Raw genomic sequence first — 40,473 nt, 5'->3', positions numbered from 1 at the left:
ACACACAACTCCACAGCAAACCCCATCAAAACCACGCCCACTCTGCCTCACAGATGAATTCAACACCAACAAACCCAACAACCAAAACAAAAAGCCCATCCCTACCGGGATGGGCTTTTGTTATTTGAGGCAGCAATGCTATCTACATCCGCCGCTGTCAGCGCAATCAGATTATTGGCATCAGGCGTTTTTGAAATTGGCAGGACGCTTTTCTATAAAGGCCTTCATACCTTCCTTCTGATCTTCCAGCGCGAAGCAACTATAAAACTGGCCGCGTTCATACTTGATGCCTTCCGCCAGCGTCGACTCGTAAGCGCGATTGACCGAGTCCTTGATCATCATCACGACCGGCAACGAAAGATCGGCGATGTTGCCGGCGGCGGTCATTGCCTCTTCAAGCAATTTATCAGCAGGCACGATGCGCGATACCAAACCCGCGCGCTCAGCCTCGACCGCATCCATCATGCGGCCGGTCAGGCACATATCCATAGCCTTGGCTTTCGACACCGCACGCGGCAAGCGTTGCGTTCCGCCGGCGCCGGGCACGATGCCCAGCTTTACTTCGGGCTGACCGAACTTGGCGGTATCCGCCGCGATGATGAAATCACACATCATGGCCAGCTCGCAGCCACCTCCCAGGGCAAAGCCGGCCACGGCCGCAATCACCGGTTTACGGATGCGACGGATGGTTTCCCAGTTGCGGGTGATGAATTCGCCCTTATGCACATCAATAAAGTTAAGGCTGGCCATGCCGAGAATGTCGGCGCCCGCGGCGAATGCCTTTTCGCTGCCGGTGATGACGATACAGCCGATCTGCTCATCGGCCTCGAACGCCAGCAGGGCCTCGCCCAGCTCGCCCATCAAGGCGTCGTTCAGCGCATTCAGCGCCTTGGGCCGGTTCAGACGAATCAGAGCGACCTTGCCTTGCGTTTCAACCAGAATGTTTTCATAGCTCATTGAAGTCTCCTTATATAGGTAAGCAAATCTATTGGATGGCAACCGGATCATTTTAGCCGGATGCCGCCGCCCGCAGGCAAAGCTTGCATCCACCGGGAATTTCATTCGCCCAAGCAAGTCTGATCATATTGAAGATCCCTCTTCAATACACAATAAGGAGGCTTGCATGTTCAAGACCATACTCGTACCGACCGATGGCTCCGAACTCTCGGACAAGGCAATCATCAACGCCATCGACTACGCCCAGCATTGCAATGCAAAAATCATCGGCATCTCGGTGGCCGAGCCGTATCCGTTCTCGCCACTGGCGGAAAGCTCGATGGCCATCGATCCCGCCATGTATGAAGAAAATGTACGCATGCTGGCCGAACAACATGTAAAGAAGATCGCCGATGCAGCGCAAGCCGCAGGCCTCGCTTGCCAGACCACTACCGCGATGTCCTTTGCACCCGATGAAGAAATCGTCAATGCGGCCAAGACCTTCAACTGCGACGCGATCTTTATGGCTTCCCACGGGCGCAGCGGCCTCAGCAAATTATTTCTCGGAAGCAAAACACAGAAAGTGCTGGCGCATTCAACCGTTCCGGTGCTGGTACTGCGTTGATCCTTCATCCGTAGTTAACGAGCGAAACCACTCAAGACAAGCCCCCCCAATCGCCGGCCATTAAAAAAGCCTGACTCACCATAAAGTGAGTCAGGCTTTTGGTTTGCTTGCAGACAACACGACATCACATCTGCTCAGCCCCACCCTTCAGTTGCCGGCCTTCATTGCCTTCGGCAACAAGACCCACGTCATGCCGCGCTGCTTCATCGCGCCGGCCTTGTCCTCCGCCTCGTCGCCAAAGCCCCAGAAGAAGTCGGCGCGCACCGCGCCGCGGATTGCGCCGCCGGTATCCTGCGCCACCATCAGGCGCTGCAGCGGCTTGTCGCTGTTAGGCTGAGTGGTCGCCAGGAACACCGGCGCGCCGAGCGGCACGAATTGCGGATCCACCGCGATCGAACGCTGCGGCGTAAGCGGAATGCCTTGCGCGCCCTTCGGTCCCTTGGATGGATCAGGCAATTTCTCTTCCTTGAAGAAGACATAACTAGGATTCGAATTCAGCAGTTCTTCCTTGCGCGCCGGATTGGCGATCACCCAGGCCTTGATGCCTTGCGCCGACGCCTGCGACAGACTCATCTCGCCTTTGTCGACCAGATAGCGGCCGATCGACTTGTAGGGATGCCCGTTCTGATCGGCATAAGCCACACGCACGGTTTCGCGCGTCTCAGTGATATATACGCGGCCCGATCCCTGCACTTGCAGGAAGAAAGCTTCGACCGGATCATCCACCCACACCAGCTCGCTACCTGCCAGAGCATTGCTCTGCATCAACTCCGCGCGTGAGGGGTAAGGCAATATCTTCTTGCCGACCAGCCTGCCGCGCAGACGCATGTTCTTGAGATCGGGATAGACGCTGCCGAGATCGACCGTCAGCAAATCATCCGGCGCACGATACAAAGGCGTCTGAAATGCGCCGCCGCGCTTGCGCGATCCGCGCAGCAAGGGCTCGTAGTAACCGGTCACCAGGCCGGTGTCGCTGCCGTCTTCGTTGTACATCTGATAGGGCGTGAAGTAAGTCTCGAAGAAAGCGCGCAACAGGCCGACATCCGCCGCATTCACCTGATTGGCTGCGGCGCAGGCTGCACGCCAGTCCGGCCTGCGGCTCAGCACGCTGCAGGATGACAGCACGGCCGGCATGGCTTCGCGCAGGTCGTCCTTGTCCCAGCCCGGCAGGGCGGAAAACGTGGTCGGCCGCATGGTCGGACCGGGCTGTGCCGGCTTGGTCGATTGCGGCGGAGTGGGCGGCGTTTTAGCGGGACGGCCAGGCTCGGTGGTGCTACAGGCCGCCAGCGTCAATGCAACAACGGCGATCAATGCAGGTAGACTGAGGCGATTCTTAAGAGTAGATAAACGAGACAAAGACATCGAGGGAAGATTCATATGTTGTGGTTAATACTGGAAGCCGGCGCCGCCTTCTTCATTCTGGTCCTGATCGTCTGGTGGACCATGTTTTCCGGCCGCAAAAATACTGCACGCAGAGCGCCGGCAAACAAGACATCGCCAAACTCAACGGCAACACCGGCGAAGTCCGATGCCGATACCCAAAACGGCCATCGATGAAAAAGTGCGCTCAATGGAGGTAAGCAGACAAGCGCAGAGCAGGAAAGTGCCGGAAGCGCTCAAATTGATCGGAATCGGCCGAAAGGCGAAGATCCTCGCTCCGGCAACGCTTGCTCAATGCAAGGTGCGCGGCAGGGAAAGAACAAACTCCGGAATCCGCACGTCGAACTGCTCGCCGTCCTCTGCCACGCAGAAGTATTCGCCATGCATGGTGCCCTGCGGTGTTTTCATCGCGGTGCCGCTGGTGTATTCGAACTGCTCGCCCGGCTGCAGGAAAGGCTGATGGCCGACCACGCCGAGTCCGCGCACCTCTTCCACGTGATTGTTGCCGTCAGTGATGACCCAGTGGCGCGAGATCAGCTGCGCCGCTACCCCGCCGCTATTGACGATCGTAATCGCATAGGCAAATACATAGTGTGAGCGCGCAGGATCGGACTGCTCTTCCAGATACTGCGTTTTTACCGTCACCGTAAATTCATACGCGGCCATGCGGATTCCCCAAATTGTCGATACATCAGTGTAGACGAGGATTGCACACGAATTCGCGTCTCAACGCAAGGCTTGCCGAGCCGGCGGATCTCAGGGCGTCACCCGCCGCGGCCCTGCAAACGGTTAAAATACGGCCTCTTTGCTTCTTTCGCCTGTTTTCTTCGGGACCAGCTTGAGTTGCATCAATCGATTTCAGTCAGCCTTCAGCCCATCCATTCAGCCGCCATGCCAACTTATCGTATCGCTCCCAGCATCCTGTCCGCCGATTTCGCCCGTCTGGGCGAAGAAGTCCGCAATGTCGTCGCCGCCGGCGCCGACTTCATTCACTTTGATGTGATGGACAACCATTATGTGCCGAACCTGACCATCGGCCCGCTGGTGTGCGAAGCGATCCGTCCGCACGTGCAGGTGCCGATTGACGTGCATCTGATGGTCAAGCCGGTGGATCGCATCATCCCCGATTTCGCCAAGGCCGGCGCCAATCTGATCACCTTTCACCCGGAAGCTTCAGAGCACACCGACCGCTCGCTGCAACTGATCCGCGACAACGGCTGCAAGGCCGGCCTGGTGTTCAATCCCGGCACGCCGCTGCATTATCTGGATCATGTGATGGACAAGCTGGACATCATCCTGATCATGTCGGTCAACCCCGGTTTCGGCGGCCAGTCCTTCATTCCTGAGGCACTGAAGAAGATCGCTGCCGTGCGCAAGCGCATCGACGAATCCGGCCGCGACATCCTGCTGGAAGTCGACGGCGGCATCAAGATCGACAATATCGCCGCCGCGGCCAAAGCCGGCGCCGACACCTTCGTGGCCGGCTCCGCCATTTTCGGCAAGCCTGACTACAAGGCCGTGATCGATGCCATGCGTGCCGAACTGGCGCAGATCTGAGCACCAGTTCATTCATCTCATCCTATTGCCCGGGCCCTTATGCTGACCAAGATCAAAGCCGCCATCATCGACCTCGACGGCACCATGCTGGATACCGCGGCGGACTTCCACGTCGCCGTCAACCGCATGCGCGCCGACCTCGGACTGTCGCCGCTGGCGCAGCAGACCATCGTCAATTTTGTCGGCAAGGGTACGGAAAATCTGATCCGCCGCGTGCTGGCGGTGGATTATGCGGAAGATGAGGCGCAGCAATACTTCGAGCAGGCGCTGGCCGCTTATACCGAGCATTACCTGCAGATCAACGGCGATTTTTCGGCGCTGTATCCAGGCGTGCTCGAAGGCTTGCAAGCCATGAAAGACAAAGGTCTGCGTCTGGCCTGCGTCACCAACAAACCGATTGCCTTTACCCTGCCCTTGCTGGAAAAGAAAGGCCTGCGCAGCTTTTTCGAGGTGGTGTACGGCGGCGATTCCTTGCCTAAAAAGAAGCCGGACCCGATGCCCCTGCTGCAAGTCTGCAGCGATTTCGGCCTGGCGCCGGCGCAAGTGGTGGCCATCGGCGACTCGTCCAACGACGCGCAAGCCGCGCGCGCCGCGGGTTGCCGCGTGCTCAACGTGCCGTATGGCTATAACCACGGTGAATCTATACACGATGTCGATTCCGATGGTATAGTTCAGACGCTTTTTGAAGCTGCCCAGCAGATTTCAGTACAGTAACAGGCCATACAGAGCAGTACCGGCAAACCGCCACGAATCACCGACACCTACGATCCGCGACCCCATCAATGTTTCGCAACAACAAACGTACCGCTCAACCTACAGCCGCCCCTGAGGCCTGGCTGTGGCGACGCTGGCAATTCCAGGCTCACTGAAGCCTTGCCTCCGGCCGCGCCTGGCGACCGGAACGTTGTTGTAATCCCATCCCGTAAAAAATAAACCGCTGGCGAGAGTCTGCGTCCGGCCCCAGCTGTGTGCCTCTGCATGCACGAGGGCTGAAACGCTGTGTTCTACAATAGCGGTCTGGAGTGAAACATGACCGAACTCGAATTCAAATCGCTGGCCGCTGAAGGCTACAACCGCATCCCGCTGATCGCTGAAGCCTTCGCCGATCTGGAGACCCCGCTCACGCTGTATCTCAAGCTGGCGCAGAGTCAGCAGACCGGCAAGAACACTTTCCTGCTGGAATCGGTGGTCGGCGGCGAGCGCTTCGGACGCTATTCTTTCATCGGCCTGCCGGCCTCGACCAAGCTGCGCTGCAGCGGCGACCGGATCGAAGTGCTGAAGAACGACGTGGTGGTGGAAACCGCACAAGGCAATGCGCTGGAATTCATCGCCGCATTCCAGTCGCGCTACAAGGTTGCGATCCGCCCCGGCATGCCGCGTTTCTGCGGCGGTCTGGCCGGCTACTTCGGCTACGACGCGGTGCGCTACATCGAAAAACGCCTGGCCGACTCGGCCCCGCCGGATCCGCTGGGCCTGCCCGACATCCAGTTGCTGGTGACCGAAGAACTGGCCGTGATCGACAATCTGTCCGGCAAGCTCTATCTGATCGTGTACGCCGACCCGACCCAGCCGGAAGCCTTTTCCAAGGCCCGCCAACGCCTCAAGGACCTGCGCGCCATGCTGCGCCGCGCGGCCGATGCGCCGGTGACTTCGGGCTCAGTACGGACCGAAACCGTCCGTGAGTTCGCCAAGGACGACTATCTGAAGGCAGTCGCCAAAGCCAAGGAATACGTGATGGCCGGCGACCTGATGCAGGTGCAGATCGGTCAGCGCCTGAAGAAATCCTATGTCGATTCGCCGCTGATGCTGTACCGCGCACTGCGTTCGCTGAATCCTTCGCCTTACATGTACTTCTACAACTTCGGCGACATGCAGATCGTCGGCGCCTCGCCCGAGATTCTGGTGCGCAACGAAACCATAGGCCAGACCTCCGACGGCGCCGCGCAAAAGAAGATCACCATCCGTCCGCTGGCCGGCACCCGCCCGCGCGGCTCGACACCGGAACGCGACACCCAGCTGGCCAAGGAGCTGTTGTCCGACCCCAAGGAAATCGCCGAACACGTGATGCTGATCGATCTGGCGCGCAACGACATCGGCCGCATCGCCGCCACCGGCAGCGTCAAGGTCACCGACCAGATGGTCATCGAAAAATATTCCCACGTGCAGCACATCGTTTCCAACGTCGAAGGCATCCTCAAGCCGGGTCTGTCGAATCTGGACGTGCTCAAGGCCACCTTCCCGGCCGGCACGCTATCGGGCGCACCGAAGGTACGCGCCATGGAAATCATCGACGAGCTGGAGCCGACCAAGCGCGGCATCTACGGCGGCGCCTGCGGTTATCTGTCGTTCGGCGGCGAGATGGATGTGGCGATTGCGATCCGCACCGGCGTCATCAAGGACGGCACGCTGTATGTGCAGGCCGCAGCCGGCATCGTTGCCGACTCGGTGCCGGAAATGGAATGGGAAGAAACCGAAAACAAGGCGCGTGCCGTTCTGCGCGCCGCCGAACAAGTGCAAGACGGCCTGGATGGAGAAATCTAAATGCTGCTGATGATCGACAACTACGATTCCTTCACCTACAACATCGTCCAGTATTTCGGCGAGCTCGGAGAAGAAGTGCTGACCATCCGCAACGATGAGATCACGCTGGCCGAAATCGAAAAACTGAATCCGGAACGCATCTGCCTCTCGCCCGGCCCTTGCAGCCCGGGCGAAGCAGGCATCTGCATCGACTTGCTCAAACACTTCTCCGGCAAGCTGCCTATCCTCGGCGTCTGTCTCGGCCACCAGGCCATCGGCGAAGCCTTCGGCGGCAAAGTGGTGCGCGCAAAACAGGTCATGCACGGCAAGACCTCGAAGATCGCGCACACCGGCGTCGGCGTTTTCAAGGATATTCCCAGCCCTTACACCGTGATCCGCTATCACTCGCTGGCCATCGAGCGCGCTTCGCTGCCCGATTGCCTGGAAGTGACGGCCTGGACCGACGATGGCGAAATCATGGGCGTGCGTCACAAGGAGTTCGATCTGCAGGGCGTGCAGTTCCACCCTGAATCGATTCTGTCCGAACACGGACACGCCCTGCTGAAGAATTTCCTGACCGGCAGCGCGCGCTCTTGAGCGCCGGCCGCAACCATCTCCGGGACCAGAACATCATGCCTATCACTCCGCAAGAAGCGCTGCTGCGCTGTATCGAACACCGCGAAATCTTTCACGATGAAATGCTGGCGCTGTTTCGCCAGATCATGAGCGGCGAAATGTCGCCGGTGATGATCGCCGCCCTGACCATGGGTCTGCGCGTGAAGAAAGAAAGCATAGGCGAGATCGCCGCCGCCGCGCAGGTGATGCGCGAATTCGCGACCAAGGTGCCGATGGCCGACACCACCAACCTGCTCGACATCGTCGGCACCGGCGGCGACGGCGCACATACTTTCAATATTTCCACCGCCTCCATGTTCGTGGCGGCGGCTGCCGGCGCACGCGTCGCCAAGCATGGCGGCCGCAGCGTGTCGTCCTCGTCCGGCAGCGCCGATGTACTGGAAGCGCTGGGCGCCGACATCAACCTGCAACCGGAACAGGTCGCGCAATCGATTGCGCAGACCGGCATCGGCTTCATGTTCGCGCCCAATCATCACGCCGCCATGAAGCACGCGGCGCCGGTGCGCAAGGAACTGGGCGTGCGCACGGTATTCAACATTCTCGGGCCGCTGACCAATCCGGCCGGCGCGCCGAATATTCTGATGGGCGTGTTCCATGCCGATCTGGTCGGAATTCAGGTGCGCGTGCTGCAACGTCTGGGCGCGCAACACGCCATCGTGGTCTGGGGCCGCGACAATCTGGACGAAGTCACGCTGGGCGGCGCCACCATGGTCGGCGAACTGATCAACGGCGAAATCCGCGAATACGAAATTCACCCGGAAGACTTCGGCCTCAGCATGTTTGCCAGCCGCAATCTGCAGGTGGCCAATGCGAACGAATCGAAAGAGAAGATTTTCGAAGCGCTGCAAGGCACGCCCGGCCCGGTGCATGACATCGTGCTGCTCAACGCCGGCACTGCCTTGTATGCTGCGGGCGTGGCGAGCTCGATTGCCGACGGTCTGGAAAAAGCCCGCGCCGTCATCGTCTCCGGCGCCGCACGCGCCAAGCTGGATCAGTTCGTGCAAGTCACGCGCCAGCTCGGCGGCAAGCTGTAAGAATGGTCGGAGCGATTGCGACAAGGCTGCGATCGCCCGCCCATTTACATCAACTCCCTGATTCAGATACAGGAACCGCCATGATCGCTCTGCATGATTTGCTCTTGTTCGCCGCCGCTGCGCTGGTGCTGGTGCTCACGCCCGGCCCCAACATGGTGTATTGCGTTTCACGCTCGATCTGCCAGGGCCGTGGCGCCGGCATGATTTCGCTGCTGGGCGTGGTCGCCGGTTTTCTGGTGCACATGCTGGCGGCGGCGTTCGGCCTGACCGCGCTGTTCATGGCGATCCCGCTGGCTTACGATCTGATCAAGTACGCCGGCGCCGCGTATCTGCTGTGGCTGGCGTGGAATGCCGTCAAGCCCGGCGGCAACTCGCCGTTTCAGACGCGCGACCTGCCGCATGACGGCCCGGCGACCTTGTTCCGCATGGGCTTTCTGACCAATCTGCTCAATCCCAAGGTGGCGGTGTTTTACATGTCGCTGTTCCCGCAATTCATTCATCCGGAACACGGCCAGGTGCTGCTGCAAAGCGTGACGCTGGGCGCAACCCAGATTGCGATCAGTTTCAGCGTGAATGCCCTGATCATTTTTTCAGCCAGCGCCATTGCCGGCTTCTTCGCTCACAATCCCGGCTGGCTGCGCGCCCAGCGCTATCTGATGGGCGGCATGCTCGGCGCACTGGCAGTGCGCCTGGCGCTGGATCAACGTAAATAGAACGCAAACAGGAACGCTCATGTCCGACATCCTCAACAAGATTCTCGACGTCAAGGCGGAAGAAGTCCGCATCGCCAGAAAACAGCGTGACCTCGCCAGCCTGCGCCGCGATGTCGAATCCGACGGCCAATTGCGCGCCGCGCTGCGCAGTTTCGAAGGCGCCGTGCGTAACAAGATCGAAGCCGGCAAAGCCGGCGTGATCGCCGAAGTCAAAAAGGCCTCGCCCTCGAAAGGCGTGATCCGCCCCGACTTCAAGCCGGCCGATATCGCCGTCAACTATGAACAGCATGGCGCGGCCTGTTTGTCGGTGCTGACCGATGTGCAATTCTTTCAGGGCTCGCCGGATTATCTGCAACAGGCGCGCGCCGCCTGCGCCTTGCCGGTGCTGCGCAAGGACTTCATGGTCGACATGTATCAGGTGTATGAAGCGCGCTCCTGGGGCGCCGATGCGATCCTGCTGATCGTCGCTGCGCTGGATCACGGCCTGATGGCGGAGCTGGAAGCCTGCGCGCTGGAACTGGGCATGAGCGTGCTGGTGGAAGTGCACGACAGCGCCGAACTGGATGCCGCCCTCAAGCTGCAAACCAAGCTGCTGGGCATCAACAACCGCAATCTGCGCACCTTCGAAACCACGCTGCAAACCACGCTCGACCTGCTGCCGCGCATTCCGTCCGACAAACTGGTGATCACCGAATCGGCCATCGCCACGCCGGAGGATGTGAAGCGTATGCGCGCGGCCAATGTGCACGGCTTTCTGGTCGGCGAAGCCTTCATGCGTGCGCCGGAACCGGGTGTGGAACTGGCGCGCCTGTTTGCCTGATTGCCGGTGCAGGCGCTTGCACGCCTGCACCGCTCAAGCAAGGCCTCAGGCCGAAAATCCACCATCAATCGACAAGCTGGCGCCGGTGATATAGCCGGCTTCCGGCCCCGCCAGATAGGCCACGAAGCTGGCGATTTCCTCATCCTTGCCATAGCGCGGCAGCGCCATCAAACCTTTCAAGGTTTCCGCAAACTCGCCGCTGGCGGGATTCATGTCGGTATCCACCGGGCCTGGCTGGACGTTGTTGACGGTAATTCCACGCGGACCGAGATCGCGCGCCAGACCTTTGGTCAGGCCGACGATGGCCGACTTGCTCATGGCATAGGCCGCGCCGCCGGCAAACGGCATGCGGTCGGCATTGGTGCTGCCGATGCTGATGATGCGCCCGCCCTCCTGCATGAAGCGCACAGCCTCCTGGCTCGCCACGAATACGCTGCGCACGTTGACATCCAGCGTGCGGTCCAGATCTTCCAGCTTGAATTCTTCTACCGAACCCAGCGCCAGCACGCCGGCATTGTTGACCAGAATGTCGAGGCGGCCGAAGGTTTCGGCGGCAATGCTGATGGCTTGCTTGAGCGCCACAGCATCGGAGCTGTCGGCCTGAATTGCCAGCGCCCGGCCGCCGGCAGCTTCCACTGCGGCGACCACGGCTTGCGCCTTGTCCGGCGAGCTGACATAGGTGAAGGCGAGCGTTGCACCTTCCCGCGCCAGGCGCTTGACGATGGCGGCGCCGATGCCGCGTGAACCGCCCTGAACGAAGGCGACCTTGCCGGTCAATGTAGCGTGGCCGCTGAAGAGGGCTGCTGGAGTGATTTGGGTGGTAGTCATGATAGTGCTCCTTGTCTGAATGAAAATTCGCTATGGGCCCCGCGCCATCTGCTTACCGCCTGTGTTTGCCTGTTGTGATTGCGTCGGGTTGGAGCAAGTATCACCCTGTCATTATGTTTCGACTAGATGGCAATCTCTATCTTCTTTTTAAACTATAGGTTTAAAATTGAAAGATGGAATCCATGACCAGCATTGAATGTTTTGTCAGCGCCGCAGAAGCCGGCAGCTTCTCGGCGGCGGCGCGCCGGCTCGGCTTGACGTCGGCGGCGGTCGGCAAGAATGTGGCGCGGCTGGAGACGAATCTGGGCGTGCGCCTGTTTCACCGCAGCACGCGCAGTCTGCGGCTGACCGAAGCCGGCGAGCGATTTTTACAGGAAGTCAGCGGCGGCCTGAGCAGCATCCGCAATGCCGTCGCCAATCTGGCCAGCGCCGACGGGCAGCCGGCCGGCAGCTTGAAGGTCAGCATGGGTACCGGTTTTGGCCGCAGTTATATCGTTCCGCTGCTGGGCCCGTTTCTGGAACGCTACCCGGCCATCTCGCCCGACTGGCATTTCGAGAACCGGCCGGTCGATCTGATCAGCGAAGGTTTTGATGCCGCCATCGGCGGCGGCATAGAACTGCCGCCGGGGATTGTGGCGCGTGAACTGGCGCCGGCGCACCGCGTCTTGCTGGCGGCGCCCGGCTATCTGAGGAATCGGCCGCCCATCAATACGCCAGACGATCTGGCGGCGCATGACGGCATTCTGATCCGCTCGCCGCAAACCGGCCGCATCCGGCCGTGGACGCTACGCAACCGCGAAGGTGCGCAGGCGCCTGTGAGTCTGCAGGTAAAGATGACCATGAGCGATCCCAACGCCGCCTGTGAAATCGCGCAAATGGGCCTGGGTGTGACGCTGGTCAGCATGCCGCATGCCGTGACCTACCTCGACAGCGGCGCACTGGTGCGCGTCTTGCCGGACTGGTATGTCGACAGCGGCGTACTGGCGCTCTACTTCGCGGCCGCCCGGCTGTTGCCGGCCAAGACGCGCGTCTTCATCGACTTCGTCGTGGAGCAGTTCCGCGCACAGCAACTGGCGAAGAAATTTTCCGCGTTTTAATCAGGGTTCGTCTGAGATCTCAGCGCGTACGCGATGGCGCGCGCATGCCGCCGCCGATATTGTCGCCGGCGTCGCGCGCCATGCCGCGATAGCCCTGCACCGACAACAGAATCAGCACACCCGCCATCACGAACGCCCAGTGAAAATCACTGAGCGTGAAATGCGCGCCACCCGCTGCCCCCACAACCGAAGCATCGCCTCTGAAGTAGGCCGCCACGCGCAAAGCCAGCGCACCGAAGGCAATCCCCATGCCGATGGTCATCTGCTGCGCCACGCTCCACAAGGTGCTGGCCGAACTCTTGCGCGCATCGCCGATGTCGGCATAGGCCAGCGTTGCCAGGGTCGAGAACTGCATCGAGCGCGCCAGCCCGTAAACGAATACCGTGATCAGGGTCCAGGCCAGCGGCGAATCAGGCGTCAGCAAACCGCAGGCGCTCACCATCAGGCCGGCGATCACGGCATTGGTCACCGACACCCGGCGGAAACCGTAACGCTGCAGCACCCGGGTGGTGAACATTTTCATCCCGAGATTGCCGAGTGCGCTGGCCAGCAGCAGCAAGCCCGAATGAAAGGCCGACAAGCCGAAACCGATCTGAAACAGCAGCGGCAACAGATAAGGCACTGCTTCGATGCCGATGCGGGTGGCCGAACCGGTGATGATGGTGACCGAAAAGGTCGGGACCTTGAGTGTGGAGAAGTCCAGCAAGGGATGCGCCGAACCTTTGGCATGGCGATAGGCGATCGCGCCGAGCACGATGCCGCCCAGCACGAAGCCGAGCGCGACGGCGATGTTCGACTCCATATGGCTGGCCAGTTCGGTGCCGTACAACAATGAAGTCAAAGCCGCGCCGCTGAGAAAAAAACCGACCAGATCCAGCGGCCGCTTACTGGCGCCGCGCTCATTGCGCACCACCAGCAAGACCGCCGTCAGCGCCGCCAGCCCGAAGGGTACGTTCATCAGAAAAATCCAGTGCCATGAGGCATAGGTGGTGATGAAACCGCCTATCGACGGCCCCACCACCGGCGCCACGATGGCCGGCCAGGTGATGGTGGAGATCGCCTTCATCAACTGATCCTTGCCGGTATTGCGCACCACGATCAGCCGGCCGACCGGCACCATCATGGCGCCGCCCATGCCCTGCAAGATACGCGCGGCGGTAAATTCACCCACGCTGCCGGAGATGCCGCACAGGATCGAAGCCAGAGTGAACACCACAATGGCGGACGCGAACACGGTGCGCGAGCCGAGCCGGTCGGCAATCCAGCCGCTGATGGGAATGAACACGGCCAGCGTCAGCATGTAGGCGGTCATGCCCAGACTCAGCTCGTTGGGGCCGACGCCGAAATCATGCGCCATCTGCGGCAAAGCCGTGGCGATGATCGTGGTGTCGAGGTACTCCATGAAGAAAGTGGCAGCAACGATGTACGGCAGGCTGCCGACGTGCGACTGAGAAGGGCCTGGCTGACCCGGATTGGCTTGGCTGGTGCTCATTATTCTTCCCCGACGGCGGTCGCTGGGAGGGATGCCGATCAGAGCGTGCGTTACCGCGTGATCGGCTGTTTTCAGTCTGGTACGCCGTCGCCCTTGCTGTTAGATGCAGTTAAAGGCAATGTGCCGGAGCGGCAAATTTCAACATTGTCATTTCACCGCGCCGCCTCAAAAAAACGGCAACGCGGGTAGGACACATTCAAAAACAGAGACACATCAGAGATGCAGCAGGTGCATCAGAATCTGAATCACCACCACGCCGCCGATCAGGCCGCCGCCGAAATACACGATGATGCCCAGCAGCATGTTGGTACGGCGCTGCTCGGACACCAGCTTCTTCAGCAGTTCTGCATGTTGCGGCTGATTCTGGCCTTCGGTGTATTGCGTCAAGGCCTGATGCGCCAGGCGCGGCAGTTGCGGCAACAGGCGGCTGTAGCGCGGCACTTCGACCTTGAGCTGTTCGACAAAACCGCGCCAGCCGATCTGCTCGCTCATCCAGCGCTCGAGATAAGGCTTGGCGGTCTTCCACAGATCCAGATCGGGATCGAGCTGACGTCCCAGACCTTCGACGTTGAGCAAGGTCTTTTGCAGCAGCACCAGTTGCGGCTGCACTTCGACATTGAAACGGCGCGAGGTCTGGAACAGGCGCAACAGCACCTGACCGAAGGAAATATCTTTCAGCGGACGATCAAAGATCGGTTCGCAGCAGGCGCGCACCGCCGCTTCCAGTTCATCGACGCGGGTTTCTTTCGGCGCCCAGCCGGATTCGATGTGAGCCTCGGCCACGCGCTTGTAATCGCGACGGAAGAAAGCCAGGAAATTCTGCGACAGATAATCCTTGTCGAAGTCGTTGAGCGTGCCGACGATGCCGAAGTCCAGCGCGATGTAACGGCCGAAGGTTTCCGGCGCCACCGATACCAGGATATTGCCGGGATGCATGTCGGCGTGGAAGAAGCCATCGCGGAATACCTGCGTAAAGAAAATCTCGACGCCGTCGCGCGACAGCTTGCTCAGATCGACGCCTTCATCGCGCAGGCGCTCGGTCTGCGAAATCGGAATACCGTACATGCGCTCCATCACGATCACCGATGAGGAGCAGTAATCCCAATGCATCTCCGGCACCATCAAGAGATCGGAACCGGCAAAATTGCGGCGCAGCTGGCTGGCATTGGCGGCCTCGCGCATCAGGTCGAGTTCGTCGTGCAGATACTTGTCGAACTCGCCGACGACTTCCTTGGCCTTGAGGCGACGGCCATCGGCCCACCAGCGCTCCAGCCAGTCGGCCGCCACGTGCATCAGGCCGATGTCGTTATCGATGGTGCTGCGCATGCCGGGCCGCAAGACCTTGACCGCAACTTCGGTGCCGTCCTTCAGCGTGGCGAAGTGCACCTGTGCGATCGAGGCCGACGCCACCGGCGTGCGCTCGAAACTGGCGAACAATTCATTGGGATGGGCGCCCAGCGATTTCTGAATCTGCAGGATCGCCAGATCGGAATCAAAAGGCGGTACGCGGTCTTGCAGGCGCGTCAACTCATTGGCGATGTCGGGCGGCATGAGGTCGCGCCGGGTCGACAACACCTGCCCGAATTTGATGAAAATAGGCCCGAGATCTTCCAGCGCGCGGCGCAGGCGTTCACCGCGCGGCGCTGAAATATCGCGCCAGAAAAACACCATGTTGATGGCGCGGGCGATGCGCGGCTTGGCGAAACCGGAAGTCGCAATTTCATCCAGGCCGTAGAGGACGGCGACACGCAGAATCTTGAACAGACGCAGAGAGCGCAGCAGCATCAGCGACGCTCCAGTTTTTCGATGCGCTTGGACAGCCGCTCGAGATCATCGCGCAGGCGCACGACATCGGAGGAAAAATCCTGCAGCATGCGGGGACGTATCAGCATCGGTTGTTCTTCCAGAAAATACTCGGCGACGTTTTCCGTCACCTTTTTATGAGTGGCCTGCGCGGTGGCGAGCAAGGAGCGTGCGCCGCCGACCAGCCGCATGGCGGCGACATCGCCGAACAGGCGCGCCAGATCGTCTTCGGCATCCCAGCGCAGGGACTGGCTGAGCTGCGAGATGGCATTGGCAAAATCGGCATCGCCTTGCAGCTTGACGTAAGACACTGCGCGTTCGCGATTGGCGGCGATCAGCGGCAGGTCCGACAGCTTGATATGGATGGTGACATTGGCGACGGCATCGGCTGCCGCTTCGCTCACGTAGCCGTCGGCACTCACCTGCAACCGCAATTGCATGACACCGGTATCAATGCAGGCGACCTTGCCGGCATGCGCGATCAGTTTTTTCTGCGCCCAGGGTTCTTGCGCGAGCAAATGATTGATGACGGCGGCGACAGGTCGCATGGGATTGGCGGACATAAATGCTGAATGAGGAATGGGTGCTGAAATGGCAGAGATCGCTGATGCGCGGTGCTCGACAAATCCGTTGCCGGAAAATAAAACCGCCCGAGACAGCCGGGCGGTTTCAAGTTTAACAGCTTGGCGGCGGCATCAGCATCTCGATGCGCAGCACCTGCATGCACTAAGCTCTAAACCTGCTGGATACCGGCCAGCACCCAACCGCCGCCAGCATTGAGCGGCTTGGACAAGTTCCAGATTTCAGCGAAGGGTTCGGCCGACGCGTCCGGCGCTTCCTTGATCAGACCCTCGAAACGCACGGTCGCCAGATAATCGCTGGCCAGCGTTTCTATGCCCAGCAATTCGGCATTGAGCTGCACCACGTCGGTGGCATTCGGCGATGGGCCGCGTTCCTGCAATTGCAGACGCAGTTCGGCAAACATTTCAGACGAGGTGAATTCGCGGATGTCGTTGATATCGGCCTTGTCCCAGGCCGCCTGCAGGCGGATGAAATAGGTCTTGGCGTTGCGCACGAAACCGGCGGTATCGAAATCGGCAGGAATGCCCCACTTCTCCAGCGTGGCCGGCGCTGCCGCCGTATTGCCTTGATTGTTGCCGTAACCGCCCCCGCCGAAGCCGGAACCTTGCAAGGCCGCCGGCGCCTGGGCACCGACCGGCTCCAGCCGCGAACCGATTTCAGGTGTCATGCCGGCGCTGCCGACAGGACTGACACCCGGCGCCGCATAGGCCGGCTCACGTCCCGGCCCCTGATCGTAGCTCTTGCGCGTGAACAGGCGAATGATGAAGAAAGCGGCGAAGGCCAGCAGGACGATGGTCAGAATCGAACCCATGCCGCCGCCGATGCCGAAGTGCGACAACAGCGCCCCCATGCCCAGACCGAGCAAGGCGCCGCCCACGATATTGCGCCATGGGCTGGCCGGCTTGGCCGGGACACCTTGCGGTGCCGCGGCCGGCGCCGAAGGCTGAGCAGGCGCCGCCGAACTGGATTGACCGGCCGGCCGCGAAGGCGTGGCCTGACGCGAATAATTCGACGATTGTTTACCGAAGGAACCGCCACCCCCGAGACGCTTGGCGTCGGCCGGGGACATCACCAGCGTGACCGAAGTCAGCACCAGCATCAATGCAAGCAAAAACTTTTTCATGTGTCTCTCCTTTCGGTGCGCGGGCGGACTTGCGTACGGCAACGGCAGAGCCCTCTCAACCGCATCAGCATGCAGCCAGGCTGCATCAGCTTGCGCACCTCATTAATTCCGACGGAGCCGACCAGGTGGGCGGTCATCGGTCATTCATTACACTCAACACTTGGCAACGACATTTGCTCAAAGCTGATCGCATTCTTGCCGGGCAAACTTAAGCCAGCCTTAACACCGGTTTACCGATCTGATGGAAACAACCAATCAGGTCGACTTCAATCGGCGGCCTGACTGCGACGGAAATCAGAGCTTGATGCCGGTATGCAAGGCAGCCACGCCGGCGGTGAGGTTAAAGTAATTGACGTTGTCCAGACCGGCATCCTGCATCATCTGTTTCAGGGTCTCCTGATCGGGATGCATGCGGATCGATTCCGCCAGATAACGATAGCTTTCTGCGTCGTTGGCGACTTTCTTGCCCAGCCACGGCAGCACCGAGAATGAGTAAACGTCGTAAGGTTTCTTCAGCGGCTCCCAGACCTTGGAGAATTCCAGCACCAGCAGCTTGCCGCCCGGCTTCAGCACGCGGCGCATTTCGGCCAGCGCAGCATCTTTATGCGTCATGTTGCGCAGACCGAAGGCGACCGATACGCGATCGAAATAGTTGTCGGGGAAAGGCAGTTTCTCGGCGTCGCATAACAGCGTCGGCGTCACCATGCCCTTGTTGAGCAGACGATCGCGGCCGACGCGCAGCATTGATTCATTGATGTCGGTCAGCCAGACTTCGCCGCTCGGGCCGGCCTGTTTGGCAAAAGCCTTGGACAAGTCGCCGGTGCCGCCGGCGATGTCGAGCACCTTGAAGCCGGGACGCACGGCCGCCTGTGCAATCGTGAACGCCTTCCAGACGCGATGCAGACCGGCCGACATGAAGTCGTTCATGACATCGTACTTGGCCGCGACCGAGTGAAACACTTCCGCAACCTTGCGGACTTTGTCTTCTTCGGCGACGGTCTGATAACCGAAATGGGTGGTATTGGTCATGAGCCTGATTCAAAAAATTAATGCTGCGTGAACAACGACAAACACAGCGAAATTAGCCAACGTAGCGCAGCGGCTTTCCTTACATGCACTGCGCAACATGCAAAACGCCATTATATAGGTCTGACATGGCGGCATGCAGACCTGCATCAAACCGCAATGGAGCCGAAACGCGTCGCGAAGCCCGTCCGGCTCTGCCGCCCTGACGCCGACTGCCTTCAGGCATGCAATCGCGCCATGCACAAGGCATCCACATAGCTGCCGTCGCGAAAAGCAAAAGCCTTGTGCTCGCCCTCGGTCTGAAAACCGAACTTGCGATACAAGGCAATCGCAGCCTGATTGTCGCTGAACACGGTCAGCTCCAGACGCTGCACGGCAAGCCAGTTGTCGGCCGCCTCAATCAGTTCGCCCAGCAAGGCCGAACCTATGCCTTCGCCGCAATGCGCATCATGCACCCCCATGCCGATACCGGCGGCATGGCTGCGCCGTCCGACAAAACGGGTCAGGCTGGCCTGGCCGACGATGTGCTGCCCCTTCACCGCAATCAGATTCATGCCACCGGCAGCGGCCGATGTTTCCAGCCATTTGCGAGTCTGCTCCACAGTCTGGTGCGGCATGCGCAAAGTGCCGTTGCGAAAACCGGGGAGGTTGAACAGTTGCGCGATGCCCTCGACATCGGCCGGCGTCGCCGCCCGGATGGTGCAAGCCGGCATCGCGCCGGCGCCTTCGACGCCGCAGAGCGCGCCAGGATCAGTGATGATGTCCGCAGCCATGCCCGCCACCTTCCGCCGTCCGGCCTTGCGCGCTGCCTTGCGGAGCAGCGCGGCCACTGTCGCGCGTGAAGCCGGCGGCTTCCAGCTTTTGCAGATAGCTTTCCCACATCGCGGCCTGATCACGGCCGAGTTGATAGAGGTAATCCCAGGTGTAGATGCCGCTGACGTGACCGTCGGAAAACAGCGGCTTGATGCCGTAATTGCCGACCGGTTCGACGCCGCTGATCTCCACTTCGCGCTTGCCGGTCTGCAGGGTTTCCTGCCCCTGGCCGTGGCCGCGTACCTCGGCCGACGGCGAATAGACGCGCAGCAGTTCGAAGGGCAATGAAAACATCACGCCGTCATCGAACTCGACCTCCATCACGCGCGAGATTTTGCGCACCTTGAACGACACGGGAATCGGAGAAGCACTGGAACTCATGGTTGAACTCGCTGAAGTGAGACTGCGGAAATGGCTGAGACTGTTGCTTGAAATGCGCCGGCCATGCTTTCCTGCGGAAAGGCCGACAGCAACAACACGCCTGAGATAGACGCTGGCCGGGGTTAGCTGAACGGGCGCTGCAGATGAAGCAGAATTACGTCGGGCCGACTCAGCCGACCTGCAAACCCGCCAGCATCAGATGTCGATTGACGGCTTCGCGCAATTGCGGCAACAGACCGCGACGCTGCGCCAGCGCGGCCTCATCTGCCGGACGCCGCGCTTCGGCCCAGACCGGGCTGGGGAAATGGGTATCGTCGAGATAACGTGGAATGACATGCCAATGCACATGCGGCGTCATGTTGCCCAGCGTCGCCAGATTGACTTTCTCCGGCTGCATGACTTCGCGCATCGCAGCTTCGACCGCCCATACGGCGTTGGCGATCAGAGTGCGATCGTTGGCAGCCAGATCGCTCATTTCCTTGACATGGCCGTTCCAGATCACGCGGCAAAAGCCTGGAAAAGAAGGCTCATCGACCAGCACCACGCGGTATTGCGGATGACGCCAGATCACCTCGCCGCCTTCGCCGGTGCACAGTTCACAGGAATTGTTCAGGGTTTCGCTCATGTCATTATCCGATCTTGTCAGCGCGGTCCGTGCCGGTCATGAATGCAGCATGGCGTGCATGACCGGCAGGATGAGTGGTCTGCTTACACCAGCACGCGTTCGATACCGCCGTTGTTGGCGCGTTCCACGTATTCCGGCATCCAGTTTTCTCCCAGCAGATGCTTGGCCATTTCGACCACGATGTAGTCGGCGGTGGTGCCGGAGTCTTCGTTGTAGCGCGACAGGCCCTGGAAGCACGATGGGCACGACGTCAGGATCTTGACGTCGCCGGTGAAACCGTCGGCGCGCACCTTGTCGGCGCCCTTGCGCATTTCTTCTTCCTTGCGGAAGCGCACCTGGGTCGAAACATCCGGACGGCTGACGCCGAAGGTGCCCGACTCGCCGCAGCAGCGATCATTCTTCTCGATCTTCTGCGCGTCGATGGTGGTGATCAGCGAATTCACGGTCTTCATCGGATCCTGCAACTTCATCGGGCTGTGGCAAGGATCGTGATACATGTAGCGGGTACCGCTCACGCCTTCCAGACGCACGCCTTTTTCCAGCAGATATTCGTGGATGTCGATGATGCGGCAACCCGGGAAAATCTTCTCGAATTCATAACCCTGCAACTGATCGTAGCAAGTACCGCAGGACACCACGACGGTCTTGATGTCGAGGTAGTTCAGCGTGTTCGCCATGCGATGGAACAGCACGCGATTGTCGGTAATGATCTTCTCTGCCTTGTCGAAATCGCCGCTGCCGCGTTGCGGATAACCGCAGCACAGATAGCCTGGCGGCAAGACGGTCTGCACGCCGACATTCCACAGCATCGCCTGCGTGGCCAGACCGACCTGCGAGAACAGACGCTCCGAACCGCAACCCGGGAAATAGAACACCGCTTCCGTGTCGGCCGTGGTGGTCTTGGGATTGCGGATGATAGGCACGATCTTGTCGTCTTCGATATCCAGCAGTGCGCGCGCAGTTTTCTTCGGCAGATTGCCAGGCATCTTCTTGTTGATGAAGTGAATCACCTGTTCCTTGATCGGCGCCTTGCCGACCGTCGCTGCCGGTTTCTTGGTCTGCTTCCTGGCGAACTTCTTCAGGATGTCATTACCCAGACGCTGCGCCTTGAAGCCCCAGTCGGTCATCACTTTGCGCGTGGCATTGATGGTGGCCGGATCCTTGGCGTTCAGGAAGAACATCGCGGCGGTCGTGCCGGGATTGAACGACTTCTTGCCCATCTTGCGCAGCAGATTGCGCATGTTCATCGAGACGTCGCCGAAATCGATGTCGACCGGGCAAGGCGTCACGCATTTGTGGCAGACGGTGCAGTGATCGGCCACGTCTTCGAACTCTTCCCAATGCTTGATCGAGACGCCGCGGCGGGTCTGCTCCTCATACAGGAAGGCCTCGACCAGCAGCGAAGTCGCCAGAATTTTATTGCGCGGCGAATACAGCAGATTCGCGCGCGGCACGTGGGTCGAGCACACCGGTTTGCACTTGCCGCAACGCAGACAATCCTTGACGCTGTTGGCGATGGCGCCGATATCGCTTTGCTGCATGATCAGCGACTCGTGCCCCATCAGACCGAAGGAAGGCGTGTAGGCATTCGACAAGTCGGCTTCCATACCCGGCAGGTTCAGCAACTTGCCCTTGTTGAAACGGCCTTCCGGATCGACGCGCTTTTTGTACTCGCGGAATTCACCGATCTCTTCTTCGGTCAGAAATTCCAGCTTGGTGATGCCGATGCCGTGCTCGCCCGAAATCACGCCGTCCAGCGAACGCGCCAGCGTCATGATGCGGGCTACCGCCTGGTGAGCGTCCTGCAGCATTTCGTAGTGATCGGAATTGACCGGCAAATTGGTGTGCACGTTGCCGTCGCCGGCGTGCATGTGCAGCGCCACGAACACGCGGCCGCGCAGCACGCGCTTGTGAATCGCGGTGCACTCTTCGAGGATGGGCTTGAATGCAGCGCCGCTGAAAATCTGACGCAGATGCGCGCGCACTTCCTGCTTCCAGGTCACGCGCACGGTGCGGTCCTGCACCACGTGGAAAACGCTGGCGTCGGGCTGCTCCAGCAGGCGATGCTCGAACACCGGCAACAGCTTGTCCAGCCCCAGTGCCGCCATTTCGTCCTTGGCTGCATGCAGCGGCTTGTCCAGATTGCTCAGGATGTAGGACCAACGCGCATGCACCTTCTCGATCAGCTCGCAGCCTTGATGCACGCGGTCTTCCAGCATTTCCGCTGCGGGGATCTCTTCACCCTCGGCATCATCGCTCTTGCCCAGCGGCAGATTGCCCTTGAGGAAAAAGTTTTCCAGCTCGGCCAGGAATTGCAGCTTGTTCTTGATCGACAGCTCGATATTGATGCGCTCGATGCCGTCGGTGTATTCGCCCATGCGGTTGAGCGGGATCACCACGTCTTCATTGATCTTGAAGGCGTTGGTGTGCTTGGCGATCGCCGCCGTACGCGAGCGATCCAGCCAGAACTTCTTGCGCGCTTCCGGGCTGATCGCGACGAAGCCTTCGCCGACGCGATTGTTGGCCATGCGGATCACTTCTGAAGCGGCTTGCGCTACGGCATTTTCATCGTCGCCGACGATATCGCCGATCAGCACCATCTTAGGCAGCACGCCGCGCTTGGATTTGGTGGCATAGCCGACCGCGCGCAGATAGCGCTCGTCCAGATGTTCCAGACCGGCAAGAATGGCGCCGCCGCGCTTGGTTTCGGCGTCCAGGAAATCCTTGATCTCAACGATCGATGGAATCGCATCGCGCGCCTGGCCAAAGAACTCCAGGCAGACGGTGCGCGTCTGCTTCGGCATCTTGTGCAGAATCCAGCGCGCCGACGTGATCAGGCCATCGCAGCCTTCTTTCTGGATACCCGGCAAGCCTGCCAGGAATTTGTCGGTCACATCCTTGCCCAGACCTTCCTTGCGGAATTTGCGGCCGGCGATTTCCAGAATTTCGGTCTTGAAGACTTCGGTCTTCTGGCCCTTTTCGCCGGGATGCGACCACTCCAGTTTGAAGCGCGCCAGTGCGACATCATGAATCTTGCCGAGGTTGTGATCGAGGCGCGTGACTTCCAGCCAGTCGCCTTGCGGATCAACCATGCGCCAGCTGGCCAGATTGTCGAGCGCAGTGCCCCACAACACAGCCTTTTTGCCGCCGGCGTTCATCGCGACATTGCCGCCGATGCACGAAGCTTCAGCCGAAGTCGGATCCACCGCGAACACGAAGCCGGCCTTTTCAGCGGCGTCGGAGACGCGCTTGGTAACCACGCCGGCGCCCGAGTAAATCGTGGCGTAAGGGGTTTCGAGGCCGGGCAAGACTTCCATCTCGACCGCACCCAGCTGCTCCAGCTTTTCGGTATTGATGACGGCCGACATCGGCGTCAGCGGAATCGCGCCGCCGGTGTAACCGGTGCCGCCGCCGCGCGGAATGATGGTCAGACCGAGTTCGATACACGCTTTGACCAGTCCGGCCATTTCGTCTTCGGTGTCGGGCGTCAGCACGACGAAGGGGTACTCGACGCGCCAGTCGGTGGCGTCGGTCACATGCGAGACACGCGACAGGCCGTCGAACTTGATATTGTCTTTGGCCGTGTAACGGCCCAGCACCTTGGTCGCGCGCTTGCGCAGATCGTAGGTGCTGCGGAATTCTTCGGCGAAATCGGCGATGGCCTTGCGTGCAGCCTTGATCAGCGCTTCCACGCTGGCGCTGCGACGTGTGGCGTCGGCGTCGTTCAGTTCGGATTGCTTGACGTCGATGCGCCGCTTGTCGACCTCGCTCAGGCGGTGGTTCAGCGCTTCAATCAGCGCCGCGCGGCGCTTGGGATTGTCCAGCAAATCGTCCTGCAGATAGGGATTGCGACGCACCACCCAGATGTCGCCCAGGACTTCATACAGCATGCGTGCAGAACGACCGGTCTGGCGCTTGCCACGCAGTTCGTCCAGCAGAGACCAGGACGCTTCCCCCAACAACCGGATCACGATCTCACGGTCGGAGAACGAGGTGTAGTTGTACGGAATTTCACGCAAGCGTGTGGGGGCGCCGTGGGGCGCGTCTGTGAGCAAAGCCTGGATATGTGCGGGGGCGTTCATCAATATAAAGAAAAAATCTGCTGCCGGATGTGCATTTTAGCCTATTGCAGAGAGACGCGAGGGAAAGCCCCTGGTTTTGGCGGGACATGCGAAATGAGTATTTTTCGCATCAAGATATCAACAGATTCGGCCTTGAATCGCGATTTATTGCAGAACAGCATTTAATTTCACAAGCGCATGCACGCCTGGAGCGCATAGCAAAAAACAATTAAATCAATAAAAACAATCAATTTTTATATTTTGATTATAAAAAACTATACTCCACTTCATCAGTAGGGCTGTTGCCCCTTTAATTAGCGGAGAATGTTATGTTGCAAAGTCTGATTACCGAATTCTTGGAAAATCTAGCCATCACCCTGGCCGATTACGCGCAATGCAAGGCGTAGAAGCCGATCAGAAATACCGAACCATTCGTCATCCACATGCCGTCGGTAGTTTTGATCACGTTTTTGTTGTGGATCATTGGAATTGATCACAGCATCCGTCAGGGAGACTGCCATGATACCGGCCCAGTTGAATAAAAATTTCTCGTCACACTCAAGCCCCTCCGCCGCCTCTTCCGATCGGGAAGGACCGCCATCTCAAACCAAAGACACTGACGCGCCCGGGCTCGGAGACAGCCTCACGCTGAACCTGAAACCGCGCCAGATCTTCATGATTGTGGTGGCGCTCGCATTCCTGGTCTTCAAATCTTACGAAAGCCTGCATACCTACTTCGCGGCCAATCCGCGCGTCTGGCAGGCACTGCTGGCCTCGTCCGCTGCTGCCGGCCTGACCGCGCTCGGCGCGCTGGGCGTGTTTTTCACGCGCCGCATTTCGGTCAAGGCGCAGGATGTGATGCTCGGCTATGGCGGCGGCGTGATGCTGGCGGCCAGCGTTTTTTCCCTGATCATTCCGGCCATGAATGCGGCCCAGAGCATCGGCTACGGCAAGAGCGCTTCGGTGTTTCTGGCGGCGACCGGCATCATGCTCGGCGGACTGTTCGTGCTGGCGCTGAATCATCTGATCCCGCATCAGCATTTTCTGGCGATGGCCAGCGACCGCGTAAGCGCGGCCCGCACCAGCCGCATCTGGCTGTTCGTGATGGCGGTGACTATCCACAACTTCCCCGAAGGTCTGGCCATCGGCGTCGGCTTCGGCGGTGAAGACGTAGGCAAAGCCGTCGCGCTGGCGACCGGCATCGGGATTCAAGATATTCCGGAAGGTCTGGTCGTGGCGCTGGCCTTGCGCACGCTGGGATACTCGGCCTGGAAATCGGCTGCAGCCGGCATCCTGTCCGGCATGGTGGAGCCGATCGGCGGCGTGCTGGGCGCACTTGCCACTGGCGTGTCGGCCACCGCCCTGCCCTGGGCGCTGGCCGGCGCCGGCGGTGCCATGCTGTTCGTGATCAGCCATGAAGTGATCCCTGAATCGCATCGGCAGGGGCATGAATCGCAGGCCACACTCGGCTTGCTGGCGGGTTTCGTGACCATGATGCTGCTGGACGTGCTGCTCGGCTGATACGGATAGTAAATAAAAAAAGAGCCGACGCATTAAGGTCGGCTCTTTTCATTCAAGCTGCTGCCACAAAAACCAACTGCCGTTATGCCGGCAAGGCGCCCCAGGATTAACCCAGCATATCCGCCACGCGATGCCAGAACCCGTCCGGCACATTCAGCAGCAACCAGGTCATCAGGATGTAGCGCACGAACTTGCCGATCGCCATGTACATCAGCGAAGGCCAGAACGGCAGCTTGAGCCAGCCGGCCAGCGTGCAGATGGGATCGCCGATCCCCGGCAGCCAGGACAGCAACATGGTCTTGGGACCGAATTTCTCCAGCCAGTGAAACCAGCGCGAAGACCGCTCCTTGGCAAAAGCCTGCTTGGCGCCGTAGCCCATCCAGTAATCGACTGCCCCACCCAAAGTGTTGCCCACAGTCGCGACCAGAATCACCGGCCAGAACATGTCGGCATTGGCCTTGATCACGGCAAACACCGCCGGCTCGGATCCGAGCGGCAATAATGTGGCGGAAATGAAACTGATGAGAAACACCGAGGACAGGCCAACACTGGGCACGGCGAGGACACTCAAAAGCCAGAGAACGGCGGATTCAATCATGCGCAATAAGTGGAAAAGGTGGGTGAAGAAAGCGGAGCAGGCTGGAGAATAATGCAAGCGCAGCCAAAGTTGGCAAAAAAATCACATCGGGCGCTTCCTCGCCTGGTGCGGCAGGATCGGCGGAATCCCCTAGCTGATGCCGAAACATCAGATCTCAAGCTGCATCGAGACTCAGCGCTTTTGCCATCACGCCATCATTGATCGATCCGAGATCGGAGCATGGCCAAGCGCCAGAACAATCCAGTCAAGAATGCCTGGCAGCATCATTGATACGAAAACCACCATAGCCGGCTTCGCGAAGAACCTTCACCTGCTGACAGCGGCGGGTGCCGATAAGGACAAAGCAATAAACCCTATCCGCCCGCCGCAGGTCTCAGGCAAAGCGGCTCCTTTATAATGCTGAGTTCTGCACGTCCTGCAATCAGCTTCAAACCGATCTGTACGGCTGCAAACGCTCACACGCGTCCGCACCCGTCGGCGTAGCTCAGCGACGGCAGAAACCAGACAGATCACCGGCGGCATGCAGCGCCGCGGACGATATGCGCTTTCCCTCCGGCTTGCCGGATTTCATTCACTTTTAATTCCGACTGTGCTTAAACGCCATTCTTCATGACTGAAATGAGTAACGCCAATGAGTAACGATTATCTGCAAAAAATCCTGACCGCCCGGGTCTACGACGTCGCCCAGGAAACACCGCTGGAGTTGGCCAATACACTGTCGCAACGGATTGATAATCGCATTTACTTCAAGCGCGAAGACATGCAGAGCGTGTTCAGTTTCAAGCTGCGCGGCGCCTACAACAAGATGGCGCATCTGACGCCGGCACAACTCAAGCGCGGCGTGATCTGCGCCTCGGCGGGCAACCACGCGCAGGGCGTGGCCTTGTCCGCCGCCAAGCTCGGTTGCCGCGCCGTGATCGTGATGCCGACCACCACGCCGCAGGTCAAGATCGATGCCGTCAAGGCGCGCGGCGGCGAAGTGGTGCTGTTCGGAGACTCCTTCACCGATGCCTACGGCCACGCGCTGATACTGGAAAAGAAACAGAAGCTGACCTTCGTCCACCCTTTCGACGACCCTTACGTGATCGCCGGCCAGGGCACCGTCGGCATGGAAATCCTGCGCCAGCACTCGGCGCCGATTCACGCCATCTTCGTCGCCATCGGCGGCGGCGGCCTGATCTCGGGCGTGGCGGCGTATGTCAAGGCGGTACGCCCGGACATCAAGATCATCGGCGTGCAGACCAGGGATTCCGATGCCATGGCGCGCAGCATCAAGGCCGGTCGTCGCATCACGCTGCCCGACGTCGGCCTGTTCTCCGACGGCACCGCAGTGAAACTGGTGGGCGAAGAGACCTTCCGCCTCACCAAGAAATATGTGGACGACATCATCATCGTCGACACCGATGCCGTGTGCACGGCGATCAAGGATGTGTTTCAGGATACGCGCAGCATCGTCGAGCCGGCTGGCGCGCTGGCGATTGCCGGCGCCAAGGCTTACGTCGAACGCGCCAAACTCGGCAAGAAGCCGATCAGGAATGAATCGCTGGTGGCGATTGCCTGCGGCGCCAACATGAACTTCGACCGCCTGCGTTTCGTGGCCGAAATGGCAGACGTCGGCGAAGCGCGCGAAGCGGTGTTCGCCGTGACGATCCCGGAAGAACGCGGCAGCTTCAAACGCTTCTGCGAAACCGTCGGCCCGCGCAACGTCACCGAATTCAACTATCGCATCAGCGACGCCAAGGCCGCGCACGTCTTCGTCGGCGTGCAGATCAGCAATGCCGATGAAACGGCCAAGATCGCACGCAATTTCGAGAAGAGCGGATTCGGCGTACTGGATCTGACGCACGACGAACTGGCCAAGGTGCACATCCGCCATTTGGTCGGCGGCAAGAGCGCGCTGGCAGAAAACGAATTACTGTATCGCTTCGAGTTCCCGGAACGCCCGGGCGCGCTGATGCGCTTCCTGAGCAACATGAATCCGAACTGGAATATCAGCCTGTTCCATTACCGCAATCAGGGCGGCGATGTCGGTCGCATTCTGGTCGGCATTCAGGTGCCGAAGAAGGAAATGAAGACCTTCCGCGAATTCCTCGCACAGCTCGGTTATCGTCATTGGGACGAGACCGAAAATCCTTTGTACAAGCTGTTCCTGGGCTGAGGCAGCACTTGCGGTGCGCGCCGCCGCCGGTTGCATCGCAAGCACCTGCTGAAGACCCGTTACTATCGATTCAGGAAATATTATGGACAAGCCCACCCCGTCCACGCCAAATCAGACAGCGCCGGACGCTGCCAGCGCCATCGGCCATGCGCCGGAAAATTCGCCGCTGGGCAAATCCTCGGCCTATCCGGATGCCTACGATCCTTCGCTGCTGTTTCCGATTCCGCGCCAGGACAAGCGCGCAGAGCTCGGCATTCACGGCACGCTGCCCTTCTTCGGCATCGACATCTGGACCGCCTATGAAATCTCGTGGCTGAACCTGCGCGGCAAACCGCAGATCGCCATCGCGACCTTCATCGTGCCGGCCGATGCGCCCAATATCATCGAGTCGAAGTCGTTCAAGCTATATCTCAATTCCTTCAATCAGGCGCGCATCGCCGACGTGCAGGAATTGATGGCCACCATGCGCAAGGATTTGTCGTCTGCCGCCGGCGGCAGCGTGCAGGTCTCACTGACGGAGCCGGGGCAATTCGGTTCAGTGAAATTCGGCGAACTGAGCGGCCTGCTGCTGGATCGTCTGGATATCGAAGTGGTGGCCGGCGGACACCCCGACGCCTCCTTGCTGCGCGCCAATCATAGCGACGCGACGGTGGAAGAAACTTTCGTCTCGCATCTGCTCAAATCGAATTGCCCGGTGACCGGCCAGCCGGACTGGGGCAGCGTGCAGATTCACTACGTCGGCGCCCCCATCGATCAGGAACGGCTACTGCAATATCTGATCGGCTTTCGCGAGCACAATGAGTTTCACGAGCAATGCGTGGAGCGCATCTTTGTCGATATCCAGCGCCAGTGCAAACCTCAGAAACTGGCGGTCTATGCGCGCTACACGCGGCGCGGCGGACTGGACATCAATCCATGGCGCAGCAATTTCTCCAGCGCCACGCCGCCCTCGCAATTGCGCAATGCGCGCCAGTAATTCACTGCAATAGAGCAGGTCAATAAAATTCAAGAAATTGTTACCAGAGTTGTCTGCGCCCGGCTTTTCATCGGCGCAGGCGGCAGGCATTTTTCTTGTACTTTTCATTACACTTTGAAGCGCTCCCGCGAAGGCAATGATCGGCCTGTCATTGTGGCGAGCATCTTGAAAATACCTTCAGCCTCTTTACCATCTGAAATATTCCGCTTTACAACCACAATATTTCGCAACAATTTGCCTGCTTAAATAAGCGAGCTCACCATCGACGAAAGGGAATTTTTTCTTAACAATCGCGTCTTTAGTCTGTTGGCACAAGAAGATTGCCAAGTTTCACGCATGTGTTCGAACGTCCTCATTGCGCGAGACATTAGCCCCAAAATCCACTGCTCTGTACATAACAACATGAACAAATATCAATTCGCCCCTCGCTCTTTGCCGCTGCATTCCCAAGCCTTGAATGCAGGCCCGGCTCACTCCCATATCTCCGGCGTCAATGGCATTGACGCAATCACTACACATCCCGCTCAGCATTATGTCGGACTGCTCGCGCAACGTGCCGGCACCGGTTTCATGGCTGCAGCACTGGGCCTGGCGCTATACGGAGGACTGGCCGGCAAGGCGCATGCGGAAGACTACAGCCTGTGGCAAGAAACCAAGAATCATGCCTCGGAAATCTGGGACAAGGGCGATGACGCGATCTATATCTCCGGCTGGGCCCACCATGGCCGCAGCACCTATACGCGTGAAAAGCTGAACGAACTGAATGAACACGCCTGGGGTCTCGGCTTCGGCAAGACCATGCGCAATGAGCGCGGCAACGATGAATCGCTTTACGGTTTCGTGATCAAGGATTCGCACCGCCATCCGCAGATCATGGCCGGCTATGCTTACGAATGGGTATTTCCGATCGGCCATACACCACTCGAACTCGGCATCGGCGGCACCGCCATGCTGATGAGCCGTCAGGATTATTTCGGCGGCGTGCCCTTCCCGGTGCCGCTGCCGCTGGCATCGATCGGCACCAAAAAGGCCAAGGTGATGTTCGCCTATGTGCCACGTCTGTCGTCGAACAAGAACAACGGCGACGTGCTGCTGGTATTCGGCCGCATCGAAATGTAAGTCTCGCGCGACGGGCCTGAACGCATTTTGCAGGCCCGCCGGCAGAGAAAGCGCCGATATCTTGCCGCATTGAAATCAGAATCGCAGCCGACGCCTGTCGGTGTGACATTCGAACAATGTTTCAGGCAACGCCAGGATATCGGCGACCTGCAATCTGGCGCCGGCCCTTCACCGGCGTACATCTCCACCCTCGATTCCATCCAGCTTCAGCGGCAACACGGTCTCTGTCCGGCCTCAAATCGCAGCATTCCGGCTGTTTTTTGCGTCTGTTCCTTGATTTCAATCCGTTGCCGGGCCGCCAAACAGGCCTATAATCCTGTTCAAAAGCCTCACCCGTGTGCATTTCTTCAAGCGTCATGACAAATCTTGCAAAAATCCTGTCTCCGGAAAATGTGGTTCTGGATCTGGAAGTCTCCAGCAAAAAAAGAGCGTTCGAACAAGCCGGACTGACTTTCGAAAACAATAGCGGGGTAGCCCGCTCTACTGTTTCTGAAAACCTGTTCGCACGCGAACGCCTGGGTTCCACGGGATTGGGCCATGGCGTAGCCGTTCCGCACGGCCGCATCAAAGGACTGAAAGCGCCGCTGGCGCTGTTCATGCGTCTGGCCGAGCCGATTCCCTTCGAATCGCCGGACGGTCAACCGGTCAAACTGTTGATCTTCTTGCTGATCCCGGACAACGTCACCCAGCAGCATCTTGAGATCCTGTCGGAAATCGCGCAGATGTTTTCGGACGATGCCTTCCGCACCGTGCTGGCCACCGAAACCGATCCCGCCGCCGTCTATTCGCGCATCGTGACCTGGCAGCCTTCACTGGAGAAAGCCGGCTGAGACCGGACGCAAGCTGAGGTGCCAGCTTGAGGCGCCCGGCCTTTTCGCCTCACACGCATCACATCGACCTGCCCTGCTCCGCGGCGGCTCACCATCAGCAGCCTGAACATTTTCGTCAAGACGGATCGGATTTACATGCCCAATTATTCTGCGTTGTCGATACAGCAGCTCTACGAAGAAAATCGCGAGTCCTTGCAATTGGGCTGGTTTGCCGGTTTCCCAGGCGGCGAGCGCCTGATTTCCGGCGATGCCGTTTCCGCCGCCGATCAGGTCGGCCACCTGAATCTCATCCACCCCGGCCGCATCCAGGTGTTCGGCCATCAGGAAACCGAGTATTACCAGCGGCTCTCGAATACCTCACGCGCTTATCAGACCGCTGAACTGGTGGCCGGCGAGCCGCCCGCCTTCATCATTGCGCAAGGCCTGTCGACGCCGGCGGACATCCTGACGATCTGCGACGAAAAGAATATCCCGCTGTTTTCCACGCCCTTGCCGGCGGCGCAGGTGATCGATTATCTGCGCGTGTATCTGTCCAAGAAACTGGCGCAGCAAATCACCATGCATGGCGTGTTCATGGACGTGCTCGGCGTCGGCGTGCTGATCACCGGCGAATCCGGTCTGGGCAAGAGCGAACTGGGTCTGGAACTGATCTCGCGCAGTCACGGCCTGGTGGCCGATGATGCGGTCGAATTCGCGCGCATCGCGCCCAACATGATCGAGGGGCGTTGCCCTTCGCTGCTGCAGAATTTGCTGGAAGTGCGCGGCCTCGGCCTGCTCGACATCAAGGCCATCTTCGGCGAGACCGCGGTGCGCCGCAAGATGCGCCTGAAGCTGATCGTGCATCTGGTCCGCCGCAGCACGCTGGAAGAAAATTACGAGCGCCTGCCGCTGGATGCGCAATACGAAGAAGTGCTGGGCTTGCCGATCCGCAAAGTGGTGATTCCTGTGGCGGCCGGCCGCAATATCGCGGTGCTGCTGGAAGCCGCAGTACGCAACACCATTCTGCAATTGCGCGGTATCGATACGCTCAAGGAATTCATTGAGCGTCAGCGCAAGGCCATGAACGGCGAGTGATATGAAGAGTAATACAAAAACGGCAAGCCGGCGCGGTGGATGTAAAGAAAGAAGCGAAAATTAAATTTCTCACACGCTAAGAATTGCGGCTGCAACTGCCGATCCCGCGCACTCAGCGCAATGTAAGCCGGTGCTGGAATAGTAATGATTCCGCGCTGACAGTCTGAATTCATACGTTATCATTGGGCACATGAAAATCGTACTGATCACGGGCATCTCCGGCTCCGGCAAATCCGTAGCACTTCATGTGCTGGAAGACGCCGGCTATTTCTGCGTCGACAATCTGCCGCCCTCATTACTGTGCGCGCTGGTCGAGACCCGCATCAAGGAAGGAGCCAGCATGCTGGCCGTCGCCACTGATGCCCGCAGCGCCGATTCACTAGCGACTTTGCGCACCGACATCGAACAGCTGCGCGGCGAAGGTCATGAAGTCAAAGTGTTCTTCCTGACCGCCTCCGACGAAACTCTGATCACCCGCTTTTCCGAAACCCGCCGCAGCCATCCGCTGTCGCACAGGCTGCTGCCGGGACGCAATCCGGCGGACCGCCTGACGCTGACCGAATGCATCGCCGCCGAGCGCGACATGCTGGGCGAATTGAAGGATCTGGCGGAAATTGTCGACACCTCGCAGTTCAGCGCCAACAAATTGCGCAGCTGGATCAAGGGGCTGGTGGAAGTCGAGCGTTCACCGCTGACTTTGCTGTTCGAATCCTTCGCCTTCAAGAGCGGCCTGCCGCTGGATGCCGATCTGGTGTTCGATGTGCGCATGCTGCCCAATCCGCATTACGATCGCGATCTGCGACCGCTGACCGGACGCGATCAGCCGGTCATCGATTTCTTGGACAGCTACCCCGAGGTTGCCGATCTGATGGCCGACATCCGCAACTTCGTCGGCAAGTGGCTGCCGTCTTTCAAGGATGACAACCGAAGCTATGTGACGGTGGCCATCGGCTGCACCGGCGGTCAGCATCGTTCGGTCTACATGGCGGAAAAACTGGCCATGCATTTCCGCGCCACCGATCAGGTGATCTGCCGCCATCGTCAATTGGATTGATCGATTGAGCCTGCTGCATTCCGTCTTTAGATCACGATGAAGTCCGACTGATCTCAAAAAAAACGCTTTGAGCCGGCCAGCTCAAAGCGTTTTTCTATTTGCCTCGCTGTCCATGCCGCAATGACACACGCCGCGGTAGCGGCTCAGATATGCGTCAGCAGGTCGTCGGTGCGGAACACACCCAACAATAATTTTTTCACCGGCGCCGGCAGCGGCGCATCGGCCAGCCGCGCTATCGGATACCACATCAGCCCGTGCTGCGCGATACGCGCACGACACGCAGACAAGGCAATCTGATACGGCGCGACATGCAGCTTGAAGTGGGTAAAGACATGCGAGAAAGCTTGCAGCTTGCGGCAAGCTTCCATCTCGCCATATGGCTCGACCAGCGTCGCCACCGCGGCATCGAACTGATCGGCATCCGACACCGCGAGCTCCGGCAGCGACAGCAGCCCGCCCCAGATGCCGCTGTCGGGCCGCTGTTCCAGCAAGATCTGACCGTCATGGCCGATCACCAGCATCACGGTTTCTCTTTCCGGCACGGCTTTTTTCGGCTTGCGGACCGGCAGCTCGCTGACCCGGTTCTGCGCCAGCGCCACGCAGCGCGACGCCAGAGGACATTTGCCGCAGGCCGGCGAACTGCGCACGCACAAGGTAGCGCCGAGATCCATCAGGCCCTGTGTATACGATTCGATATCGGTTTCCGGCAGCAAGGCAACGGCGCGCCGCCACAGCTTGTCTTCGATAGGTTTGGCGCCCGGATACCCCTCCACGCCGAACACGCGCGCAAAAACACGCTTGACGTTGCCGTCGAGAATCGCCGCGCGCCGGCCATACGAAAACGCTGCAATCGCCGCCGCGGTCGAACGACCTATGCCGGGCAGATCGGCCAGCAGCTCAGGATCGTCCGGAAAACGTCCACCGTACTCGGCCACCACCCGCTGCGCGCATTTATGCAGATTGCGCGCCCGCGTGTAATAGCCCAGCCCGCTCCACAAGGCCATCACATCTTCCGAAGGCGCTGCGGCCAGGCTGGCGACGTCGGGGCAACGATCCAGAAAGCGTGCGTAATAGGGAATCACGGCACTGACCTGGGTCTGCTGCAGCATGATTTCAGACAGCCAGACGCGATAGGCATCTTGCGTCTTTTGCCACGGCAAACTATGCCGGCCATGTTTTTTCTGCCAACCGATGACGGCGGCCGAAAAACCCGGGTCGTGATATTGCTCGCTCAGCAGCGCCGTCTCGGCCCCGCTGCTCTCGGCTTTCTTGCGTCCGCGCTTGCTTGCCGGCGCACTTTCATCAAGAAGACGTTTCATCGCTGACAGTTCACGCAATAAAAGGTGGAACGCTGGCCTTGCTTGATCTGGCGGATCGGCGCGGCGCAAATGCGGCAATCGAGGCCGGTGCGGTTGTAGACGAAATAACTTTGCTGAAAATAGCCGGACTGGCCGTTGACCGCGATGAAGTCGCGCAGACTGCTGCCGCCCTGTTCGATGGCAGCGGCCAGCGTCTCGCGGATGGCATCGACCAGACGTTCATAGCGCGCCAGGCTGATCTTGTTGGCCGGCGTCTTGGGATTGATGCGCGCCTTGAACAGACTTTCGGACGCATAGATATTGCCGACGCCGACCACGATGTCGCCGGCCAGCAGCACCTGCTTGATCGGCGCGCTGCGCTTGCGCGTCTGACGCCACAGCTCAAGCGCGGAGAATTTGTCTTCCAGCGGCTCCAGCCCGAGACTGCGCAGCAGCATGTGTTCTTCGACCGAACCATCCAGCGCGTCATGCCACAGCACCGCGCCGAAACGACGCGGATCAGTCATGCGCATGACCTGCGAGCCCACCAGCAGATCGAAGTGGTCGTGCTTCTGCGGCGCGATGCCCGGCGGCAAGATGCGCAGGTGGCCGGACATGCCCAGATGCACGATCAGCGTGCCGTGGTCGAAATTGATGAGGAGGTATTTACCGCGGCGGCCGGTGCTGCGAATCAGCTTGCCGCTCAGCAGTTGCGCCAGCTCCGGCGGAAACGGCCAGCGCAATCCGGCATGCCGGGTCACGACGCCGACCACGATCTGGCCCTCGAGATGGGGCGCCACACCGCGGCGGGTTACTTCTACTTCTGGCAATTCTGGCATCGGAGTACGTCGGTTCGCGTCTACTGGAAAGGCGACTATGATAAAACAGATGTTGCCGCATGGTTTACACTCGCTTACAGCACCCGTAACGCGGTTCAGCGTAAAATCAAAACTCCCGAAAACTCAGGATCACGCCTTGAAAAAAACTCTCGCCATTTTAACGAGTTCGCTGCTGCTGTCGGCTTGCGCCAGTTTCCAGCAGGCCAACGACAAGATGGCTGCCGAAGCTGCGCAGGACAACAAGAGCGCGCCCGCCAAGACTACAGCGGCCAATGCGCGCAAGAAAACGCCCAAGGCCAAGGTCCAGCAGCAAGATGATCCGCTGCCGGCGGTGGAGTTGAACGAAGAAGTGTTGTTCAAGGTGCTGAGCGCCGAAATCGCCTTTCAGCGCGGCCAGTGGCAAGCCGCTTATGTGACGATTCTGGGCGCTGCACAGCAGACCCGCGATCCGCGCCTGGCCAAGCGCGCGGCCGAAATCGCGATTGCCGCGCGCCAGGCGCCCGAAGCCCTGGTCGCAGTGCGCCTGTGGACTGAACTGGCGCCGCACTCCGACGAAGCCCTGCAAAATTATCTGGGCCTGATCATGCTCAGCGACAGCGTCGATGAAATCGAGCCGCTGCTGACGCAACGCCTGGCCGACGCAGCACCGCAAGCGCGCGGGCCGATGCTGCTGCAAATTCAACGTTTGCTGGCGCGCGCCAAAGACAAGAATGCCAGCTTCAACATTCTGCAAAAGGTCGCGCAACCCTATCCCGAGCTGATGGAAAGCCATCTGGCCCTGGCGCAAGGCGCCTTCAGCATCGGCGACAACGACTATGCGCAACGCGAAGCGCGCGCTGCACTGAAGATCAAGCCCGACTCCGAACTGGCGATTCTGACGCTGGCGCAAGTCACGCCGGATGCCAAGGATGCAATGAAGCTGGTAGCGGATTTCGTCAAACGCTATCCGAATTCGCGTGAAGTGCGCATCGCCTACGCCCGCGGCCTGGTCGAGCAGAAGCAATACAAGGATGCGCGCGCCCAGTTTGAGGCGCTGCTGAAGGAAGACGGTGAAGATCCGACCACGCTGTTCGCGCTGGGCGTGCTGAGCGCACAGACCGATCAGTTGAAGGACGCTGAAAATTATCTGCAACGCTATCTGAAGATATTGGCGGCGCAACCGGAAGATGACCGCGATCCTTCGCAGGCCGCGCTGCTGCTCTCGCGCATCGCCGAAGAACGCAAGGATCCGGATGCCGCGCTGAAATATCTTGACGTGGTCGAGCCGGGCAATGACGGTTACGTCAACGTACAGATTCGCCGCGCCCAATTGCTGGTGCAACGCGGCGACGTCGACGGCGCACGCACTGCGCTTGAGCTGGCGCAAGGCGAAGCCGGTACGGATGGCGAACAGCTGCAGCTGCTGCAGGCCGAATCGGTACTGCTGCGCGACAGCAACCGCTCGAAGGAAGCCTCCGAAGTACTGAAAAAGGCGCTGGAACGTTTCCCCAACAATACTGACCTGCTGTACGACTACGCGATGGTCGCGGAAAAACTCAGCGACTACACCGAAATGGAGAACTCGCTGCGCCGGGTAATGAAGCTGGCGCCGGGCAATCAGCACGCCTACAACGCGCTCGGCTATTCACTGGCGGATCGTAATGTACGCCTGCCGGAAGCACTGAGCCTGATTCAGAAAGCGGCCGACATGGCGCCGGAAGATGCTTTCATCGCCGACAGCCTGGGCTGGGTGCAATACCGTATGGGCAAGCTGAGCGATGCCGAGACGCAGATGCGCAAGGCTTACGGCCTGCGTCCCGATCCTGAAATCGGCATCCATCTGGGCGAAGTGCTGTGGGCGCAAGGCAAGCAGGACGAAGCGCGCAAGGTATGGCGCGAAGTCCGCGCCAAGGATCCGCAGAACGATATGCTGAAGAGCACGCTGCTGCGCCTCAACATCCAGTTGTAAACGTTGCTGAAATCCGGTTTGATGAAACAGTTGATGAAGATGGCGTGGTTTTCCTTCGATCGCAGCGCGGCGGCTGGCGGCCGCGCTGCGGCACTTTCCTGTTTGCTGGCTGCCAGCGCATTGCTGGCCGGTTGCGCCGGCATGTCCGGCGCGCCGGATAGCATGGACAAGGCCACGCCCTTGACTACCCGCAGCTATCAGGAAAAACTTGACCTGAACGGGCGCCTCTCGGTGCAGTACGAGCAAAACAATCAGCCGCAAGCCCTGCATGGCAGCTTCATCTGGGCTCAGAGCGCGCAACAGACTTCGCTGGAATTGTTGTCGCCGCTGGGCCAGACCATGGCGACCATTGACGTCAAACCCGGTATGGCGACGCTGATGCAATCCGGCCAGGCGCCGCGTATGGCGGCCGATGTCGATACGCTGACGGCCGAAACGCTGGGCTGGCCGCTGCCGGTTTCCGGCTTGCGCCACTGGCTGCAAGGCTTCGGCACCGATGCCGTCGGCAAGCCTTTTCAGGCAGTGCCCGGCGAAGCCGGCTCCAGCTTCACTACCCGCGATGGCTGGCGCCTGACTTACTCCAACTGGGAAGCGATTGACGGTCAGAGTCGTCCGAAACGCATCGATCTGGCGCGCGACACCGCGCAAGCCGGACCAGTCTCCATCCGCATCGTCATCGATAGCTGGAAAACTCCCTGATCACGTTTTGACCCCATTCATGTCTGCCTCAATGCTCGCCTGCCCGGCTCCGGCCAAGCTGAATCTGTTCCTGCACGTCACCGGCCGTCGCGCCGATGGCTATCACCTGCTGCAATCGGCATTTCAATTGATCGATCGTTGCGACACGCTGGATTTCCGCGTGCGCGATGACGGCCAGATACTGCGCACCAACGATGTCACCGGCGTGCCGGCCGAAACCGATCTGGTGATACGCGCGGCCAGGCTGCTGCGTGAAGCGGCGGGTCGCCCCGAACTGGGCGCCGACATCAGCGTGAACAAGAATCTGCCCATGGGCGGCGGACTCGGCGGCGGCTCTTCCGACGCCGCCACCACCTTTCTGGTGCTCAATCATTTATGGCAGACCGGCATGAGCCGTAGCCGTCTGATGGAGCTTGGTCTGCAACTGGGTGCGGACATCCCCTTCTTTTTATTCGGCCGAAATGCCTTCGCCGAAGGTGTCGGCGAGACGCTGAGCCCGCTGGAAACAGCGAATTGCTGGTTCGTGGTGATCGAACCTGGTGTTTTTGTACCTACTTCGATAATTTTTTCATCCAACCAATTGACAAGAGATTCCAAAGTCGTCAGAATAACGGACTTTCCTGATGCCACAAATCAAATTGATTCGGGCTTCGGAAGAAACGACTTGGAAATGGTGGCAACCAGACATTTCCCGGAAATTGCAGAAGCCGTCAAATGGCTGAGCAAATTCGGAAATGCCAGAATGACCGGATCCGGCGCCTGTGTTTTTTGTGCATTCAAGCAAGAAGACGAGGCAGACGAAGTGCTGAAACAGATGCCTTCGCGCTGGAAAAGCTGGAAAGCCAAAGCGATGCAGGAACATCCTCTCGCCCATTTGACAAGTGCGTAACCAAGAATTGGTCTGACGAAGAAATGCTGCAGCAGTGATGATCCACGATCCACGCGCAGCAAGAAACGGCAGGCAGCAGATTGTGTAGGGGAATCGCCAAGTTGGTTAAGGCACTGGATTTTGATTCCAGCATTCCAAGGTTCGACTCCTTGTTCCCCTGCCATTAATACTTGGACCACATCGTCCGATAGAAAAAACAAGCCGCCAATGTGAGACTGAACAGTCAAGCATTGTCGGCTTTTCGACTTTTTAACGATAGCATTCAGGGATACCCACATGGCATACGAGAACCTGATGGTTTTTACCGGCAACGCCAATCCGGAATTGGCACGCGGTGTCGCCGATAAATTAGGTATCCCCCTGGGCAAGGCTAACGTCTCCAAATTCTCGGATGGCGAAGTCATGGTCGAAATCAATGAAAACGTTCGCGGCAAAGACGTTTTCGTGCTGCAGTCGACCTGCGCCCCGACCAATGACAACCTGATGGAAATCATGATCATGGTCGATGCATTGAAGCGCGCATCGGCCGGTCGCATTACCGCAGCTATCCCCTATTTCGGTTACGCCCGCCAGGATCGCCGCCCACGCTCGGCGCGTGTTGCGATCTCGGCCAAGGTGGTGGCCAACATGTTGCAGGAAGCCGGCGTCGAACGCGTCCTGATCATGGATCTGCACGCGGATCAGATTCAAGGCTTCTTCGACATTCCGGTCGACAACATCTATGCATCGCCGATTCTGCTGGGCGATCTGGTCAACAAGAGCTACGACGACCTGCTGGTGGTTTCGCCGGACGTCGGCGGCGTGGTGCGCGCACGCGCACTGGCCAAGCGCCTGGGTTGCGATCTGGCGATCATCGACAAACGTCGTCCGAAGGCCAATGTCTCGGAAGTGATGAACATCATCGGTGAAGTCGAAGGCCGCAACTGCGTGATCATGGATGACATGGTCGACACCGCCGGCACCCTGACCAAGGCTGCTGAAGTATTGAAGGAACGCGGCGCCAAGAAGGTGGTGGCTTACTGTACGCACGCCGTGCTGTCCGGCCCGGCCATCGACCGCATCAGCAATTCGCCGCTGGATGAACTGGTCGTCACCGACACAATTCCACTGTCGCCGGCAGCGCGCGCCTGCACCAAGGTGCGCCAGCTGACCTGCGCCGATCTGCTGGCCGAAACCTTCAAGCGGATCACCAAGGGCGACTCGGTCATGTCGCTGTTCGCTGAGTAAGATTCGAATTCGCCTCGCCGCAGAACACTGCGGCGAGGTTTTTTAATATTCCCTGGTCGCGGGGAATATATATCAAGCAAGGCCAACGTCGGCACAGCTGACGCGTTTTGCAAACATTGGAGTTTCAAATGAAAGTTATCGCATTTCCACGCACATTGCAGGGGACCGGAGCGAGCCGCCGCCTGCGTATT

General features: G+C 59.5%; 38 protein-coding genes and 1 tRNA gene (1 of these 39 running past the window's edge). 23 read left to right on the top strand and 16 right to left on the bottom strand.

From position 1 onward, the window contains the following. Positions 1 to 180: 180 nt before the first annotated feature. Entirely contained in the window at positions 181 to 957 is a 777-nt protein-coding gene (locus PQR62_RS20920; protein WP_408159970.1) for an enoyl-CoA hydratase, read from the bottom strand. 166 nt (positions 958 to 1,123) lie between these two features. Between PQR62_RS20920 and PQR62_RS20915 the strand changes: the two genes are divergently transcribed. Further along, positions 1,124 to 1,561 (top strand): universal stress protein, encoded by a 438-nt coding sequence (locus PQR62_RS20915; RefSeq protein WP_408159959.1) that lies wholly within the window; start codon positions 1,124 to 1,126, stop codon positions 1,559 to 1,561. Positions 1,562 to 1,708: 147 nt separating this feature from the next. On the opposite strand, the gene mltA is transcribed toward PQR62_RS20915, so the two are convergent. After that, on the bottom strand, positions 1,709 to 2,938 hold the full coding sequence (gene mltA / locus PQR62_RS20910; RefSeq protein WP_408159958.1) for a murein transglycosylase A: 1,230 nt from the start codon (positions 2,936 to 2,938) through the stop codon (positions 1,709 to 1,711). On the opposite strand from mltA, the gene PQR62_RS25650 reads away from it, so the two are divergent. Next, positions 2,939 to 3,118, top strand: coding sequence for a hypothetical protein (locus PQR62_RS25650; protein WP_494410467.1), 180 nt, complete (start codon positions 2,939 to 2,941; stop codon positions 3,116 to 3,118). 114 nt (positions 3,119 to 3,232) lie between these two features. On the opposite strand, the gene apaG is transcribed toward PQR62_RS25650, so the two are convergent. Further along, the gene (gene apaG / locus PQR62_RS20905) at positions 3,233 to 3,607 is read right to left on the bottom strand and encodes a Co2+/Mg2+ efflux facilitator ApaG/CorD (protein WP_408159957.1); all 375 of its coding nucleotides are present in this window, start codon (positions 3,605 to 3,607) and stop codon (positions 3,233 to 3,235) included. A gap of 225 nt (positions 3,608 to 3,832) precedes the next feature. Here apaG and rpe point away from each other — a divergent pair, with 225 nt between their 5' ends. The 7 genes from rpe to trpC all read left to right on the top strand — a co-directional run bounded on the left by rpe (position 3,833) and on the right by trpC (position 10,221). Continuing rightward, positions 3,833 to 4,498: a ribulose-phosphate 3-epimerase gene (gene rpe, locus PQR62_RS20900; RefSeq protein WP_408159956.1), complete on the top strand. Its 666-nt coding sequence runs from the start codon at positions 3,833 to 3,835 to the stop codon at positions 4,496 to 4,498. Positions 4,499 to 4,537: 39 nt separating this feature from the next. Next, positions 4,538 to 5,212, top strand: coding sequence for a phosphoglycolate phosphatase (locus tag PQR62_RS20895; protein WP_408159955.1), 675 nt, complete (start codon positions 4,538 to 4,540; stop codon positions 5,210 to 5,212). A 315-nt stretch (positions 5,213 to 5,527) separates the two neighbouring features. Further along, positions 5,528 to 7,039 (top strand): anthranilate synthase component I, encoded by a 1,512-nt coding sequence (gene trpE / locus PQR62_RS20890; protein ID WP_408159954.1) that lies wholly within the window; start codon positions 5,528 to 5,530, stop codon positions 7,037 to 7,039. Beyond that, positions 7,040 to 7,615, top strand: coding sequence for an aminodeoxychorismate/anthranilate synthase component II (locus PQR62_RS20885; protein WP_408159953.1), 576 nt, complete (start codon positions 7,040 to 7,042; stop codon positions 7,613 to 7,615). It begins immediately after the preceding gene. Between the two features lie 35 nt (positions 7,616 to 7,650). Next, the gene (gene trpD, locus PQR62_RS20880) at positions 7,651 to 8,688 is read left to right on the top strand and encodes an anthranilate phosphoribosyltransferase (protein ID WP_408159952.1); all 1,038 of its coding nucleotides are present in this window, start codon (positions 7,651 to 7,653) and stop codon (positions 8,686 to 8,688) included. Positions 8,689 to 8,768: 80 nt separating this feature from the next. Further along, a complete protein-coding gene (locus tag PQR62_RS20875; RefSeq protein ID WP_408159951.1) occupies positions 8,769 to 9,401 on the top strand; it encodes a LysE family translocator in 633 nt (210 codons plus the stop codon). 19 nt (positions 9,402 to 9,420) lie between these two features. Then, positions 9,421 to 10,221 (top strand): indole-3-glycerol phosphate synthase TrpC, encoded by an 801-nt coding sequence (trpC, locus tag PQR62_RS20870; protein ID WP_408159950.1) that lies wholly within the window; start codon positions 9,421 to 9,423, stop codon positions 10,219 to 10,221. Positions 10,222 to 10,266: 45 nt separating this feature from the next. Here the strand turns inward: trpC and PQR62_RS20865 are convergent, their stop codons facing one another. Beyond that, positions 10,267 to 11,049 (bottom strand): 3-oxoacyl-ACP reductase family protein, encoded by a 783-nt coding sequence (locus PQR62_RS20865; RefSeq protein ID WP_408159949.1) that lies wholly within the window; start codon positions 11,047 to 11,049, stop codon positions 10,267 to 10,269. Positions 11,050 to 11,222: 173 nt separating this feature from the next. Here PQR62_RS20865 and PQR62_RS20860 point away from each other — a divergent pair, with 173 nt between their 5' ends. After that, positions 11,223 to 12,146, top strand: a complete 924-nt coding sequence (locus PQR62_RS20860; RefSeq protein WP_408159948.1) for a LysR family transcriptional regulator — start codon at positions 11,223 to 11,225, stop codon at positions 12,144 to 12,146. Between the two features lie 19 nt (positions 12,147 to 12,165). Here the strand turns inward: PQR62_RS20860 and PQR62_RS20855 are convergent, their stop codons facing one another. The 9 genes from PQR62_RS20855 to PQR62_RS20815 form a co-directional block, all read right to left on the bottom strand. Beyond that, on the bottom strand, positions 12,166 to 13,638 hold the full coding sequence (locus PQR62_RS20855) for an MFS transporter (protein ID WP_408159947.1): 1,473 nt from the start codon (positions 13,636 to 13,638) through the stop codon (positions 12,166 to 12,168). A gap of 213 nt (positions 13,639 to 13,851) precedes the next feature. Beyond that, positions 13,852 to 15,423: a ubiquinone biosynthesis regulatory protein kinase UbiB gene (gene ubiB / locus PQR62_RS20850; RefSeq protein ID WP_408159946.1), complete on the bottom strand. Its 1,572-nt coding sequence runs from the start codon at positions 15,421 to 15,423 to the stop codon at positions 13,852 to 13,854. Further along, entirely contained in the window at positions 15,423 to 16,004 is a 582-nt protein-coding gene (locus PQR62_RS20845; RefSeq protein ID WP_408159945.1) for a ubiquinone biosynthesis accessory factor UbiJ, read from the bottom strand. Before PQR62_RS20845 ends, ubiB begins: the two co-directional genes overlap by 1 nt. Before the next feature lie 170 nt (positions 16,005 to 16,174). Then, positions 16,175 to 17,146, bottom strand: coding sequence for a Tim44 domain-containing protein (locus PQR62_RS20840; protein WP_408159944.1), 972 nt, complete (start codon positions 17,144 to 17,146; stop codon positions 16,175 to 16,177). Positions 17,147 to 17,440: 294 nt separating this feature from the next. Further along, entirely contained in the window at positions 17,441 to 18,175 is a 735-nt protein-coding gene (gene ubiE, locus PQR62_RS20835) for a bifunctional demethylmenaquinone methyltransferase/2-methoxy-6-polyprenyl-1,4-benzoquinol methylase UbiE (protein ID WP_408159943.1), read from the bottom strand. A gap of 215 nt (positions 18,176 to 18,390) precedes the next feature. Then, the gene (locus PQR62_RS20830; protein WP_408159942.1) at positions 18,391 to 18,945 is read right to left on the bottom strand and encodes a GNAT family N-acetyltransferase; all 555 of its coding nucleotides are present in this window, start codon (positions 18,943 to 18,945) and stop codon (positions 18,391 to 18,393) included. Beyond that, positions 18,923 to 19,366, bottom strand: coding sequence for a gamma-butyrobetaine hydroxylase family protein (locus PQR62_RS20825; protein WP_408159941.1), 444 nt, complete (start codon positions 19,364 to 19,366; stop codon positions 18,923 to 18,925). The genes PQR62_RS20830 and PQR62_RS20825 overlap by 23 nt, the downstream gene beginning before the upstream one ends. Positions 19,367 to 19,535: 169 nt before the next feature. After that, positions 19,536 to 19,991 (bottom strand): HIT family protein, encoded by a 456-nt coding sequence (locus PQR62_RS20820; protein WP_408159940.1) that lies wholly within the window; start codon positions 19,989 to 19,991, stop codon positions 19,536 to 19,538. A gap of 83 nt (positions 19,992 to 20,074) precedes the next feature. Further along, positions 20,075 to 24,073: a DUF3683 domain-containing protein gene (locus tag PQR62_RS20815; protein WP_408159939.1), complete on the bottom strand. Its 3,999-nt coding sequence runs from the start codon at positions 24,071 to 24,073 to the stop codon at positions 20,075 to 20,077. 654 nt (positions 24,074 to 24,727) lie between these two features. Between PQR62_RS20815 and PQR62_RS20810 the strand changes: the two genes are divergently transcribed. Continuing rightward, positions 24,728 to 25,573, top strand: a complete 846-nt coding sequence (locus tag PQR62_RS20810) for a ZIP family metal transporter (protein WP_408159938.1) — start codon at positions 24,728 to 24,730, stop codon at positions 25,571 to 25,573. Between the two features lie 106 nt (positions 25,574 to 25,679). Here PQR62_RS20810 and PQR62_RS20805 read toward each other — a convergent pair whose 3' ends face one another. Continuing rightward, on the bottom strand, positions 25,680 to 26,171 hold the full coding sequence (locus PQR62_RS20805; protein WP_408159937.1) for a YqaA family protein: 492 nt from the start codon (positions 26,169 to 26,171) through the stop codon (positions 25,680 to 25,682). Positions 26,172 to 26,802: 631 nt separating this feature from the next. On the opposite strand from PQR62_RS20805, the gene ilvA reads away from it, so the two are divergent. The 6 genes from ilvA to rapZ all read left to right on the top strand — a co-directional run bounded on the left by ilvA (position 26,803) and on the right by rapZ (position 33,382). Continuing rightward, positions 26,803 to 28,329, top strand: a complete 1,527-nt coding sequence (ilvA, locus tag PQR62_RS20800; protein WP_408159936.1) for a threonine ammonia-lyase, biosynthetic — start codon at positions 26,803 to 26,805, stop codon at positions 28,327 to 28,329. A gap of 82 nt (positions 28,330 to 28,411) precedes the next feature. Continuing rightward, positions 28,412 to 29,305, top strand: coding sequence for an NADPH-dependent 7-cyano-7-deazaguanine reductase QueF (gene queF / locus PQR62_RS20795; protein WP_408159935.1), 894 nt, complete (start codon positions 28,412 to 28,414; stop codon positions 29,303 to 29,305). Between the two features lie 570 nt (positions 29,306 to 29,875). Beyond that, a complete protein-coding gene (locus PQR62_RS20790) occupies positions 29,876 to 30,424 on the top strand; it encodes a hypothetical protein (RefSeq protein WP_408159968.1) in 549 nt (182 codons plus the stop codon). Positions 30,425 to 30,780: 356 nt separating this feature from the next. Then, entirely contained in the window at positions 30,781 to 31,254 is a 474-nt protein-coding gene (locus tag PQR62_RS20785) for a PTS sugar transporter subunit IIA (RefSeq protein ID WP_408159934.1), read from the top strand. A gap of 135 nt (positions 31,255 to 31,389) precedes the next feature. Then, positions 31,390 to 32,328, top strand: a complete 939-nt coding sequence (hprK, locus tag PQR62_RS20780; RefSeq protein ID WP_408159933.1) for an HPr(Ser) kinase/phosphatase — start codon at positions 31,390 to 31,392, stop codon at positions 32,326 to 32,328. A 190-nt stretch (positions 32,329 to 32,518) separates the two neighbouring features. Further along, on the top strand, positions 32,519 to 33,382 hold the full coding sequence (gene rapZ, locus PQR62_RS20775) for an RNase adapter RapZ (protein WP_408159932.1): 864 nt from the start codon (positions 32,519 to 32,521) through the stop codon (positions 33,380 to 33,382). A gap of 143 nt (positions 33,383 to 33,525) precedes the next feature. Here rapZ and mutY read toward each other — a convergent pair whose 3' ends face one another. Both mutY and mutM read right to left on the bottom strand, forming a co-directional pair. Beyond that, positions 33,526 to 34,701: an A/G-specific adenine glycosylase gene (mutY, locus tag PQR62_RS20770; protein WP_408159931.1), complete on the bottom strand. Its 1,176-nt coding sequence runs from the start codon at positions 34,699 to 34,701 to the stop codon at positions 33,526 to 33,528. Continuing rightward, a complete protein-coding gene (gene mutM, locus PQR62_RS20765) occupies positions 34,698 to 35,519 on the bottom strand; it encodes a bifunctional DNA-formamidopyrimidine glycosylase/DNA-(apurinic or apyrimidinic site) lyase (protein ID WP_408159930.1) in 822 nt (273 codons plus the stop codon). Before mutM ends, mutY begins: the two co-directional genes overlap by 4 nt. A 136-nt stretch (positions 35,520 to 35,655) precedes the next feature. Between mutM and PQR62_RS20760 the strand changes: the two genes are divergently transcribed. The 6 genes from PQR62_RS20760 to PQR62_RS20735 all read left to right on the top strand — a co-directional run. Further along, complete coding sequence (locus PQR62_RS20760; RefSeq protein WP_408159929.1) at positions 35,656 to 37,467, top strand: tetratricopeptide repeat protein; 1,812 nt, start codon at positions 35,656 to 35,658, stop codon at positions 37,465 to 37,467. Between the two features lie 21 nt (positions 37,468 to 37,488). Beyond that, the gene (gene lolB, locus PQR62_RS20755) at positions 37,489 to 38,166 is read left to right on the top strand and encodes a lipoprotein insertase outer membrane protein LolB (RefSeq protein ID WP_408159928.1); all 678 of its coding nucleotides are present in this window, start codon (positions 37,489 to 37,491) and stop codon (positions 38,164 to 38,166) included. A 19-nt stretch (positions 38,167 to 38,185) separates the two neighbouring features. Then, complete coding sequence (gene ispE, locus PQR62_RS20750) at positions 38,186 to 39,055, top strand: 4-(cytidine 5'-diphospho)-2-C-methyl-D-erythritol kinase (RefSeq protein WP_408159967.1); 870 nt, start codon at positions 38,186 to 38,188, stop codon at positions 39,053 to 39,055. Positions 39,056 to 39,141: 86 nt separating this feature from the next. After that, a tRNA-Gln gene (locus PQR62_RS20745) sits at positions 39,142 to 39,218 on the top strand. A 113-nt stretch (positions 39,219 to 39,331) separates the two neighbouring features. Then, a complete protein-coding gene (locus tag PQR62_RS20740) occupies positions 39,332 to 40,282 on the top strand; it encodes a ribose-phosphate pyrophosphokinase (RefSeq protein ID WP_408159927.1) in 951 nt (316 codons plus the stop codon). Positions 40,283 to 40,410: 128 nt separating this feature from the next. Next, positions 40,411 to 40,473, top strand: partial view of a 50S ribosomal protein L25/general stress protein Ctc gene (locus tag PQR62_RS20735; protein ID WP_408159966.1) — the 5' portion only. The gene runs 546 nt beyond the window's last position; only the first 63 of its 609 coding nucleotides appear in the window; it begins with the start codon at positions 40,411 to 40,413; its stop codon lies off the right edge, out of view.

The sequence above is a fragment of the Herbaspirillum lusitanum genome (assembly GCF_046025995.1).
Taxonomy (GTDB): Bacteria; Pseudomonadota; Gammaproteobacteria; order Burkholderiales; family Burkholderiaceae_D; genus Herbaspirillum; species Herbaspirillum lusitanum_A.
Note: the sequence above shows the minus strand (reverse complement) of the source record. Positions and strands in the feature narration are given on the sequence as shown.

Bases quoted from the DNA above. Each gene is read 5' to 3' on its own strand.
- PQR62_RS20920 (WP_408159970.1), bottom strand. From the start codon at position 957: ATGAGCTATGAAAACATTCTGGTTGAAACGCAAGGCAAGGTCGCTCTG.
- PQR62_RS20915 (WP_408159959.1), top strand. From the start codon at position 1,124: ATGTTCAAGACCATACTCGTACCGACCGATGGCTCCGAACTCTCGGAC.
- mltA (WP_408159958.1), bottom strand. From the start codon at position 2,938: ATGAATCTTCCCTCGATGTCTTTGTCTCGTTTATCTACTCTTAAGAAT.
- PQR62_RS25650 (WP_494410467.1), top strand. From the start codon at position 2,939: ATGTTGTGGTTAATACTGGAAGCCGGCGCCGCCTTCTTCATTCTGGTC.
- apaG (WP_408159957.1), bottom strand. From the start codon at position 3,607: ATGGCCGCGTATGAATTTACGGTGACGGTAAAAACGCAGTATCTGGAA.
- rpe (WP_408159956.1), top strand. From the start codon at position 3,833: ATGCCAACTTATCGTATCGCTCCCAGCATCCTGTCCGCCGATTTCGCC.
- PQR62_RS20895 (WP_408159955.1), top strand. From the start codon at position 4,538: ATGCTGACCAAGATCAAAGCCGCCATCATCGACCTCGACGGCACCATG.
- trpE (WP_408159954.1), top strand. From the start codon at position 5,528: ATGACCGAACTCGAATTCAAATCGCTGGCCGCTGAAGGCTACAACCGC.
- PQR62_RS20885 (WP_408159953.1), top strand. From the start codon at position 7,040: ATGCTGCTGATGATCGACAACTACGATTCCTTCACCTACAACATCGTC.
- trpD (WP_408159952.1), top strand. From the start codon at position 7,651: ATGCCTATCACTCCGCAAGAAGCGCTGCTGCGCTGTATCGAACACCGC.
- PQR62_RS20875 (WP_408159951.1), top strand. From the start codon at position 8,769: ATGATCGCTCTGCATGATTTGCTCTTGTTCGCCGCCGCTGCGCTGGTG.
- trpC (WP_408159950.1), top strand. From the start codon at position 9,421: ATGTCCGACATCCTCAACAAGATTCTCGACGTCAAGGCGGAAGAAGTC.
- PQR62_RS20865 (WP_408159949.1), bottom strand. From the start codon at position 11,049: ATGACTACCACCCAAATCACTCCAGCAGCCCTCTTCAGCGGCCACGCT.
- PQR62_RS20860 (WP_408159948.1), top strand. From the start codon at position 11,223: ATGGAATCCATGACCAGCATTGAATGTTTTGTCAGCGCCGCAGAAGCC.
- PQR62_RS20855 (WP_408159947.1), bottom strand. From the start codon at position 13,638: ATGAGCACCAGCCAAGCCAATCCGGGTCAGCCAGGCCCTTCTCAGTCG.
- ubiB (WP_408159946.1), bottom strand. From the start codon at position 15,423: ATGCTGCTGCGCTCTCTGCGTCTGTTCAAGATTCTGCGTGTCGCCGTC.
- PQR62_RS20845 (WP_408159945.1), bottom strand. From the start codon at position 16,004: ATGTCCGCCAATCCCATGCGACCTGTCGCCGCCGTCATCAATCATTTG.
- PQR62_RS20840 (WP_408159944.1), bottom strand. From the start codon at position 17,146: ATGAAAAAGTTTTTGCTTGCATTGATGCTGGTGCTGACTTCGGTCACG.
- ubiE (WP_408159943.1), bottom strand. From the start codon at position 18,175: ATGACCAATACCACCCATTTCGGTTATCAGACCGTCGCCGAAGAAGAC.
- PQR62_RS20830 (WP_408159942.1), bottom strand. From the start codon at position 18,945: ATGGCTGCGGACATCATCACTGATCCTGGCGCGCTCTGCGGCGTCGAA.
- PQR62_RS20825 (WP_408159941.1), bottom strand. From the start codon at position 19,366: ATGAGTTCCAGTGCTTCTCCGATTCCCGTGTCGTTCAAGGTGCGCAAA.
- PQR62_RS20820 (WP_408159940.1), bottom strand. From the start codon at position 19,991: ATGAGCGAAACCCTGAACAATTCCTGTGAACTGTGCACCGGCGAAGGC.
- PQR62_RS20815 (WP_408159939.1), bottom strand. From the start codon at position 24,073: ATGAACGCCCCCGCACATATCCAGGCTTTGCTCACAGACGCGCCCCAC.
- PQR62_RS20810 (WP_408159938.1), top strand. From the start codon at position 24,728: ATGATTGTGGTGGCGCTCGCATTCCTGGTCTTCAAATCTTACGAAAGC.
- PQR62_RS20805 (WP_408159937.1), bottom strand. From the start codon at position 26,171: ATGATTGAATCCGCCGTTCTCTGGCTTTTGAGTGTCCTCGCCGTGCCC.
- ilvA (WP_408159936.1), top strand. From the start codon at position 26,803: ATGAGTAACGATTATCTGCAAAAAATCCTGACCGCCCGGGTCTACGAC.
- queF (WP_408159935.1), top strand. From the start codon at position 28,412: ATGGACAAGCCCACCCCGTCCACGCCAAATCAGACAGCGCCGGACGCT.
- PQR62_RS20790 (WP_408159968.1), top strand. From the start codon at position 29,876: ATGGCTGCAGCACTGGGCCTGGCGCTATACGGAGGACTGGCCGGCAAG.
- PQR62_RS20785 (WP_408159934.1), top strand. From the start codon at position 30,781: ATGACAAATCTTGCAAAAATCCTGTCTCCGGAAAATGTGGTTCTGGAT.
- hprK (WP_408159933.1), top strand. From the start codon at position 31,390: ATGCCCAATTATTCTGCGTTGTCGATACAGCAGCTCTACGAAGAAAAT.
- rapZ (WP_408159932.1), top strand. From the start codon at position 32,519: ATGAAAATCGTACTGATCACGGGCATCTCCGGCTCCGGCAAATCCGTA.
- mutY (WP_408159931.1), bottom strand. From the start codon at position 34,701: ATGAAACGTCTTCTTGATGAAAGTGCGCCGGCAAGCAAGCGCGGACGC.
- mutM (WP_408159930.1), bottom strand. From the start codon at position 35,519: ATGCCAGAATTGCCAGAAGTAGAAGTAACCCGCCGCGGTGTGGCGCCC.
- lolB (WP_408159928.1), top strand. From the start codon at position 37,489: ATGAAACAGTTGATGAAGATGGCGTGGTTTTCCTTCGATCGCAGCGCG.
- ispE (WP_408159967.1), top strand. From the start codon at position 38,186: ATGTCTGCCTCAATGCTCGCCTGCCCGGCTCCGGCCAAGCTGAATCTG.
- PQR62_RS20740 (WP_408159927.1), top strand. From the start codon at position 39,332: ATGGCATACGAGAACCTGATGGTTTTTACCGGCAACGCCAATCCGGAA.